General features: G+C 48.5%; 47 protein-coding genes (2 of these 47 cut by a window edge). 28 read left to right on the forward strand and 19 right to left on the reverse strand.

Annotated features, from left to right (window positions below; genetic code table 11):
- The 3 genes from ACO0LB_RS11930 to ACO0LB_RS11940 form a co-directional block, all read right to left on the reverse strand.
- On the reverse strand, positions 1 to 327 hold the 5' portion of the coding sequence (locus ACO0LB_RS11930) for a TlpA disulfide reductase family protein (RefSeq protein WP_423049318.1). 195 nt of this gene lie to the left of the window's left edge; the window shows 327 of its 522 coding nt (coding positions 1-327); the start codon lies at positions 325 to 327; its stop codon lies beyond the left edge, outside the window.
- A 281-nt stretch (positions 328 to 608) separates the two neighbouring features.
- Entirely contained in the window at positions 609 to 1,400 is a 792-nt protein-coding gene (locus ACO0LB_RS11935) for a transporter (protein WP_423049319.1), read from the reverse strand.
- 53 nt (positions 1,401 to 1,453) lie between these two features.
- On the reverse strand, positions 1,454 to 1,909 hold the full coding sequence (locus ACO0LB_RS11940; RefSeq protein ID WP_423049320.1) for an Lrp/AsnC family transcriptional regulator: 456 nt from the start codon (positions 1,907 to 1,909) through the stop codon (positions 1,454 to 1,456).
- Positions 1,910 to 2,196: 287 nt separating this feature from the next.
- On the opposite strand from ACO0LB_RS11940, the gene lysA reads away from it, so the two are divergent.
- The gene (gene lysA / locus ACO0LB_RS11945) at positions 2,197 to 3,447 is read left to right on the forward strand and encodes a diaminopimelate decarboxylase (RefSeq protein WP_423049321.1); all 1,251 of its coding nucleotides are present in this window, start codon (positions 2,197 to 2,199) and stop codon (positions 3,445 to 3,447) included.
- Positions 3,448 to 3,568: 121 nt separating this feature from the next.
- Here the strand turns inward: lysA and ACO0LB_RS11950 are convergent, their stop codons facing one another.
- A complete protein-coding gene (locus tag ACO0LB_RS11950) occupies positions 3,569 to 4,327 on the reverse strand; it encodes a phytanoyl-CoA dioxygenase family protein (RefSeq protein ID WP_423049322.1) in 759 nt (252 codons plus the stop codon).
- Positions 4,328 to 4,462: 135 nt separating this feature from the next.
- Between ACO0LB_RS11950 and ACO0LB_RS11955 the strand changes: the two genes are divergently transcribed.
- The 3 genes from ACO0LB_RS11955 (at position 4,463) to ACO0LB_RS11965 (ending at position 6,647) form a co-directional block, all read left to right on the forward strand.
- Complete coding sequence (locus tag ACO0LB_RS11955; RefSeq protein WP_423049323.1) at positions 4,463 to 5,536, forward strand: 3-deoxy-7-phosphoheptulonate synthase; 1,074 nt, start codon at positions 4,463 to 4,465, stop codon at positions 5,534 to 5,536.
- Positions 5,537 to 5,775: 239 nt separating this feature from the next.
- Positions 5,776 to 6,204, forward strand: coding sequence for a YeeE/YedE family protein (locus ACO0LB_RS11960; RefSeq protein WP_423049324.1), 429 nt, complete (start codon positions 5,776 to 5,778; stop codon positions 6,202 to 6,204).
- Complete coding sequence (locus ACO0LB_RS11965) at positions 6,204 to 6,647, forward strand: DUF6691 family protein (RefSeq protein WP_423049325.1); 444 nt, start codon at positions 6,204 to 6,206, stop codon at positions 6,645 to 6,647. The genes ACO0LB_RS11960 and ACO0LB_RS11965 overlap by 1 nt, the downstream gene beginning before the upstream one ends.
- A gap of 38 nt (positions 6,648 to 6,685) precedes the next feature.
- Here ACO0LB_RS11965 and ACO0LB_RS11970 read toward each other — a convergent pair whose 3' ends face one another.
- Positions 6,686 to 7,303 (reverse strand): TetR/AcrR family transcriptional regulator, encoded by a 618-nt coding sequence (locus ACO0LB_RS11970; protein WP_423049326.1) that lies wholly within the window; start codon positions 7,301 to 7,303, stop codon positions 6,686 to 6,688.
- A gap of 394 nt (positions 7,304 to 7,697) precedes the next feature.
- Between ACO0LB_RS11970 and ACO0LB_RS11975 the strand changes: the two genes are divergently transcribed.
- Genes ACO0LB_RS11975 through ACO0LB_RS12005 form a run of 7 tightly spaced genes read left to right on the forward strand, consistent with a single transcriptional unit; the run spans position 7,698 to position 13,464 of the window.
- Positions 7,698 to 8,990, forward strand: coding sequence for an NAD(P)/FAD-dependent oxidoreductase (locus ACO0LB_RS11975; RefSeq protein WP_423049327.1), 1,293 nt, complete (start codon positions 7,698 to 7,700; stop codon positions 8,988 to 8,990).
- Positions 8,991 to 9,001: 11 nt separating this feature from the next.
- A complete protein-coding gene (locus tag ACO0LB_RS11980) occupies positions 9,002 to 9,814 on the forward strand; it encodes a DUF1365 domain-containing protein (protein WP_423049328.1) in 813 nt (270 codons plus the stop codon).
- A 17-nt stretch (positions 9,815 to 9,831) separates the two neighbouring features.
- Entirely contained in the window at positions 9,832 to 11,055 is a 1,224-nt protein-coding gene (locus ACO0LB_RS11985) for a class I SAM-dependent methyltransferase (protein WP_423049390.1), read from the forward strand.
- Positions 11,052 to 11,633, forward strand: a complete 582-nt coding sequence (locus ACO0LB_RS11990; protein WP_423049329.1) for a chalcone isomerase family protein — start codon at positions 11,052 to 11,054, stop codon at positions 11,631 to 11,633. The genes ACO0LB_RS11985 and ACO0LB_RS11990 overlap by 4 nt, the downstream gene beginning before the upstream one ends.
- A gap of 35 nt (positions 11,634 to 11,668) precedes the next feature.
- Positions 11,669 to 12,226 carry a DUF3833 domain-containing protein gene (locus ACO0LB_RS11995; RefSeq protein WP_423049330.1) on the forward strand — a complete coding sequence of 186 codons (558 nt, stop codon included), beginning with the start codon at positions 11,669 to 11,671 and terminating at the stop codon, positions 12,224 to 12,226.
- Complete coding sequence (locus ACO0LB_RS12000; RefSeq protein WP_423049331.1) at positions 12,223 to 12,990, forward strand: SDR family NAD(P)-dependent oxidoreductase; 768 nt, start codon at positions 12,223 to 12,225, stop codon at positions 12,988 to 12,990. Before ACO0LB_RS11995 ends, ACO0LB_RS12000 begins: the two co-directional genes overlap by 4 nt.
- Before the next feature lie 3 nt (positions 12,991 to 12,993).
- The gene (locus ACO0LB_RS12005) at positions 12,994 to 13,464 is read left to right on the forward strand and encodes a nuclear transport factor 2 family protein (RefSeq protein ID WP_423049332.1); all 471 of its coding nucleotides are present in this window, start codon (positions 12,994 to 12,996) and stop codon (positions 13,462 to 13,464) included.
- 3 nt (positions 13,465 to 13,467) lie between these two features.
- On the opposite strand, the gene ACO0LB_RS12010 is transcribed toward ACO0LB_RS12005, so the two are convergent.
- Both ACO0LB_RS12010 and ACO0LB_RS12015 read right to left on the reverse strand, forming a co-directional pair.
- The gene (locus tag ACO0LB_RS12010) at positions 13,468 to 13,902 is read right to left on the reverse strand and encodes a nuclear transport factor 2 family protein (RefSeq protein ID WP_423049333.1); all 435 of its coding nucleotides are present in this window, start codon (positions 13,900 to 13,902) and stop codon (positions 13,468 to 13,470) included.
- Between the two features lie 21 nt (positions 13,903 to 13,923).
- Complete coding sequence (locus ACO0LB_RS12015) at positions 13,924 to 15,939, reverse strand: FAD-dependent oxidoreductase (RefSeq protein ID WP_423049334.1); 2,016 nt, start codon at positions 15,937 to 15,939, stop codon at positions 13,924 to 13,926.
- 194 nt (positions 15,940 to 16,133) lie between these two features.
- On the opposite strand from ACO0LB_RS12015, the gene ACO0LB_RS12020 reads away from it, so the two are divergent.
- Positions 16,134 to 16,670, forward strand: coding sequence for a PadR family transcriptional regulator (locus ACO0LB_RS12020; RefSeq protein ID WP_423049335.1), 537 nt, complete (start codon positions 16,134 to 16,136; stop codon positions 16,668 to 16,670).
- Positions 16,671 to 16,809: 139 nt separating this feature from the next.
- Here ACO0LB_RS12020 and ACO0LB_RS12025 read toward each other — a convergent pair whose 3' ends face one another.
- Together ACO0LB_RS12025 and ACO0LB_RS12030 are read right to left on the reverse strand one after the other, a co-directional pair.
- On the reverse strand, positions 16,810 to 17,688 hold the full coding sequence (locus ACO0LB_RS12025) for a PhaM family polyhydroxyalkanoate granule multifunctional regulatory protein (RefSeq protein ID WP_423049336.1): 879 nt from the start codon (positions 17,686 to 17,688) through the stop codon (positions 16,810 to 16,812).
- 177 nt (positions 17,689 to 17,865) lie between these two features.
- Entirely contained in the window at positions 17,866 to 19,170 is a 1,305-nt protein-coding gene (locus ACO0LB_RS12030) for a branched-chain amino acid ABC transporter substrate-binding protein (protein ID WP_423049337.1), read from the reverse strand.
- Between the two features lie 193 nt (positions 19,171 to 19,363).
- On the opposite strand from ACO0LB_RS12030, the gene ACO0LB_RS12035 reads away from it, so the two are divergent.
- Positions 19,364 to 20,590, forward strand: coding sequence for a DUF3108 domain-containing protein (locus ACO0LB_RS12035; RefSeq protein WP_423049338.1), 1,227 nt, complete (start codon positions 19,364 to 19,366; stop codon positions 20,588 to 20,590).
- Between the two features lie 10 nt (positions 20,591 to 20,600).
- Positions 20,601 to 21,365 carry a DUF3108 domain-containing protein gene (locus ACO0LB_RS12040; protein ID WP_423049339.1) on the forward strand — a complete coding sequence of 255 codons (765 nt, stop codon included), beginning with the start codon at positions 20,601 to 20,603 and terminating at the stop codon, positions 21,363 to 21,365.
- A gap of 29 nt (positions 21,366 to 21,394) precedes the next feature.
- Here the strand turns inward: ACO0LB_RS12040 and ACO0LB_RS12045 are convergent, their stop codons facing one another.
- On the reverse strand, positions 21,395 to 21,808 hold the full coding sequence (locus ACO0LB_RS12045) for an XRE family transcriptional regulator (RefSeq protein ID WP_423049340.1): 414 nt from the start codon (positions 21,806 to 21,808) through the stop codon (positions 21,395 to 21,397).
- 98 nt (positions 21,809 to 21,906) lie between these two features.
- Between ACO0LB_RS12045 and ACO0LB_RS12050 the strand changes: the two genes are divergently transcribed.
- Both ACO0LB_RS12050 and ACO0LB_RS12055 read left to right on the forward strand, forming a co-directional pair.
- A complete protein-coding gene (locus ACO0LB_RS12050) occupies positions 21,907 to 24,042 on the forward strand; it encodes a site-specific DNA-methyltransferase (RefSeq protein ID WP_423049341.1) in 2,136 nt (711 codons plus the stop codon).
- Positions 24,039 to 26,984, forward strand: coding sequence for a DEAD/DEAH box helicase (locus tag ACO0LB_RS12055; protein ID WP_423049342.1), 2,946 nt, complete (start codon positions 24,039 to 24,041; stop codon positions 26,982 to 26,984). Before ACO0LB_RS12050 ends, ACO0LB_RS12055 begins: the two co-directional genes overlap by 4 nt.
- 75 nt (positions 26,985 to 27,059) lie before the next feature.
- On the opposite strand, the gene ACO0LB_RS12060 is transcribed toward ACO0LB_RS12055, so the two are convergent.
- Positions 27,060 to 27,512 carry an Hsp20 family protein gene (locus tag ACO0LB_RS12060; RefSeq protein ID WP_423049343.1) on the reverse strand — a complete coding sequence of 151 codons (453 nt, stop codon included), beginning with the start codon at positions 27,510 to 27,512 and terminating at the stop codon, positions 27,060 to 27,062.
- A gap of 250 nt (positions 27,513 to 27,762) precedes the next feature.
- On the opposite strand from ACO0LB_RS12060, the gene ACO0LB_RS12065 reads away from it, so the two are divergent.
- Together ACO0LB_RS12065 and ACO0LB_RS12070 are read left to right on the forward strand one after the other, a co-directional pair.
- Complete coding sequence (locus ACO0LB_RS12065; RefSeq protein ID WP_423049344.1) at positions 27,763 to 28,314, forward strand: thymidine kinase; 552 nt, start codon at positions 27,763 to 27,765, stop codon at positions 28,312 to 28,314.
- Positions 28,315 to 28,500: 186 nt separating this feature from the next.
- Positions 28,501 to 28,935 (forward strand): hypothetical protein, encoded by a 435-nt coding sequence (locus ACO0LB_RS12070; RefSeq protein ID WP_423049345.1) that lies wholly within the window; start codon positions 28,501 to 28,503, stop codon positions 28,933 to 28,935.
- A 137-nt stretch (positions 28,936 to 29,072) separates the two neighbouring features.
- Here the strand turns inward: ACO0LB_RS12070 and ACO0LB_RS12075 are convergent, their stop codons facing one another.
- A complete protein-coding gene (locus tag ACO0LB_RS12075) occupies positions 29,073 to 30,707 on the reverse strand; it encodes a cytochrome C (protein ID WP_423049346.1) in 1,635 nt (544 codons plus the stop codon).
- A 289-nt stretch (positions 30,708 to 30,996) separates the two neighbouring features.
- On the opposite strand from ACO0LB_RS12075, the gene ACO0LB_RS12080 reads away from it, so the two are divergent.
- Positions 30,997 to 32,484 (forward strand): ATP-binding protein, encoded by a 1,488-nt coding sequence (locus tag ACO0LB_RS12080; protein ID WP_423049347.1) that lies wholly within the window; start codon positions 30,997 to 30,999, stop codon positions 32,482 to 32,484.
- A gap of 51 nt (positions 32,485 to 32,535) precedes the next feature.
- On the forward strand, positions 32,536 to 33,288 hold the full coding sequence (locus ACO0LB_RS12085) for a response regulator (protein ID WP_423049348.1): 753 nt from the start codon (positions 32,536 to 32,538) through the stop codon (positions 33,286 to 33,288).
- 55 nt (positions 33,289 to 33,343) lie between these two features.
- Here the strand turns inward: ACO0LB_RS12085 and ACO0LB_RS12090 are convergent, their stop codons facing one another.
- Both ACO0LB_RS12090 and ACO0LB_RS12095 read right to left on the reverse strand, forming a co-directional pair.
- Entirely contained in the window at positions 33,344 to 35,467 is a 2,124-nt protein-coding gene (locus ACO0LB_RS12090; protein WP_423049349.1) for an EAL domain-containing protein, read from the reverse strand.
- A 13-nt stretch (positions 35,468 to 35,480) separates the two neighbouring features.
- Positions 35,481 to 36,890 carry a sensor histidine kinase gene (locus ACO0LB_RS12095; RefSeq protein ID WP_423049350.1) on the reverse strand — a complete coding sequence of 470 codons (1,410 nt, stop codon included), beginning with the start codon at positions 36,888 to 36,890 and terminating at the stop codon, positions 35,481 to 35,483.
- A gap of 383 nt (positions 36,891 to 37,273) precedes the next feature.
- On the opposite strand from ACO0LB_RS12095, the gene rlmF reads away from it, so the two are divergent.
- Entirely contained in the window at positions 37,274 to 38,287 is a 1,014-nt protein-coding gene (gene rlmF / locus ACO0LB_RS12100) for a 23S rRNA (adenine(1618)-N(6))-methyltransferase RlmF (RefSeq protein WP_423049351.1), read from the forward strand.
- Between the two features lie 303 nt (positions 38,288 to 38,590).
- Positions 38,591 to 39,835: a nitronate monooxygenase gene (locus ACO0LB_RS12105; protein WP_423049352.1), complete on the forward strand. Its 1,245-nt coding sequence runs from the start codon at positions 38,591 to 38,593 to the stop codon at positions 39,833 to 39,835.
- 676 nt (positions 39,836 to 40,511) lie between these two features.
- On the opposite strand, the gene ACO0LB_RS12110 is transcribed toward ACO0LB_RS12105, so the two are convergent.
- The gene (locus tag ACO0LB_RS12110) at positions 40,512 to 40,757 is read right to left on the reverse strand and encodes a hypothetical protein (RefSeq protein ID WP_423049395.1); all 246 of its coding nucleotides are present in this window, start codon (positions 40,755 to 40,757) and stop codon (positions 40,512 to 40,514) included.
- Between ACO0LB_RS12110 and ACO0LB_RS12115 the strand changes: the two genes are divergently transcribed.
- On the forward strand, positions 40,639 to 41,910 hold the full coding sequence (locus ACO0LB_RS12115) for an ammonium transporter (RefSeq protein ID WP_423049391.1): 1,272 nt from the start codon (positions 40,639 to 40,641) through the stop codon (positions 41,908 to 41,910). The two genes, ACO0LB_RS12110 and ACO0LB_RS12115, sit on opposite strands and share 119 nt — an antisense overlap.
- Complete coding sequence (locus ACO0LB_RS12120) at positions 41,907 to 42,332, forward strand: hypothetical protein (protein WP_423049353.1); 426 nt, start codon at positions 41,907 to 41,909, stop codon at positions 42,330 to 42,332. Before ACO0LB_RS12115 ends, ACO0LB_RS12120 begins: the two co-directional genes overlap by 4 nt.
- Before the next feature lie 99 nt (positions 42,333 to 42,431).
- Here the strand turns inward: ACO0LB_RS12120 and ACO0LB_RS12125 are convergent, their stop codons facing one another.
- Entirely contained in the window at positions 42,432 to 43,571 is a 1,140-nt protein-coding gene (locus ACO0LB_RS12125; protein WP_423049354.1) for a JmjC domain-containing protein, read from the reverse strand.
- 206 nt (positions 43,572 to 43,777) lie between these two features.
- Between ACO0LB_RS12125 and ACO0LB_RS12130 the strand changes: the two genes are divergently transcribed.
- The gene (locus ACO0LB_RS12130; RefSeq protein ID WP_423049355.1) at positions 43,778 to 47,977 is read left to right on the forward strand and encodes a PAS domain S-box protein; all 4,200 of its coding nucleotides are present in this window, start codon (positions 43,778 to 43,780) and stop codon (positions 47,975 to 47,977) included.
- A 303-nt stretch (positions 47,978 to 48,280) separates the two neighbouring features.
- Positions 48,281 to 48,916, forward strand: a complete 636-nt coding sequence (locus ACO0LB_RS12135; RefSeq protein ID WP_423049356.1) for an ANTAR domain-containing response regulator — start codon at positions 48,281 to 48,283, stop codon at positions 48,914 to 48,916.
- Between the two features lie 302 nt (positions 48,917 to 49,218).
- On the opposite strand, the gene ACO0LB_RS12140 is transcribed toward ACO0LB_RS12135, so the two are convergent.
- Positions 49,219 to 53,052, reverse strand: a complete 3,834-nt coding sequence (locus tag ACO0LB_RS12140) for a response regulator (RefSeq protein ID WP_423049357.1) — start codon at positions 53,050 to 53,052, stop codon at positions 49,219 to 49,221.
- Between the two features lie 579 nt (positions 53,053 to 53,631).
- Here ACO0LB_RS12140 and ACO0LB_RS12145 point away from each other — a divergent pair.
- Positions 53,632 to 54,468 (forward strand): substrate-binding periplasmic protein, encoded by an 837-nt coding sequence (locus tag ACO0LB_RS12145; protein ID WP_423049358.1) that lies wholly within the window; start codon positions 53,632 to 53,634, stop codon positions 54,466 to 54,468.
- An 86-nt stretch (positions 54,469 to 54,554) separates the two neighbouring features.
- Here ACO0LB_RS12145 and ACO0LB_RS12150 read toward each other — a convergent pair whose 3' ends face one another.
- Complete coding sequence (locus ACO0LB_RS12150) at positions 54,555 to 55,016, reverse strand: Lrp/AsnC family transcriptional regulator (RefSeq protein ID WP_423049359.1); 462 nt, start codon at positions 55,014 to 55,016, stop codon at positions 54,555 to 54,557.
- Between the two features lie 218 nt (positions 55,017 to 55,234).
- Between ACO0LB_RS12150 and glmS the strand changes: the two genes are divergently transcribed.
- Positions 55,235 to 57,052: a glutamine--fructose-6-phosphate transaminase (isomerizing) gene (gene glmS, locus ACO0LB_RS12155; protein ID WP_423049360.1), complete on the forward strand. Its 1,818-nt coding sequence runs from the start codon at positions 55,235 to 55,237 to the stop codon at positions 57,050 to 57,052.
- 497 nt (positions 57,053 to 57,549) lie between these two features.
- Here glmS and ACO0LB_RS12160 read toward each other — a convergent pair whose 3' ends face one another.
- Positions 57,550 to 57,671, reverse strand: the 3' portion of a protein-coding gene (locus tag ACO0LB_RS12160; RefSeq protein WP_423049361.1) for an NADPH-dependent F420 reductase. 526 nt of this gene lie beyond the right edge of the window; only the last 122 of its 648 coding nucleotides appear in the window; its start codon lies beyond the right edge, outside the window; the stop codon is at positions 57,550 to 57,552.

Genomic DNA, 57,671 nt, shown 5'->3' on the forward strand with positions numbered 1-57,671 from the left:
ATTCAATACGTAATTTGGCGGATCATAACTCATCGCAACGGCAACAAATTCCAGACCTTGCTGATGGTATTTGTTATAGGTTTCTATCATGTGCGGCATCTCTGCTACACAGGTCGAACAAGAAGTCGCCCAGAAATTCACCATCACGACTTTGCCACGAAGACTTTGTGTGCTGATCTGCTGGCCTTGCAAATTGGTAAAACTGACATCCGGCACCACCGGATCGCTGGCCAGCGACTGGTAAAACAAACCACCCAGAATCACCAGTGCGGTGGCTGCCAAAACTGAAAACAAAGCAAATTTACGTGGTGACGATGGAGCCAGCATATAACTTCCGATAACAATAATTACAGTAGATACTCATGAACAACTTACGCGACATTGTCCTGGTAAGGCCAGACAAGCTTCCTGCGTCCGGGGAAACATCACTTGCAAACGATGTTCGTTGCGCCAGTCTGCAACAGATTGCCTGACATGCTTGCTAAACAATAGCGAAGAAAGCAGTGAAACATGTAACAAGCAACCAGCGCACCACAGGAACCATTTTGTTCTAGTCCTGTCATTATACTTTTTCTGCCTATGACCAGTCAGACAGAATCAGCAACAGATCACCACAGTTTTGCCACAGGAAACACCACACCGGCAAACACCGACCAGTCAGGTGAACTGCTCGTCAATCCCTTGATGACACCAACATCAAACGTCAGACGTTTGTTCGGGCTGTATGTCAACGCTGTCAATACCTGCCCTTGCGCTTTGGTACCAGGACGACGAGCACCGGCCCATTCGGCAGTGAATTCCCACTGTTCATTCAGCGACATCGATAGCGCAGATGACAATCCTGTTTGCCAGCGGGAAGTGTTGTCCTCCGCAAATCCAAGGCGTGTGGTATTCAGATTCAGGTCGAGATGAAAAGTTCCGATATCTTTGCTCAAAATACCATTGAGCGTGATATCTCTTTTACCCGTTCCAATGGCTTGGGACGCAGTCGGTATTTTTCCCGCAAGTTCCAGACCGTAAGCAGTATCTTCATCCACCAGAAACGCTCTTTTCAGTACCAGCGAAGTATCTCCAACGCCGCGGTCCCGCTGACGGACGCCATCATCGGCTGTCGTATCGGCAATGACATGCGCTTCGCCACCCAGCAAAATACCCCATTCTTGTGACCATGAGAGTTTCAGCAGATAGGGCAAGCTATGCCGCCTGTCGGTATCGGTTCTGGCTGACAATACACCAAGCTCCATTTCCAGTTGTCCGGCGACCGGCAATTGCGCAGAATTAGAGACCGATGGGCGATACGGCGTAATCGGCGCTTCCACTCCCTCCGTAGCGGAAGCGGACGCAACCAGAAAGGTGCTCGACGACAGCAGGCACAGTAAGTTGCAAATCATTTGACGCATCAATGAACTCCCTTCAACGGTATGAGTGGCAACCATCATGGCTGCATTGGATGTCAATCAGCATCTATGACAGGCACCGTGATTGGCTTTCCAGCCACATGGGTTGTCAGGACAATCGCGGTCGAGGTGGAACCGAACGCATTCAAGGCATTGATAATGCGCTGCAAGTGCTCTACGTCCGTCGCCAGTACCCGCATCACCGCACCATCTTCTCCTGTCACCGTATAACAGTCCACTATTTCCGGTGTCTCAGCAACATAATTGGCGTAAGGCCGTCCCTGCTGCGTGGACAGGCGTATCATCGCCGTGATCTGATAACCCAAAGCACGCGGATTGATATCGGCGCGGTAGGCGCGAATCACCTGAGCAGCTTCCAGCCGCTTGATGCGTTCCGAGACAGCAGGCTGACTCAGGTGTACCTGACGTCCGATTTCGGCATGTGATATACGGGCATCCTGTTGCAATAATTGCAGGATTTTCTGATCAAACTGGTCAATTTTTGGATTCATAAGCATTTTCCGTGTTTTTCCAATCAATTCAATCAAAAGCGCTGAAATTCCTGATGAAACCCTCTTCAGACTATCACTTATGCTTGTTAAAGTAGAGATTACACTAAACCGCTCAACAGGCTGAATATTAAGCTATGAATGAAGCTATTAAGAAACTATTAATGAAGCCAATAAGGCAACCAGTAACGACACTAACGACGTTTGCCAGCAACCGAATCGCAATACTCAGCCCTGATGAAGCAATGTAGTCATTCAGTAACTCATACCATCACTTGCCACTATTTCCCATGCCAAACTCTATCAGCAACGCCCAGATCGCCCGCATCGCACAAGAATTCCAGACTCCTTGCTGGGCTTACGATGCCAATGTCATTCGTCAGCAAATCGCTCGTCTGAAACAGTTTGACGTGATTCGTTTTGCCCAGAAAGCGTCCAGCAATATTCATCTGCTTCGTCTGATGCGCGAAGAAGGCGTGCTGGTCGATTCTGTTTCTCTGGGAGAAGTCGAACGGGCGCTGGCGGCAGGCTATGCGCCTGATCCGCAAGCCACCGCCGCCGATCACGCGCCGATTGTTTTCACGGCTGATTTGCTGGATCGCAATGCACTCGCACGCGTGGTGGAGCTGAATATTCCTGTCAATTGCGGCTCGCCCCAGATGCTGGAACAATTAGGCAAAGCGCATCCGGGACACCCGGTCTGGTTACGCATCAATCCCGGTTTTGGTCATGGTCACAGCCGCAAAACGAATACTGGAGGCGAGCAAAGCAAACACGGGATCTGGTATGAACATTTGCAAGACTCACTGAGCATCATCGATCAATATGGTCTGAAACTGATCGGTCTGCACATGCACATCGGCTCCGGTGTTGATTATGACCATTTGCAAAGTGTCTGCGACGCGATGATTGCTCAGGTTAAACTCTGCAAACACGATTTGCTGGCCATTTCGATTGGTGGCGGATTATCGATTCCTTATCGCAACGGTGAAGCGGTTGTGGATACTGATCACTATTTCCAGATCTGGGATAAAGCACGTCAAGAAATTGAAGCCTATCTGGGTCATTCCATCAGCATGGAAATCGAACCAGGCCGCTTCCTGGTAGCACAATCCGGCATCCTGATTTCAGAATTACGGGCACAAAAACAGGTGGGCAATAATTTCTTCGCATTGGTGGATGCTGGCTTCAATGATCTGGCACGTCCGGCGATGTATGGCAGTTTCCATCGTATCAGCGCGCACGCACCGGATGGCTCGCCAAAAACTACCGCGCTGCGCCCCACCGTTGTGGCAGGACCTTTATGCGAATCTGGCGATGTCTTCACGCAAGAAGATGGCGGCGTCGTCACGACGCAGGATTTACCTGCTGCTGATATCGGCGATCTGTTTGTATTTCATGATGCCGGTGCTTACGGTGCCAGCATGTCGTCGAATTACAATTCCCGTCCACTGATACCTGAAGTGCTGGTGGATGGCGACAATATCCGACAAATCCGCCGCCGCCAGACGGTACAGGAACTGATCGCGCTGGAACTGTAACCGTTCAGTCTTTTACCCATTCGTCATGCGCGCATCGCATGTGCACCTCGTGTGCACCATCCTTCAGAGGGAATAACAACGCCCTCTGAAGGATGGGTAATGAGTGATGAGCAGTCACAGATCACTTTGACAGAGCAATTTCCGGCAAAGCAGCAGAACGGCTGCCTGGTTTGGGAATATTGTCTGCATCGCGGTAAGTAAATACCATCGATAACTTTGTTTCTGTTGTCTGGTTGCGTCCGGCAGCATGAAACAGATTACTATGAAACAGCAACACGTCACCCTGCGCTAACGGTACGGCGATAGCCTGTGCCAGCAATGCCTGATTCTGCGGCAGATCCGTGCGTAAAAACTGCGCTGCATCCAGCTGCTCTGCATCAATCTCTGATGTATGCGAGCCGGGAATCACCAGCAGACAACCGTTCTCGACAGTCTCCTGACGCAGCGCCAGCCAGGCAGAAATTAATTCTGGCCGCTGAAAATGCCAGTACCTGCTATCCCTGTGCCAACCAGTTGCCGTCGAATATTGCGGCTGTTTGGTCATGATGCAATTGTGATGTGCCTGCGACATCATTGCCCCCTGTCCCAGCAAATCCAGCAAAACACTGGTCAGTTGATCATTGACAGCCCAGTCAGCCAGCAAAGAGCTGCGCGCATACGCCTGCAACAAGCGTCTGGCGGTCTGGCCGCCTTCCGCATCGCGTGATGCAGGAGCGCCGGGATAACGGGTATCGGCTTCGTATTCGATAGGCTGCGCCTGTGCAGCCAGTTGTTCCTGTGCGAAAAGAATCACTTCTTCGCACATCGCAGACGTTGCCAGTTGTGGCAACACCAGATAGCCAAGAGTATGAAATGCCTGTCGTTGTGCGGTAGTCAGCATGTGCGTCAACTGTAAAAAAATGCAACCAGTATTGTGCCATGAACCTGAAAATCCACCATACAACATGCATACACACTGAGCCGGATCAAAATTGGGTCATAATATGCGCCATCTTTTATGCACCTCCCTCTGACCATGACACAAACTACTCTCGAAAATATCAACGTCACCTCGTTTGACAATATGCCTACCCCGGAAGAGCTGCATGCTCGTCTGCCACTCAGTGATGTCGCCAGCCATGTGGTGGAACAAAGCCGGGAAACACTGCGCGATATTCTGGAGCGCAAAGACAAGCGCCTGTTCGTCGTCGTCGGCCCTTGTTCGATTCACGATCCGGTTGCGGGTCTGGACTATGCGCGTCGCCTGAAAGCCCTGCAAGAAGAAGTCAAAGACGTGATGCTGCTGGTTATGCGTGTGTATTTCGAAAAGCCACGCACGACTACGGGCTGGAAAGGCTATATCAACGACCCTTACATGGATGATTCCTTCCGTGTCAATGAAGGGATGGAAAAAGCACGCCGTTTTTTACTGGATGTCTGCGAACTCGGACTGCCAACAGGCACTGAGGCACTTGATCCTATTTCGCCACAATATCTGGGTGATCTGATTGCCTGGACCGCCATCGGTGCGCGTACCACTGAATCGCAGACGCATCGGGAAATGTCATCCGGCTTATCAACACCGGTTGGGTTCAAGAATGGTACGGACGGTGACATCAGCATTGCGATCAATGCGATTCTGTCGGCATCGCATCCGCACTCTTTCCTTGGTCTGAACAGCGAAGGCCGGGTTGCTATCGTGCGCACCAGCGGTAATCAATACGGCCATGTGGTATTGCGCGGCGGCGGTGATCGTCCTAACTACGATACGGTGTCGGTGGCAATGGCGCAGCAAGCCTTGCAGAAAGCCAAGCTGCCAGCCAATATCGTCGTCGACTGCTCACATGCCAACAGCTACAAAAAACCTGAACTGCAACCGCTGGTAATGGCAGATGTGGTCAATCAAATTGCCAACGGCAATGACGGCATCGTCGGCGTGATGATCGAATCAAATATCGTGGCTGGCAATCAATCCATTCCTGCTGATTTATCTCAACTCAAGTATGGTTGCTCGGTGACCGATGCCTGTGTCGATTGGGAAACAACAGAAAAAATGTTACGCGAGGCTGCAGACAGATTGCGTAACAAAGCATCTGCCACCGCTGCCTGATATCGCCGCATGACATCACTGATGCCGTTGAGCTTTTGCCAAATTCAGGCCAAAAATGGCACTGAATAGAACTAAACAGCACTCAATGGCATGAAATAGGAACTCAAGCAGGAAGCTCAGCCAAGGAACAAGGCGTTGAAACTCAACAGCAGATACCGGCTGTCACTACATTTGTCACAGTGGATGGCAGCATCCACTGTCCGGCATGTTTTGTTTTAATCGGGATACGATTTTCTACGATGAATAATGTTGCTTTTTACACGGCACTGGCTGGCGGCATCCTGATTGGAGGCGCTGCGACACTCCTGCTGTTGCTGAATGGAAAAATTGCCGGAATCAGTAATATTCTGGGCAAATTACCGTTTACCCATCAAGATGATCGCCTCTGGCGCGTATTATTTTTGGCTGGACTGATCGGTGGTGCAGCAGCATACAATCTGTTTTCTGGCGACGCACCGGTTGCGCGTATGCATTTTCCAGCATGGTTGCTGGCGATCGCGGGATTGTTGGTCGGCTTTGGTACTTCCATGAGTAATGGATGTACCAGTGGTCATGGCGTCTGTGGGCTGGGGCGTTTGTCACTACGTTCTCTGGCTGCCACAATGGTGTTTCTGGTGGTCGGCATTATCACCGCCATTGTGACTCGCCACGTATTTGGAGTCGCATAATGCCCTTACTCGTCAGCTTACTGAGCGGTCTGATCTTTGGCTTGGGTCTGGGTCTGTCCGGCATGACACATGCACAGAAAGTACTGGATTTTCTTGACCTCGCCGGTAACTGGGATCCCAGCCTGCTCTTCGTGCTGGGCGGTGCTGTCAGCGTCACTGTCGTTGCCTTTCATTTCGTTCTGAAACGTGACAAACCTGTATTTGCCACAGGTTTTGATTTACCGCTACGCAAACATCTTGATGCGCCGCTACTGATTGGCGCAGCCGTGTTTGGAATCGGCTGGGGCATCAGTGGCTACTGCCCCGGTCCGGCGATTGCATTACTGGCAGCACCGAATCAGGAGGCATGGATATTTATCCCCGCGATGCTGGCGGGCGCATGTCTGCATCGGCTCTGGTCTGCCTTGCAGCGCAAGGCCACCGTCGGCGACGAAAAAGAATAAATCCAGCTGCGGACAGTTAAAGTCTGCCTGAAATCAGACTAAGCTCTGGCCTTGGCTGACAAAAATCCGCCAATCGTCGCATGCACCATGGTCTCCACAATCTGCTCATGGCTCAGGCGCTGATCCCTGAGCAGAAATTCCACCGTCGGGTCACAGGCGCGCGAATACAGCGTATAGACCAACACGTCGTCAGGCACCAGCGGTGTCAGATCCCCCTGCTCACGCGCTTGCGCTACCAAGGCATAAAAGCGCTTATTCACCCGCAACGCCACAGCAACATAGTCAAAATTCAGCATCAGACTGCGTTGTAATGTCAGGCTGGTTGACGGTAAATGCGGAACCCCACCTTGCAAACGCAAGCGTAATGACCACGCCAGAATGTGCCGGATTTTATCAATCGCCGACATTTGATCCGACAAGTTATTCAGCTCCAGCAACGTCGCTTTTAACAAGCGCGTCAACGCTGCCGCGGCCAGTTTTTCCTTGGAAGAAAAATGCTTATACAGACTGCCTTTGGCGATTCCAACGGCATCTGCCACATCATCCATCGTCATCAGATCGTATCCTTTTTCAGATAGCAAACGATTGACGGCATCAATGATGGCCTCTTCGCGGGCATCAAACTGTTGTTTTTTAAAGGGAATTCTGATTTCCATTATTTTCTTTGCAGCATAAAGACTTTATAGTATATTTTATGACTACTCAGTCACAAAATGAAATTTATAGTCAAAACTGATTTCATTAGATTTATGCAAACTTGTTATTTTGAACATTTTTATACGATATCGTAGTGGCGATACTGATGATAGTACTGGTCAGGACTGACGTCACATTGTCACAGCAAGGCGCGGCGCACAAAGGCGATATGGGCTTGCAAGCTGCTACTGGGTTTGTACAACAGCGAGCAATCACACTGCCGGGCCATTTTGTATAAATCCTGATCAGAAAATAATTGAATCCAAATCGAGATGCGCAACGTAAATAGTCTGGTGCGAGCAAAGCAGCTGACTGCTCAGGACTTTTTTTTACTGTAACGATGAAACCATTATCATGAAAATTGCCGTCATTGGCTCCGGTATCTCCGGGCTCTCAAGTGCTTACCAATTGTCGCTCGCGGGTCACGAGGTCAGCCTGTTCGAGGCAAATGATTACTTTGGTGGCCATACTCACACTGTTGACGTGACACTCGATGGATACACTTACGGTGTTGACACCGGTTTTTTGGTATTCAATCACAAAACCTATCCTCATCTTGTTCGTCTGTTTGAAGAATTGCAGATAGAAACCGTCGCAACGGATATGTCTTTTTCAGTCAAGATGCCGATGGGAAAACGGATGCTGGAATGGGCAGGCGCCAATCTCGATACGGTGTTCACCCAACGCCGCAACTTGTTCAGCCCAGCATTTATCCGCATGTTGAGAGACATCCTGCGCTTCAACAAACAGACGACGGCGCTGGCAAACGACCACGGTCAAAAAGAATTCCAGTTACCTCTGGGAAGTTTTCTGGATCAACATGGATACAGCAAGGAATTCCGGCAATGGTATTTACTGCCAATGGCTGCCTGCATCTGGTCTTGCCCGACCGACACCATGATGGCGTTCCCATTGTCCTCGTTTGTTCAGTTCTGTCATAACCACGGCCTGCTTCAGGTCAATAACCGTCCGCAATGGCAGACCGTCAAAGGTGGCGCCAGACATTATGTTGATAAGCTATTGCCTCATATTGCACACCGTCACCTGAATACGCCGGTATTGTCAGTGCAAACACTCAATGATAATAGTGTGGAAGTCATTACCGCAAAAGCACGCCAGCAGTTTTCTCATGTCGTAATGGCGACGCACAGCGATCAGTCCTTATCTATGCTGGCAGATGCCAGTCATGCCGAACGCCAGTTGTTATCCGCTGTTCGATATCAGCCCAATCGCGCCGTACTGCATACAGATGCGCGCTTACTGCCAGAAAATACCAAGGCGTGGTCGGCATGGAATTATCAAAGCGCGAGTGGTAACGAACCGCGCGTCTGTGTTCATTACCTGATCAACCAGTTACAACCATTACCGTTCAGCAAACCCGTCATCGTGACACTGAATCCCGTGGAAGAACCTGCACCAGATACGATACTCAACAGCTTCGATTATGCCCATCCGGTATTTGATGCGCAGGCAATACGGGCGCAGCAACAATTGAGCAATATTCAGGGAGTGCGCAATATCTGGTTTGCCGGTGCATGGACTGGCTACGGCTTCCATGAAGATGGATTGAAATCTGGTCTGCGCGTCGCAGAACAGATATTGGCCAGAGCAGAAGATGCCTCTGCCTCCCATATCCGTGTCGCCTGAGGAAATCACTCATGCATAACGGTTCCACAGATCGCGCCGCTCCCTCCATCCGCCTGCTGACCGGCGAGGTCATGCATGTGCGCTTGCGTCCAGCCAAAAATGCATTCCGCTATGGCGTGTTTTATCTGCGTTTGCCGATGCGTGCAATGGCAGCGGCTGAGGTGCAGCAGGATAGCCATTTTTTTTCACTGCAACGCTGGAATCTGCTGTCATTTTATGACCGCGATCATGGTGATGGAAAGCAAGCCTCAGTGCAATGGATAGACCAGTTGCTGCATGCCGAAGGCATACAAGATGCCGACGGCGAAATCTGGTTACAGTGTTTTCCGCGCGTCCTGGGGTATGTGTTTAATCCCGTGTCATTCTGGTTTTGTCATCGTGCCGATAACAGCTTGCGCGCCATCGTCTGTGAAGTCAGAAATACCTTCGGGGAAAAGCATCTTTATCTGCTGGAAAATGGCGGCACACTACACAATGGTGAAGCGCTGGAAGCACGGAAAATTTTTCATGTTTCGCCATTCTGCAATGTCGAAGGCCGTTATCGGTTCCGCTTTTTACACAAGCCTGAAGATGAGCAAAAAAATGGCGAACGCCATATTGCAAAAATTGATTACGACGATAAAGACGGCCCTCTGTTATTGACCAGTATTTCCGGAACAGAGACTGCCATGACCGATCGTCATGTATTACGCGTCATGCTTCGTTACCCGTTCATGACCTTGGGCGTCGTCCTCAGAATTCATCTGCAAGCCCTGCGCCTGTGGATCAAACGTGTTCCTTTCTTTTCCAAACCACTTCCTCCTACTGAAGAGGTCAGCCGATGAGCAGTCTCCACCCCACCATGTCACCAGCAAGTTCGCACGTCAAAAAAATCGATACCTCCCATTTTCCGGCCGAAGCCAGATTTGTCAGCAAACTTCTGGAAAAGCTGGAGCACGGGAGCCTGAGCATACAATTTCCTGATGGTCAGTTGGCCATGTACGGGCGTCAGGATGATGGCAACCGGCATGTTCATCTGAATCTTAAAAACTGGCAGTTGTATCGTGCAGTCTTAAAATCCGGGGATATCGGTTTTGCCGAAAGCTATATCGCTGGGCACTGGAGCACCACGCATCTGGCGGGTCTGATCGAACTGATTGCGCGCAACCGCGCGCAGCTTGAATCCATCGTTTATGGTACGTGGTGGGGTAATCTGCTGTATCGGATCAAACATCTGCTTAACCGGAACTCGCGCTCTGGCAGCAAAAAAAATATCCACGCGCATTACGATATCGGTAATGATTTTTACCGGCTGTGGCTCGACCCATCCATGACGTATTCCAGCGCGTTATTTTCAGGAGATCAGGTAGAGAATCTGCATGATGCGCAACTAACCAAATACCGTCGGATCTTGCAACAACTGGCGCTACCGCAACAAGCCAAAGTGTTGGAAATCGGCTGCGGCTGGGGTGGCTTTGCAGAGATGGCGGCACGTGATTTCAAGGCGCATGTGACTGGTCTGACATTATCGACAGAGCAATTGCATTTTGCCCAGGAGCGATTACACAATGCTGGCTTGCACACGCATAGCGAATTACAGATACAGGATTACCGCGATGCCCATGGCGATTACGATGCCATCGCCTCGATAGAAATGTTTGAGGCTGTTGGCGAGCAATACTGGCCCAGCTATTTCGAGTGCATTCAGCGTAATCTCAAATCCGGTGGTCGTGCCTGCGTACAAAGTATCGTCATTGCAGATGAGCTGTTTGACCGCTATCGCAAAGGCACTGACTTCATACAGCAATATATTTTCCCGGGTGGCATGTTGCCGTCGATAGAAAAATTCCATCAACTGGCAGCACAACATGGCCTGCGCGTCGTCGACACATTCACGTTCGGTCTGGATTATGCCCGTACTCTGCTGGAGTGGCGTAAGACCTTCATGGAGAAACTACCGGAAGTCAAAGCACAGGGTTTTGACGACCAGTTTCTGCGGACATGGGAGTTTTATCTGGCTTATTGTGAAGCGGGATTCCGCGCAGGAAACATCGACGTCGCACAATTCACGCTGGTCAAACCATGACGCGCTTCGCCCGCATCATACATATCAAGCACAGGAATTTTCTACTGTGTCTGCTGTGGCTGCTCTGTGCTCCACAAGTATTCGCGCAAACCAGCATCAGTACAGTGCCACCGCATATCAGGGATGAAGTTCCACAAGCCAGTATGCAAGGGACAGGAAGTTTCCGCTGGTATGGTTTGCACATCTATGATGCGGCATTGTGGAGCGCAAACTCGGGAATGAGCGCGGATATTGACCTGCGCCAGCGTTTTGCGCTCGACCTGCGTTATGCGCGTCATCTGCTGGGCAGCAAAATTGCCGATGCCAGTATGGATGAAATTCAGCACTTAGGCATGGGAAGCAGAGAACAACGGGAACGCTGGTTGCAACAGATGAAAGGACTGTTCCCGGACGTAAAAGAAGGCACGCATATCACCGGCATTTATGTACCCAATGAAGCAGCGCGTTTTTATCTGAATGGAAAATGGCTCGGCGACATCCGGGATGCAGAATTTGCCAAAGCATTCTTTTCTATCTGGCTGGACAAAAAAACATCCGCACCAGCCCTTCGTCAACAATTACTCTCGATTACGCCATAACATTCCGCGGCAATCGTCTCCAGAAAGGCTATGCCATGAATATCCCAACCGCGCTGCGACGCTTGCCCCTGATAGCGTTGTGTCTGTTACTAGCCTCCTGTGCCAGCCAGTACGAGCCTGCACTGTACGCCAAAGAAAAACCTGCGCTGGAACTGCCGCATTATTTCAATGGCACAGTCAATGCCTGGGGCATGTTTCAGGATCGCTCCGGCAAAATTCTGAAGCGATTTACCGTCGTCATGCAATGCCATTGGGAAGGAGATACCGGCACGCTCGATGAAGACTTCAGTTATGCCGATGGGACAAAACAAAAACGTGTCTGGACATTAAAACGAATCGCCCCCGATCGCTACATCGGTACTGCGCCCGATGTAGTTGGCGAAGCGCAGGGCATCGTGTCCGGCAATACCCTGCACTGGAATTATGTGCTGGCGCTGCCTGTCGATGGAAGTATCTATCATGTTGATTTCGACGATGTGATGGTGTTGATGGACGATCACATCATGCTCAATCGCGCCATCATGCGCAAATTCGGCGTGGAACTTGGCAGCGTCACGCTGTCATTTACCAAACCAGCAGGGACAGAAAAATGAATCCCCCCATCACGGAGTGGCGTGGAAAACGCGTTTGGATTATCGGCGCGTCCAGCGGCATCGGTGCAGAAACTGCCTGTTTGCTGTTGAAACAAGGTGCGCATGTGGCATTATCAGCCAGGAATCGTCAACATCTGGAGGCAATCGCATCTGGTTTCCCGCAGGCGATTGTCTCTACGCTGGATATTACCGACCATCGCAGCGTACTCGACAGCCATCAACACATCATGGCGCAGTGGAAGCTCATTGATCTGGTGCTGGTCGTGGCTGGTGGATATAACGAAATGCGTGCTGACCAATTCGATCTGCAAGCGGCTAATCGTTTGCTGGATCTGAATCTTCGTGGCGTCTATCATTGTCTGGATGCGGTACTGCCCATGCTCTTGAAACAAGGAAGCGGCGGCATCGGTATCGTTGGTTCTGTCGCTGGTTTGTCCGGTCTGCCAAAAGCCCTGGTCTACGGCCCGACAAAAGCGGCGGTAATCAATTTATGCGAAGCGCTGTATATTGATCTGCGTCCCAAAAATATCGCTGTCTATATGATCAATCCCGGCTTTGTCGAAACGCCGATGACAGCAGGAAATGATTTTACTATGCCAGCGCTGATGACGGCACCAGCGGCGGCAAAGGCGCTGGTTGAGGGTGTGGAAAATGGTGATTTTCATATTCATTTCCCGAAACGTTTTACCAACTGGCTCAGGCTGGCAAGATTACTGCCTTATCGCAGTTACTTCTATCTGATTCATAAAGTCACAGGTTTATAGACTATGTTATCCACCACCCATCGTCACGACATCGATCCCCCAATCAATCATGAAGCCAGTCTGCAACAGTTAATTATATTTTTCGAAACGCTATCACCGGCAACCTGTGCCGATCTGGGGACAATTTATACTGAAGACGCCTACTTTAAAGACCCCTTCAATGAAATACAGGGGATTACAGCAATCAGTCATCTCTTTGAACATATGTTTGTACAGGTGGATAACCCGCGTTTTGAAGTGAAATCCACGGTACTGCAAGGCGAGCAGGCATTTTTGTGTTGGGATTTTTTATTCAACATGAAACGCTTTAACACAACATCCCAATGCATACACGGTGCGACCCATATCCGTTTTGCGGAGGATGGTCGCGTCTGTCTGCATCGTGACTATTGGGATGCAGCGGAGGAGCTGTACGAGAAACTACCCGTACTGGGTAGTTTCATGCGTTTTCTGAAACGTGCTGCCAGACAGTAATTTTTATGCTTTTTGATCGGCTTTATAGGCAGGTAAATACTGTGCCAGTCTGGCGCCCATTTCCTGCCCGAGTGCCTGCAAGCCACTCATCGGTCTGACCATGACTTCAAAATCCCGTATCTTACCAGCATCGTCAAAAGCAATCATGTCAATCCCCTTAAGCTGCTTGTCGCCAACCCGGGCACTGAACTCAAGCACCACATTGAGCCCGTCGTCAGACACAAATTCGCGGTGATACCTAAAATCCTGAAATACCTGTATCACCGTACCCAGTATCAACACTACAGCCTGAGAACTGGCGTACGGTTGATGTGCCATCGGTGAGCGAAATACGGCCTCGGGATGTACGATCTCAGCCAACCCATTGAGATCACGGGTAGCAATCATCTGATGCCAGCGTTGTAAAGATGCCGCTGCTTGTGGGTGCAGTTGATTCATGAATGTCTCCTCTCTTTTTTATCAGATCGTTGCTGCCAGGCGTGTGCCCTGATTAATCGCCCGTTTTGCATCCAGTTCCGCAGCAACATCAGCGCCACCGATCAGATGCACGGTCTTTCCTGCCGCTTCCAAAGCGGTCTGCAGATCGCGACGCGGTACCTGACCTGCACATAGAATCACGTTATCGACTGGCAGTGTTTTTTGCTGACCATCGATCGTCACATGCAAGCCCGCATCATCAATCTTGTTGTAAGTGACACCGGCAAACATATGCACGCCGCGGTTCTTCAGCCCGGTACGATGTATCCAGCCTGTGGTTTTACCCAGTCCGTCACCCACTTTAGAGACCTTACGCTGTAACAGGAAAATTTGTCGTGCCGGCTTTTCAATATCTGCTTCTGCCAAACCGCCGACAGTCTGATAGCTGGTATCCACACCCCATTCGGCAAAGAATTTTTTCGGATCCAGACTAGGGCTGGTGCCGCTATGACTCAGGTATTCCGCCACGTCAAAACCGATGCCACCGGCGCCGATAATTGCCACGCTCTTACCAACTGCTTTCTTGTCCCGCAGCACGTCGAGGTAACTCAATACTTTTGGATGAGTCACGCCTTCAATTTCCGGCGTCCGTGGTGTGATGCCCGTTGCCAGCACGATCTCATCAAAGGAACTCAATTCATCAGCCGTCACCAGCGTGTTCAGACGAAGTTTGACGCCCGTCAGCGTGATCTGCTTCGCAAAGTAACGCAGGGTTTCATAAAACTCTTCTTTGCCCGGCACTTGTTTCGCAATATTGAATTGACCACCGATCTCGGCTCCCGCATCAAATAAAGTGACGTCATGCCCGCGACTGGCGGCGGTCGTCGCAAAACTCAGACCGGCTGGCCCGGCACCAACAACAGCGATACGCTTGACCTTGTCCAGCTTTGCATTAACCAACTCTGTCTCATGACACGCACGCGGATTCACCAGACAGGACGTAATCTTGCCGCCGAAAGTATGATCCAGACAAGCCTGATTACAACCAATGCAGGTGTTAATCTCATCTGCCTTGCCTTGTTCTGCCTTGCGCATGAACAACGGGTCGGCCAATAAAGGACGCGCCATCGACACCATGTCGCAGAAATCATCCGCCAGCAATTGTTCGGCCACATCCGGGGTATTGATACGGTTCGTCGCGACCAACGGGATACTCACATGGCCTTTCAGTTTCTGTGTCACCCAGGCATAGGCCGCACGCGGCACTTTGGTCGCGATCGTTGGGATACGTGCTTCATGCCAGCCTATGCCGGTATTAATGATGGTCGCACCGGCTACTTCAATCGCTTTGGCAAGTTGAATGACTTCCTCCAGTGTGGAGCCGCCTTCGACCAGATCGAGCATGGACAGGCGATAGATGATGATGAAATTCGTGCCGACTTTTTCGCGAATACGACGCACGATTTCGACCGGAAAACGGATGCGGTTTTCATACGCGCCACCCCATTCGTCATCACGCTGGTTCGTGCGGGCAGCGATGAATTCATTGATCAGATAGCCTTCCGAACCCATCACCTCGACGCCGTCATAACCTGCAGATTGCGCCAGACCGGCACAGCGGACGAAGTCATCTATCGTCTGCGCGACTTCCTCGGTCGTCAGCGCATGTGGCGTGAACGGGTTAATCGGCGCTTTGATCGCGCTTGGCGCAACCAGCGTTGGCTGATACGAATAACGTCCGAAATGCAGAATCTGCATCGCGATCTTGCCGCCTTCACGATGCACAGCATCCGTCACGATGCGGTGATGCGCCGCTTCTCCTTCGGTCGTCAGCATCGCGCCGCCATGCATGGGGCGCGCGCGCTCATTCGGCGCGATACCACCAGTCACGATCAGCGCAACGCCACCACGCGCACGTTCTGCATAGAAGGCCGCCATGCGTTCAAAACCATTGTCCACCTCTTCCAGACCAACGTGCATGGAACCCATTAACAGGCGATTTGGCAAAGTGGTAAAACCCAGATCAAGCGGTTGCGTCAAATGCGGATAAAAAGACATGGTGGCTTCCTTTTTAAGACAATCAGTAAAGAATCGGCGGTGCTGCAGACATGAATCAAGCTTAAGTCGGTGTTGAATCGATACTCAATCAGGATTTAATATGCAACTGAGTGCATAAGAGAATAACCAACTTTATTTGTTTATGCAACCAGTTGCATATAAAATACAAAACTCTGGAATATTTCTTCTACATTATGTCTTTGCCCCACGCACTACTGACTTCCATCGCTGAAAAGCCGAGCTCCGGCTATGAGCTGGCAAGAAGGTTTGATAAATCGATAGGCTATTTCTGGCATGCCACGCATCAGCAGATCTACCGCGAACTGGCACGTATGGAAGAACACGGTTGGGTTGCCTCTGCCGAAGTCGAAGGTGGGCGAGCCGGTAAAAAGCAATTTCATGTTCTTGCCGCGGGAAAAGAAGAATTACGTCGCTGGGTCAAGTTAAGCAGCCCGCCCATGCGATTGCGAGATGAAATGATGGTGAAATTACGTGCTGATGCCGCAATCGGTCCTATCGGCTTGCTGGAAGAGTTCGAACGCCGTCTGGTCTTACATGAAGAGGAGTTACACAATTACCGCCTGATCGAAGAACGGGATTTTAATCAACCTGATCTGTCACGAGAGTCGCATTTGCATTATCTGATTCTGAAAGCCGGAATCGCATTCGAAGAAAGCCGGGTGCAATGGACGAAAGAAATTCTGGCATTTTTGCGCAAAGATGAGGCATAAGAATCGCGCTTAATACGTTGGCGTGGTGATATGGCGAAATGTAGCGGGATCTGGAGGGATGTAGCGGAAGATAACGCTGTGTTACCTCCCGCGCCGACATCTGTATTTGTGCAACCTCGGTGTTGATACGACTTCCGTGTCAGGTATTTTTTGCTGCTGGTTTTTTCACGGGCACTGGTTTGGACGTCTTGTCCGCATTGTTCTGTGTAACAGCCGCTGATTTCGTCGTTGCTTTGGCCATTGATTTTGTTACAGATTTTCCGGTTGATTTTGTCGATGCCGAAGGACTCTTCGCCGCAGGCTTACGTGCTGCCGGACGACGAGGCTTTGCTGACGTTGCTGGCGTTACGGGAGCGACAGGAGCAGCGGGTGTATCCGTGTTTGTGCTGCCAGGCATTGGCGGCATTTTGGGTAACATGTCGCTTTCCATCGCCTTGCTGACCGCCTGTTTAAACTGATCCTGCAACAAGCCCCACCACATCGTCGGATTCGCAAAGGGTGTTTCTGTCTCTGCTTTAGCTGTTGTGGCTTGTGGCTTTTCAGCTGCTGGCTCTGGCTCGACGACTGGTTCGATGACCGGCTCAGGCTCGGCGATATTCTGCGTTGGCGCAGATGCCTTGGTACTACCCGATGGCATAGGCCAGTCGGAATTAGAAGCGAAGGGGAATGATCCGGAGGCCGTGCTGGCAGAAGAAAAAGGTGATGCATTGCTTTCCGACACACTGGAAGCCTGTTGTACATGCTGCGCAAAACTCTCACCAAGCGACTTCAGGGTAGCAATCGTGGCTCGCTGAACTTCAAGCGCCTGTATCGTACCGCGCAACATGTTCATATTCACATTCAGCCAGGACTCCACTGTTTTTAAATCCTGAATTTTTTTATCCAGTTCATCAATCGACATTGGCGGCGCCACCATCCCCGGAACCTGCATATTGCCCCACAGATTTTTGACAAAAGACAGCGTGTCGCCCATGGCACTCATACCGGGAATGTCTGAACTGGCAAACGGATTATTCATGAATATTGCTCCTAAAATGACCGCATTACGTATATCGTTAGTGTCGCATAGCGTGATTGATGCCGTTATTGATTGGTGCTGTTATTAACGCCATCAATCCGCTATGTCATATTGCCGAGGCTGATCCGAACCATGTAAATCAGATGAAGACCGTGACATCATCATCAACACTCAGCGTCAGTATTCTCTAATCATCTTGCATGAGGTCGGCAATGCCGTCAATCGGGATTCAGTATAACGCTCTGTTTTAAAGCCATAACCACTTCCCTCATTATCGAAGCGGATGCCGCCATCACTTTTTTTCTGCATAACTGACACGTACAAAGGCTGCAATAACTGATGATCTTCGGCACGCATCCGTGCCTGATAAAAGCCATTATCGTAACTCGCCGTTTCCAGCGATCTGGCGACAGCGGCAGCCTGAGTAGTTCTGGCCTTTTCTATGGCGCTGACCAGCATGTCGAGCATGACGTATAAACGCAGATGTGCATAATCATCTTTACTATCGGGATAACGCTGGCGAAAGCGTTGATAAAACGCATCGCTTTCTTTGCCTCCGACATTCGGATGCCATTCAGCCACCGCCCTGACTCGACCAACACCCGCATCTCCAATCGCCGCCGGGGCGCCCAGCGCATTCGCATAAAAAGTATAAAACTTGATATTCATCCCCGCGTCCCGGGTCGCTTTGATCAGTAAAGTCAGATCATTTCCCCAGTTTCCTGTAATAACAGCATCCGCACCACTGGCTTTGATTTTCGCTGCATACGGTGCAAAGTCTTTGATTTTCCCGATCGGATGTAAATCCTCTCCGGCAATCTGAATATCGGGTCGTTTATTGGCCAGCATGGTACGGGCAGATTTCACCACTTGCCGGCCAAAGCTGTAATCCTGGCCAATCAGATAGATTTTTTTTGCCTGTGTGTCGCCTTGAATCACCTCAGTCAATGCATTCATGCGCATATCTGAACTGGCATCAAAACGAAAATGCCAGGGACTGCATTTTTCATTGGTCAGCGCAGGATCAACCGCTGAATAGTTCAGAAACAGCACACGATTATCTGGCATCCGCTGATTATGCTTATTGATTGCTTCTGTCAGCGCCAGCGCTACCGCAGAACTGTTCCCCTGTAACACAAAGGGGATATGCTGATCCGTGACATGCCTGAACTCCGTCAAGGCATCTTCCACGTTTTGCTTATTATCAAAAGTAGTCAGTGCAAGCAAATGGCGTCCGTCAGGAAGTTTGACTCCACCACGGGCATTAATCATCTCAATCGCAAGCTGAAGATTACGCTGCACTGCCTCGCCCGCATTCGTAAACGATCCACTGAGCCCCTCTATCATGGCAAGACGAATCGGCGGCAATGTGCTGGCGACTGCAGCCTGTGCTATTCCATGTGCGATCAGCAACGCAGTAGCGAGCAAGAGAGGCGTTCGGGAACGGAATAAGAGCAGTTTGCGCTGGATGGTATTTAGCATATGTTCATTTGTGAAGGTGATCAGGTGTCGACGTGAAGACATCTGGGCGTGAATAAGCTGGTATTGGGCTCGCACAAAAAAGAGCCATCACACCGCTGGAGCGGCTTTACGTCAGTCCTGACGAATCTATTTTACTCTGGAGTGGCATATATCAGTCATCCTCAGAAGGGGTAACAACGTTTACACTATGGTGATGAGCAAGTATTTTATTCAACGCATCCCCGGCATTTCAGTCCGTCGCCAGATTATTTTCACTGGCTCAGCGGTGTTATTGCATATCTTGGTTTTGTATTATCTGAATCATTCAAACGACAATAGTGCGGTAGCACCCAATACCCCAACTACAGCGGTCACGCCAAGTACCGTCAATATTCGTCTGCAAAGTACATCAGCACACATCACGGAATCTGCTCCTGTCACGCGAACAATACCAAAGAGGATCAGCACAATACACTCAGACAGCACGTCGCCACAAAAAAATAAGCAACCGGAAGCGGACCATTCATCACTAACGCCAGAATCGATACCAGCAGTATCAGCGGCACAATCGTCAGCATCACAATATGTGCAGGACCCACAGGGAACCAGTAGTGACGATCAGTCGCCGCTAACCGGCACAACGAATAGCAATCCGGAATCGCCTGCGACAACTGCCATCACTCCGACGCCGGACAATGCGGCAGATACGCGGATTCAGGCCAATAGCGACATACAAAACGCTGATACCAAGACCACTGATATCGCCAGCCTTTCGATTGCACCACCGCCATCCGGCATCATCAAAATGAAACTGATCCGTACCGAACCGCAGCACAATCCAATATATGGTGTCGGTGAAATAAGCTGGAAGGTGGAAAATGGAAAATATCAACTACGGATTCAGGCTGCGCTGGATCTGTTGTTAACAACGTTACATCTGTATCAGCTTGATAGCGAAGGCACACTGGAGCGTTTTGGCATCACGCCCCGGATCAGCACAGAGACACGTCGGGGGCGCAGTGCTACAGCGACCCATTTTGATCCACTGGCAGGTAACATCAGTTTTTCTTCCTCCAATAAAGCCATCAAAATGAGCGACGGTGCGCAAGATAAAGCCAGCGTGTTTATGCAACTGGCGGGGATAGGTCAGGCAGCGCCATCACAATTTATTGAAGGACGAAACATCACCGTACAAGTCGCAGAAGACCGCGACGCGACTGTGTTTCAGTTCAAGGTACTTGGTCAGGAAGAGATCGATACCAAACTGGGAAAACTGACTACCTGGCATCTGATACGACCGCCGCGTCCTGGTTCATATAATTCAACGCTTGATCTCTGGCTGGCGCCTGCATATGCATGGTATCCGGTACAAATCCGCAATACCGAATCGAATGGCGCCATCACCACACAGACTGCCACCCACATTCAATACACTCAATAACGGAAATACCATGTCACGTCTTTTGCATCTGAGTACGTCAATACTGATCAGCGGCGCTGTACTGTGTAGTGTTGCTGCACTCGCAGATATTTTGCCAAGTCATTACACGCCAGTCAAAACCAGCTTTAATCTTCCGCCAGCGGCAGAGCTACAATACAGCATCCATGCTAAACAGAGCGGCATTCCACTGAGTGGCTCGGCGCTGGTGAAATGGCAGCTCAATGACGGAAAAAAATACAGCATCATCACAGAAACCCGCGCCATCCTGTTAGGAAAAATTCTGGATGCCAGCAGTCAGGGGCACATCGATGAATATGGACTGGCGCCTGAAAAATTTATCGAAAAACGTTTAGGAAAACCTGCCAGCACAACCAGTTTTGATTACGACAGTAAAACCCTGCGTTTCAGTACAGCGAACGATACTTACCAGCTTAAAGGCGGTGAACAAGACCGCACCAGTGCCACCTGGCAATTAGTTGCACAAGCCCGGGCGGCGGTTGATAAATTCAAACCGGGTAGCGAATGGAAAATGTTTGTTGCCGGGCGTCGAGACGCCGACCCCTGGACATTTAAAGTCATAGGAAATGCCAACACCACTACTGCTATTGGCGATATACCTACGATACACATCAGCAAAGCACCACCACCAGATTCTAAAGACCAGCAACTCGATATCTGGCTTGCACCTTCACTGGAATGGTATCCGGCGCGTCTGAAGTTCAGCGATGCTGATGGTGATTTTGTCGATCAAGTGCTGGAGAGCGTAAAGAAGTAATGCCGTCTTTATACTAAGAAACGTTTAACTCATGCTTTCGTTGTCGCTGACACCAGATGTGCTGCCGCAAAAGCCATGATCACTTCGCGTACGATTTTACGTTGAGGTGGAGGCAAATTGAGGAAAGCTTCGAAAGTCTCGCGTTCATGATAAGAAATTGCTTCTGTCCAGCCCGCTTTTTCTTGTTTGATTTTTTGCTTAATTTCCAAACCAAAAGTTAAATCTTCAGGTGGTACTTTCAGCCACTTAGCAAGCGTAATAATTTTTTCGTATGGCGGAATTGAAGTGCCTATAAGCCACTTACGCACACCATGCAGGGTCATCGGTTGGCCATAGTGCCGTAAATTAAACTCCCTTTCCAGCACAGCAGGCTCAGCGGCATAGCCCTGAGCTTTCATCGCTTCTGCGAGTCTTGCGGCAAATTGAACTTTTTTGTTATCCATCCAGTTACGTTACTGGTTACAAATATTATCTACGTAACTAAACATATAGTTACGTAGTGTATTAGACTATTAGTTACGTTAATTTTTATGCCAATACAATGTCAAAAAGCCTGCTGGAACAACTACCTGAAATCGTCGCCAAGGGGCGACAAGAAGCTGAACGTATCTTAGAAAGTCTGGAAAGCCGCCACCGCGTCGCACTGCAAACCCGTGAATGGGTATTGCCCGCCAAAGACAGCGCCAGCAACGATTGGATCAACACCAACCAGCGTCAGGATGCCGTTGCAGGCTTAAACAACGTTACTTCTGAAGTATTTTCACCAGTACAGTCACTGAGCGACGAGCCTGTATCAGCTGCAGCATGGACGAATCGCCTGATCTACGGCGACAACTTGCTGGCAATGGCAGCTTTATTAGCAGGCGATGAACAAACGCCTTCGCTGCGCGGCAAGGTTAACCTGATTTACATCGACCCACCGTTTGATTCCAAAGCCGATTACCGTACCAAGGTTGTGTTGCCCGGCGTAGAGCTGGAACAAAAGCCGACTGTGATTGAGCAGTTTGCTTATTCGGATACCTGGAGTGATGGTACTGCGTCTTATTTGGCGATGATCACGCCGAGATTGATTTTAATGCGGGAATTATTGAGTGATAGCGGCTCGATTTATGTGCATCTGGATTGGCATGTTGGGCATTATGTGAAGATTGTTTTGGATGAGATATTTGGCCGAGATAATTTCATTAACGAAATTGTTTGGAAACGAAGTACCGCAAAAAATGATGCTAAGCAAGGGGCAAAATTTTTTGGCAGAATTCACGATACTTTGCATTTGTACTCGAAACATAAAGAATCTTTTTATTTTCAAACTGTCTATCAAAATTATTCAGAAGAATATCTAGCAACCGCATACAACAAAATTGATAGTAAAAATGGAAAACGATATAAAACAACAGACCTATCGGCAGCAAAAGGAGGTGGTGATACATCTTATTTATGGAATGGGTTTCCACCACCTTCAGGACGATACTGGGCATTTTCTATCGCAAATATGGAGAAGTTTGAGGCAGAAAATAAACTTTACTATTCAGAATCTGGTAGGCCATATTTAAAACAGTATCTGGACGAAATGCCTGGGTTAAGCCCAGTAGATTTATGGGATGAGTTTCCAGGCGTGACAATCAAGTCAGAACGTTTGGATTATGCGACTCAAAAACCAGAAAAACTGCTAGAACGTATCATTCAAGCTTCTTGCCCAAATAATGGGTTGGTTGCTGACTTCAATGGCGGCTCCGGCACCACGGCCGCAGTAGCGGAAAAACTAGGTCGCCGCTGGATCACCACCGATCTAGGCAAACCCGCTTGCATGATCATGCGCAAACGTTTGATCGACCAAAACGCCAAACCATTTCTCTACCAAGCCATCGGCGATTATCAAGTCGAAGCAGCAAAAGCCTCACTTGGAAAAAATTTCCGCATCGGTGATCTCTCGCAAATCGTGCTCTCCTTATATGGCGCACCTCCCTTGTCACCAGAAGACAATCCCAACCGTAATCTGGGTAAGATCATCGCCGGCGCAAACAAGACTTTGGTACTCGCCGATTCACCCAACAAACTGACTGGTGCAGCCACACTGAAAAAAGCCATCGCCCAGCGCGATAGCTTGATGGGTGGCTGGGATAAGGTCGTGGTACTCGGCTGGAATTTTGAGCCATCTATCGGTGAAACTATTTCTGCGTTAAACGATAGCCGCTTGGAAGTGCTGGTGATCCCGCCTGATTTACTCGACAGGCTCAAGAAAAAAGGTAGTGCAGAAAAATTGCGTGGGCAAGTGCGCTTTGCATCGCTGCAATATCTGACGATCAAGCCAGTCGAACGAATAATGACGCAAGAGGGTGAGCAACTGACGATCACATTAGACAATTACATTTTACTGTCACCAGAAGCGATTAATCTGGATGACACCAACCGAATCAAACTGCATGCGGTGATGAATAAAGAGCCGTTAGCGCTGATTGAATACTGGGCAGTTGATCCTGATTATGATGGTCAGGTATTCCGCTCGGTATGGCAGGATTATCGCGGCAATACCGATAACGACAGTGATCCGCTGCGCGTCATCACGAAGGCAAGCTTAAACTTGCCAGTCAAAGCAGGGTCGCGTCGCGTATGTGTCCGGGTAGTGGATGTGTTTGGCTTTGAGGCCGAAGTGATTGCGAATGTGGAGGCGATATGAGCTCAACTTCCACTATGACTGATCCACAATTGCAACTTGCCGCTGGCTTGACCGAAAAAACCACTCAACTATGCATAGGACTCGAAAGCGGTGTTGCTGATATTTTTGAATTGGTTACACCTACCACTGCCGAATTATTGCACTGGTGGTTTAGCGATGATGCCTGCGCTACGCGTCGTTTTAATTTTCACTCGGGTCAACGACAAGCGATCTTAAATACCATCGTTGCGCATGAAGTGTTGAAATCCCCCAATCTGCTGGATTTATACAAACAAGCTGCACCAGACGCTCTGTTGACAGGTTCGCGTATGGGTGAGGTCGCGCAGGCTAAGCATGCGCATCCTAAATATTGCCTGAAGATGGCAACGGGTACGGGCAAAACCTGGGTGCTACAAGCCTTGCTGATCTGGCAGATGCTGAATAAATCTGCCGCCACTGCCGAAGATTTGGATGACCCGCGCTTCACGCGCCAGTTCTTAATCGTGGCACCGGGTTTGATTGTGTATGAGCGTTTGCTCGATGCCTTCTGCGGAAAACTACGCAATGGTATGCGTGATTTTTCAACATCCGATGTGGCGCAATGTGCCGAATTGTTTATTCCAGAAATCTATCGCGATCAAGTCTTTGGCTTTGTGCGCGGCAATGTGTGCGACAAAGAAAACATCGGCTTAAAAGCCACAGGCAATGGCATGATAGCCATTACCAACTGGCATTTACTGAGCGAAGTGGATGAACTGGAAGAAGAACAAGAGTTGGATGTCCCCGGCTTGATGTTAAAGCCGCAACGGGTGATTGATGCTTTGTTACCTGTCATGCCAGGAAAATCCACCGGAAATAGTTTAGACGTATTGGATCGCCGCTATGCACGCGGCGGCGTACTGGATTTTTTGATTGGCTTGCCAGATTTGATGGTATTTAACGATGAGGCACATCATATCCATGAAGTAAAAAAAGAAGGTGATGTATCTGAAGTTGAATGGCAAAAAAGTTTGTCGCGAATTGCATTTTCTAAGGGACGACGCTTTGTGCAAATGGATTTTTCTGCCACACCGTATAACGATGTCGGTAGCGGAAAAACCAAGAAAAAAGTGTACTTCCCGCACATCATTGTGGACTTTGATTTGAAGAGTGCCATGCGTGCCGGATTAGTGAAATCATTAGTTCTCGACCGACGCAAAGAAATCGGTGCCTTGCCTCTGGAATTTAAAGCCGAGCGCGATGACGATGGTAATCCGACTTTAGGTCAAGGCCAGCGCGTCATGCTGCGAGCTGGTCTGCAAAAACTGCGCAAGCTTGAAGCCGATTTTGCAGCGATAGATCCTTCACGTCACCCGAAGATGTTGGTGGTGTGTGAAGATACGACTGTATCGCCGTTGGTTGCGCAATTCTTGCAAGATGAAGGCTTGAATGCAGATGAGGTGATGTCTATTGATTCTGGCAAAAAAGAAGAATTAAAACCAGCAGAATGGAACATCGTGCGAGAGCGCTTATTTGATGTCGATAAACATGCGACGCCGCGCGTGATCGTTAGCGTACTGATGTTGCGTGAAGGTTTTGACGTGAATAATATCTGCGTGATCGTGCCTTTACGCTCGTCGCAAGCGCAGATTTTGTTGGAGCAAACCATAGGGCGCGGTTTGCGCTTGATGTGGCGCGATGAAGAATATAGCGATCTGAAACGCGAGAACCGCGAGCGCATCAACCAAGGAAAAGAGCCAGGTAGTTTGATAGACATCTTGTCGATTATTGAGCATCCGGCATTTCAGTCTTTTTATGATGAATTGATGGCTGCTGGTTTGGTTAGTGAAACAAGCGAAGACAGCGATAACACCAGTAGCACTGGCGATTTGATCGCAGCGAATTTGCGTGATGGCTACCAGGAATTTGATTTCGCCTTACCCTTCATTCTGCATGAAGCCGATGAGCAAATGGAGCATCATGCAGTGGATATCACTACATTGCCACCATTTGGTGCAATGAGCCGTGAAGCTTTACAAGGTTTGCTAGGTAAGGGAGATACCTTTGTTTCGCAGGATTTACAAAGCAGTACCTTATTTGGCGATTATCGTGTTGATGGCGCAGTGATGAATGTCTCTGGCTACAACGATTTTTTATCACGTATTACACGTCGTATTGCACAAGCATTATCGCAACCGCTGCCGAAGGGGAATAAAATTGCTTATCATCTGGCCAGCCCTTACTTGCAGACCAATACTGCTGCATTAACAGGTTGGTTAGAGAACTATATTCGCCATCAATTATTTAACGAATCATTTGATCCGATGGCAGATGAAAATTGGCGTGTCTTGTTGTTGCAACCTCTGGTTGACCACATCACCAAAGTATTTGCGATGGCTTTGGTAGATGCTGAACATAAGGAAATGTTAGGATCAACCGAGGTTAAACATCGGCATTTATCTGAGGTAGAAAAATTGATGATGCGTGAAAGTAATTCTGTCACGGTCAACAAATGTATTTACGAACGTCTGCCTTTTCCTGCAAAAAATGGCGGTCTGGAACGCGCCTTCATTAGCTGGGCGCAAGCCGATGCCAGCATTACGGCATTTTGTAAAATCAGCGAAACCCGTCACGAGTTTGCCCGCCTACGCTATGTGAAGGAAGATGGTATGCCGGCTTTTTATTCACCGGATTTTTTAGTACGCAGCGAACAGGCAATTTATCTGGTCGAAACCAAGGCACAGCAACAAGTAACGCATCCGAATGTGAAACGAAAGCTAAAAGCGGCATCTTCCTGGTGCAATCGTATCAATACGTTAGAGCCAGAAGAGCGCAGTAGCTTACTTTGGCATTATGTGCTGTTAGGTGAAGCAACGTTTTACGATTGGCATAGCAAAGGTGCGCGGCTGTCTGAATTGTTGGAGTTTTCTCGTTTAAGACCGACCGCTGATCAATCGTTGCAAGGTAAACTTGCATTAAATTAAAATCACCTACATTAAAAAAACCTGATGAAAAACATCAGGTTTTTTTACACCACACTCTGTTTGATCAGATAAAAATCATGCTGCCTGACGTTGTACCAGTTGCAGGTTATCGCCTTCGATCAGGATGCGACGTGGTTTGTAGGCCTCCGGAATTTCACGGACCAGTTCGATATTCAGCAAACCGTTATCCATCCGCGCACTAATGACTTTGACATGATCCGCCAGACGGAAACGATGTTCAAAATCACGTGCAGCGATGCCTCTGTGCAGGAAGTTACGTTGTGATTCTTCTTTCGTCTTACGACCGATGACTTTCAATGTATCGCGCTCACTTTCGATCTCAATTTCGCTACGATCAAAACCGGCGACCGCCATGGTGATGCAGTACTTATCTTCTGCAATCAATTCAATGTTGTAGGGTGGATAGCTCGGTGTAGATTCTGTACGTTGGGCATCGTCGAACAATTGCGCAAGACGGTCAAATCCAATCGCAGAGCGGTACAGTGGGGCAAAGTCAAATTGACGCATGATGATATCCTTTTCATTGAAGCGATATAAAAATAAAGAGTTGAAAGCATTTCAACCTGTTTTTTGCAGACCTCAGATTGAGCATCTGCTGATTCCAAGATAAGGTGAGGCGGATGCTTTTCAAGAGAAAATCGGTAAAAATTTTTATGCATCTACGTCGAAAAAAATACCCAAAGAATATAATGACGCTCTCTTGAAATTGATGTATTTCGTCATCAATTAAGGCAATTTTTTTGATAAAGGGCATCTCATGGCTAAGCTTTATTTCCGATATTCAGCGATGAATGCAGGTAAATCCACGGCACTGTTGCAGGTCGCACATAACTACGAGGAACAGGGCCAGCAAGTGCAGTTATATACGGCTGCGATTGATCATCGTTACGGTCTTGGGAAAGTTACTTCACGCCTTGGACCTCAGCGTGAGGCTGACATTTTTGATGGCACATATAATTTTCTGACCGAGGCGAAGCAGGTCAACTGCGTACTGGTAGATGAGGCGCAATTTCTTTCTGCAGTACAGGTGCAGCAGTTACATCAACTGGCACATGTACGTGGCGTACCGGTTATTTGTTACGGTTTACGCAGTGATTTTCTGGGTGAGCCTTTCGTCGGCTCCAGCTATTTGCTGACACTGGCGGACGATATTGAAGAATTAAAAAACATCTGCACGTGCGGCAAAAAAGCGACGATGAATATTCGTGTGGATGCCGATGGAAAACGCTTAAAAAGTGGTGCGCAAATTGACATCGGTGGCAACGAGCGTTATCACCATGTATGTGGTCGCTGCTTTTATGCTGACTGATACTGATACTGATACCGATCTTGGCCTTCATCCTTATCGGTGAAATGGTGTGGTCTGCAAATACATCACTGAAAAAGCCAAGTAACAATTCGCTACACTTTCGATGTCAACACAATGTATCCGGACTGCGTTTTAGACATACGTAGAAATTGTCTGCGCTAAATAAATAAAGACAGGATACATACCATGAACAAGCTGATCGCCACTCTCGTTGCTGCTACCTTTGCTATGGGTACAGCGTTCGCTCAAACTGGAGCACCGTCTGCAAAACCGTTAGCAGCAGTAGCGCCGGTCGCAGCCTCTGCAGCAGCAAGTACTGCAGCGACGACTGCAGTTGCCACACCTGCAGCAAGTGCAAAAGCCCATGCTGACCATGCGGCAAAAGCTGCCAGCGCCGTCTCTGCATCTGCCACAGCAACACAGGATAGCGCAATGCCCATGAAACATGCCGGAGAAAAAATGGGCCATAAAATGGAACATCAATCCGAGCATAAGGGTGAACATAAAGCTGAACACATGGCTGAACATAAAGCGAAACATCAGATGAAACAAGGCAGTGAGCAAGCTGCATCTGCAAAAGAAGAAGTGAAAACAGCGACGCCTGCAGCACCCGCAAAATAATCCGTACCAGGCAGATAACATCTGCCTTACGATAGGCTGAGCTGCAAACAAGGACTGGATTTTCTCATTTTTTATTTTCTCTGTTTGAAAATAAAAATGATGTCATCCGGTCCTTTTTTTATGATCGATTTCCCTTACTATAAGGCCTTCAGGAATGCCGTCATATCTGCGATTTCCTGCGGAGTCAAACCTATTGCAAAGCGCTTGTCATAAAATTTCACAACATCAGTCAGGTCAACGATGGAGCCATTGTGAAAATACGGTGAGCGCGCTTCTATGCCACGCAGACTTGGCACTTTGAAGCGTCCTATATCACTCCACTTACCCGTTGTCATTGCCGCACCAGGATCTGTTGTCTGCACCACTTCTCCTGTCGTTTTATTTTTGAGTGTATATAAAGGCAGATCGGCGGTGCGTAATGCCACATCGGATACGCCCGTATTGAACAAACGCGGTATCGAATGTGATCCGACATTTGGTACGCTATGACAGCTGGTGCATGTGCCGCGCTGTAAAGGGACTCTGAGTTCATCATTGAAGCCATTGACGCGCACGATATTAAACGGCCGGTTATTGAACAATTGTTCACCACGTGCAATCGACGCCCTCGCTTGATCCTGCGCACTCGGCGCTGGCACTGCCACTCTTACCGGAATAGGTGGATTTGGAGGTGCAGGTCTATCCAGCCCACGCCAGGAAGCAAATAATGACATCACATTTCTATTGAAAGGCGCAGAGGTTTTGTAGTCTCCGTCTTGCACATCATTGATACCAAAATAATAGTCATTCTTTGATAACTCTTGCGGCCCACCTTTCGCACCCAGGTCATTCAGATTACCGGCATCTTTGCTGATCATTTGTGTGGTGAACAGGGTTTTCTCGAAATCAACAATGGATCGTTGCTCGTTGCTTGTCAGACCTTGTGCCGCTTGTGCGTGCCCTGTTACTGCACTGACAGATTGATGCAACAAATCGGTATCTATCGTAGCGAAGCAACGCAGTGGACGACTACCAGTAATACACACATTGGACTTTGCATCTGTGAATGTTTCGCGTCCGTCCCACATCACTGTGCTCAAAAACTTCAGATTGGTGGTCGGCATAGGTCGCCGGAATAAAGATAATTCCTTCGCTGTGGCGAAGCGATAAGGATCATCGATTTTATCGAGTGTAAATTCTGCCTCTGTCGGCACGCCTAATCCGACACGGATCAACCCTTTGCTCAATAACATGCTATACGCAAGACGTTTCTGATCAAGCGTCGTTGCGACAGCGACAGGAGAATTAGCGCCATCATTCAGGTTAAACAAAGGGTCATTACCATTCGTCACATTGAAGCGCTCTTGCACTAACGCCGGGCGCAGGCTCCAACCCTGAGTCTCCTGATGGCAGGTGGCGCAGCTGCGACCGTTGCCAAAAGGTTTAAAAAAGGGATTGCTTCTGTCAATACTGCCGGTCGTACTAAAAGTCAGCGCACTGCCTTCTTCGTTAGGTTGCAACACGGGAATAGTCACATCAGCAGATGCCGGCGCAGACGCGGGAGGCAACGGCTCTGCATCTGAAATCAATAAGCTGCTTCCCACAATAATCGGGGGAGCTGCCGGTGTGTTTATGGTTTTGTCTGCAACCATGTCGCTGCTACCTCCACAGGCACTCAATAGCAGTAAAGCAGCACATGACAAGCCATTATTCATCTTACTCACCTTGCCAAGCTTGCTGATCGTCGCAACGGTGCTGGTCGTAAAATCAGATTTTTTATATGATGCAAACATGAGAGCCTCCTGTGTCCGGTACTGGAATCTGCATCAGAGCAGTTCTGATGACGTTGCCAGAATGCATCACAATTATGGAGAAAGGATGGAGGAGCTTATTTTTTCTGTCATCATTTTTTGAATTCAGGGGACTGATGCAACATTGTCCCGGCAAAGCCAGACAAGCAATAGCATCTTCACAATGTCTCCATGATTGAAGTGTAATATCGCTGACATGATTGGCGTGAAGATCGCCGCTGAATTATTCTAACAAGGTATTCGCCGCTCATTTTTGACAGGAAAAACAACTATGCGACTGACCATCGCAAGCAAGATAGCGCTGGCGATCACCACTGTGGCCATGCTCAGTATCGGCACCATGGCCTGGATTACCAGTCAGAATTTAAAAAGCGGCTTTATCACCTATCTGAGCGAACTCGAGGCACAGGATCTGGAACGTCTGAGCAAACTACTCGCAGAAGATTATCGTCGTCATGGCAGCTTTGAACGGTTTCAACATAATCGTCGCCCGATGCGTGATCTGCTGGATCAGTTGCGGGAGCCACCACGCCCCGGGTCGGATCGTGATCAGCCACCTCCGCCGCCTATGCGTCCAAGACTACGCCAGGCCACGAATGGGTCTGAATATGAGCCAACACAAGAACACCCCCCTCCACCACCAGATGCGCCACCTGAACAACGACCGCCATTAGATCCGACTCGCTTTGGTCAGCGTATTTCGCTGATTGATCGTGATGGTCATGCACTGATAGGCCCCGCAGATGCACCGGGCGGCACCATCCGTCCTATCATGCTGGATCAACAGCAAATCGGCACTCTGCGACTGGCGCCTCTGCGGCAAATTTCCAATGCCAGTGGGATTGATTTTGTCAGCCTGCAAATTCGCCATACGCTATGGCTGGCAACGCTACTGATCGTCATCAGCATTATTTTTTCATTCTGGTTAGCGCGGCATCTGTTACGTCCGGTTGCGTCATTGCACAGAGTGACGGAACGCATTTCCCGTGGCCAGTTTCAGGCGCGAATAGTCAGTGTCCGGCAGGATGAACTGGGTGATCTCGCGCGACATATCAATGCGATGGCAATAACCTTGCAAGAAAACGAAGCTCAGCGCAGCAAAATGCTGGCCGATATCTCACACGAACTACGCACGCCACTGACCGTCATTCTGGGAGAAATTGAGGCTCTGCTAGACGGAATCAGAACCGCAACGCCAGCTGCACTGGAATCACTGCATGCGGAAGTGCTGCGTCTGAACAAACTGGTTGATGATATCCGCCAACTCACCCTCGCCGATAGTGGCGGTCTGCATTATCAGAGACAAACAATGGATATCGGCGAACTGCTGCGTGACATACTGCGACGCTATCAGGCACGGATTGAGGCTGCGGGATTGTCACTCAGGAGCCAGCTACCTGAAAGCTCACTGTTAATACATGGCGATGCCGGTAGATTGACACAGGTTATTTCTAATTTACTGGAAAACAGTATCCGCTATACCGACGCCGGAGGACGCATACACTGTGACGTCAGCACTAAAGGTAAATTCGTACAAATCAGTATCGAAGACAGTTTGCCCGGCGTGCCGCCTCATGCTCATGCGATGCTATTTGACCGGCTGTACAGAGTTGATCCTGCGCGCAGCCGCGAATGTGGTGGCAGTGGCTTGGGGCTTTCCATTTGTAAGGCGTTGGTGGAGGCGCATGATGGGAGAATTGATGCCATGTCATCTTCTTTGGGCGGCGTAAAAATTCAGATTCGTTTGCCATTGGTCTGACTATTTTGAGTATCATCAAATATCTGCCTTACTCAATGTCCGGAAAAAATAATGACCTCAGCACAGATTTTAATTATTGAAGACGATGTGAAGATTGCGGCATTGTTGAGCGATTATTTTATTGCCAGCGGCTATCAGGTTACACACCAAAGCACAGGTTGGAGTGGGCTGGAGGCCATCCGTAGCAATGCTCCCGATCTGGTATTGCTGGATTTGATGTTACCCGAACTTGATGGTATTGAAGTCTGCCGACAGACCAGATTATTCAGTCAGGTACCCATCATCATGCTGACTGCCAGAGTCGATGAAGTAGATCGTTTATTAGGGCTGGAGGTAGGTGCAGATGATTACGTCTGCAAACCTTTCAGTCCACGTGAAGTCGTCGCCAGAGCCAAGGTACATCTACGGCGTAGCGGTATGCTGAAAGCACCAGAAACATTGCCGCGCTGTCGTGTAGACAGGAACCAGATGTGTATTTTTCTCGATGGTATTGCATTGAATCTGACACCGGTCGAATTCCGTTTATTGGCAGAGCTGATCACCTGCCCAGAAAGAGTATTTTCACGACAACAGCTACTTGATTTTGCCCACGAAGATCAACGTGATGTGAACGACAGGACAGTGGATTCACATATCAAAAACATCCGGCGTAAGTTGCAGCAACAACTGCCGGATCAGGAATATCTGCATTCCGTATATGGTGTCGGTTATCGATTTGAAATGCCAAATATAGTGACTACAGTGACGAACGAAAGATCAAACGCTATGCACAAAGAAACACCTAAAACATCAGCAAGTGAGTGAGCCAACTCAGTTAGCCAACTGAATAAGATAACTGAGCAAGTCAACACACAGCCTTTTACTTTAGCGGCGCCGGATAAGCGACACCATAGCCTTGCGCATAATCAACGCCGATCGCTCTGAGTTTTTCAAGAATAGCGTCATTTTCTGCAAACTCTGCAATCGTCTTCATTCCCATCACATGACCAATATCATGTATGGCAGCAACCAGTGCTGCATCAATATGATCCCGTGCAATGTCTTTCACAAAGCAGCCATCTATTTTCAGATAATCGACCGGTAAATGCTTCAGATACGCAAATGAGGACATACCACTGCCAAAATCATCCAGTGCGAAATGACAACCTTTGTTTTTTAAGGCACCGATAAAAGCGCTGGCATTGAGTAAACTGGCAATCGCTGCCGTTTCCGTCACTTCAAAACAAATACTGTCAGGACGTACGCCGGAGGCCTGCATTTCAGTCATGATGAAACTTAGCGCTGTATCATCATTCATCGTTCCGCCCGAGAGATTAATCGAAAATAAAATACTTTTTCCGGGTGGCAGACTGGCAATGTAAGCGAATGCATTACGTATCACCCAGCGGTCTACCGCTGTCATTAATCCATAGCGTTCGGCGGCAGGAACAAAGGCCATCGGTGGAATAATTTTTCCATCTTCACCGACTAGTCTCAGTAAAATCTCAGCATGCTCATCGAATGACGATGCGCTACCCAGCGAAATAATTTTTTGCCCATATAGTACGAACCGGCTCTGTTCAATCGCGCTGAAAATCCGCGTATACCAATCCATTTCACCATGGCGTTTACTGAGCTCATGATCATCGGCCTGATAGACGTAAATCCGGTTACGGCCAAGGTCTTTTGCGGCATAGCATGCAGTATCTGCTGTGCTCATGATTTCAGTCGAGGTGACAAAATCAGCACCGAGACCACCGAAGCTGACCAAGCCTATACTAACGCTGATCGGGAAAGTTTTTTCGGTCCAGACGAAATGAAAATCCGCAATAATATTTCTGAGATTTTCTGCAATCTGTGTTGCCACATAAGGAGGACAGGATTCCAATAAAACACCAAACTCATCTCCACCAAGACGAGCCAAGGTATCATTGGCCCGCAATGCCAATCGCAATAAGCCAGAAATTTGCCGCAACAATTCATCACCAGCGCTATGGCCGCAAGTGTCATTCACAATTTTGAACTGATCCAGATCAAGATAGGCAAGTGCGTGCTGCTGCCCTAACTGTTGGGCATTTTGTATCGCCGCCTCCAGTCGCCTTTCAAAGTCACTACGGTTCACTAATCCAGTCAGAGAGTCATGGGTCGCCTGATAGGTCATTTCTTCAGCCAGACGACGCGCATCACTCACATCATGAAACACCAGAACCGCACCAATAATAAGGTCATTACGATCGCGCATCGGTGCAGCAGAATTTTCAATCGAATAGACACTACCCTGTTTACTGATCAAGGCGCTGTTATGGGCTAGTCCCGAAATTTCGCCAGTGCGCAATACCTGCTCAACAGGAGATAAGGCTGATTGCCGGGTTTCTTCATTGATCAGTACCAAAACTCTGGAAACGGGCTGGCCACAGGCTTCTGTCAGAGTCCAGCCTGTCATTTGTTCGGCCACTGGATTCAGATACGTAATATTACCCTGAAAATCGGTAGTAATGACACCATCACCGATCGAATTCAGTGTCACTTCCAATCGCTGTTTTTCTTCAAATAATTCACCTGCACGGATTTCCAGCTCACGCTTGGCCACCTCCATTACCGCATAGGCACGGGCCAACTGTTCTTCGCTATGTACCAGACGGGTTTCTACCTGATGGCGCTCCATCGCCATCTGTATCGTGGCATGTAATTCACGCTCAGAAAAAGGCTTGATCAGATAGCCATAGGGTTTGGTTGCCCTGGCACGTTCCAAGGTTTTTTCTTCAGAATACGCTGTCAGATAAATCACTGGCGCCAGTATCTTGGCTGCGGTATCTATGCCGTCAATATCACCGGCGATATTAATATCCATCAACACAATATCAGGACAAACGTCATGCACCGCACGCAATGCCTGATCATGTGTCGCTGCAACGCGTGGAACATCATATCCAAGACGAATCAAGCGCCGTTGTAAATCCAGCGCAACGATACTTTCGTCTTCAACTATCAGGACTCTTGCCATGAGTATGTCCTTTTCAATGATCTGAGATCGGAAAATCCACCAGAAATTGTGTGGGATGACGGCGCTGTATCTGCAGGCTGCCATTCATTTGTTGCGACAGTAAATGCACCAGCCGCAAACCCAGCGTATCAATCTGATCAAAATCCAGCGTATCTGGGATGCCAACTCCGGTATCGCTGACGATCAGCTGCACTCTGTCGTTTTCTGCATATGACAGAGTGACGCTGATATCACCTGTCTGTCTGGCGGGAAACGCATGCTTGAGTGAATTCGTAATCAACTCGTTGATCAATAATCCACATGGAATCGCTGAATTGATCGGTAAATGCACGTCACTGGCATCCAGATGCAGTTGCAGATTGCCCGTATCAATACCAAAAGAAGTGACAATCGTTGGTACCAGTGCTTCCAGAAACGAAGAAAAATTCACACTCGCAAAATCATTCGACTGATACAGCGTCTGATGAATCAATGCCATTGACTGTATGCGGTTCTGACTGTCCATCAGCATCCCGCGCACCGCTTCGTCGTTCATTTGTCCCGCCTGTAAATTCAACAGACTTTGCACAATTTGCAGGTTATTTTTAACACGGTGATGAATTTCCCCGAGCAACAAATCTTTTTCTTTTAAAGCAGACTGAATTTTTTCTTCTTTTTGTTTGCGATCAGAGATATCGACAATGGATGATAAGACCATCAGACCATCTTCCGTATCAATCGGGTTCAGGCCAATTTCTATTGGAAACTCAGTACCATCTTTGCGGCGACCAAATAATTCCCGGCCAGCCCCCATAGGACGTGACTGTGGATGTTCAAAAAACATGGCACGTTTTTCTGGATGAGCATGCCGGAAACGCTCCGGCACCAGCATTTCCATTGGTTGCCCCAGCATTTCTGCCCGTGCATATTCAAATACCTGCTCGGCCTGAGCATTCACCATTTCTATACGGCCACCAGCGTTAATCATGACCATCGCATTCGGAGCAGACTCCACTACGCGGCGGAAACGCTCTTCTAATTGCTGATGGCCGGTCATATCTTTAGTGACTTTGGCATAGCCGCGCACGACGCCGTTAGTATCCCGTAATGCGGTGATGGTCACATTTCCCCAAAAGCGGGAACCATCCTTGCGCTGACGCCAGCCTTGCTGCTGGTAGCGACCTGATTGTGCAGCATGATTTAATTCGTTGTGTGGGAGATCGGCAGCAATGGCATCTGGTGTGTAGAGCACAGAAAAATGCTGTCCGAGGATTTCGTCTTTGCTGTATCCCTTCAGATGTTCGGCGCCAAGATTCCAGCTGCGGACATAGCCTTCCTCATCCAGCATGTAGACAGCATATTCATCAATACTGTCAACCAGAAGTCGGAACCAATAATCATCAGATAAGTTCCATTCCGAAGAATGATCTTGATTGTCAGCCATGTCATACCGCCCGTTAAAGGAAGTGATGTATTGATTTTAACATTGATCTCGTCGCTGTTCTGGCTACTTGTAAAACAAGTGGTGGGAATCGTAAAAGTGGTAAAAATGATGCGAGAACGGATATGACTTTATATAAAAATGATGCCAGTGACTGACACAAAACTGAACTCGCAAGGTAGGAATCGAGGCCAATATAACGATACGATATAGTCATGAACATCTGACCGCGACAGCGGCACCGGAATATTTTTACGCTCGCGGCGGGAAACTCATCCAGTCGACGATACGTCAGTCGACATACGGCGAGATGCCGTTATGGTTAAAATAGCGTTGCCAGTACGCAGTCGTAGCGCGTTCAGATGCCTCCATCTCATTAGCCATCCATGTCCAGACCTGATTTCACCGCTAAAAAAAATAATAGACACCCGCCCGCCATCCCAAATAAAGACGACGGAAAATTACTGCATCCACGCAATAAACACCGCGCCAGATATGACTTTGCGCGCTTACTCGGTGCAGAACCTGCACTACAGGTTCACATACAACAAACGCCTGTGGGCGAAACAACGATCAATTTCAGTCATCCTGATGCAGTCAGACTCCTGAATCGCGCCATTCTGCTTGAGAGCTACGGCATACAGAAGTGGGATATTCCGGCACACAATCTGTGTCCGGCAGTACCGGGGCGTATTGATTATCTGCACTATCTGGCTGATGTGCTGGCGGCTTCTCATGGCGGCAAGCCCCCCTCAGGAAGCAATATACGGGCGTTGGATATCGGCACCGGTGCCAGTTGTATTTATCCGCTGCTGGGAAGCAGCGAGTTTGGCTGGCAGTTTGTCGCTTCCGACATCAATCCGGCATCCCTGGCACATGCACAAACGATTCTGGATGCCAATCCCGTGTTGGGACAACGCATAGAATTACGTCTGCAAACGGACTCAGATTCAATTCTGAAAGGCATTATCGGTCCCGATGACTGGTTTGATGTGAGTCTGTGTAATCCGCCTTTTCATGCATCCGCGGCAGAGGCACAGGCAGGAAGCCAGCGGAAATGGCAAAATCTGGGGAAACCGGATAATAAAGCAGAGAGCACATTGAATTTCAGCGGACATGATGCAGAACTCTGGTGTCCAGGTGGAGAGCAGTCATTTATTGAGCGCATGATTCAAGAAAGCGCTCTCATGCCGACACGTTGCTTTTGGTATACAACGCTGGTATCCCGATCAGCGAGCCTGCCGGCAATTCATGCAGCGCTTCGTCGTGTCAAAGTGCAGCAACAGCAAACAATCACCATGCGACAGGGCAATAAGGAAAGCCGACTGGTTGCATGGACATTTCTGAGTCCCGCGCAACAAAGTGCCTGGGCGAAATTACGCTGGTCAACCCGCAGCTGAATGCCGTAGCAGGGAAAGCGACCATAAACAGAAAACGGAAGGAAATAGTGGCGAAGTAGCAGGAAAACGGTGCACAAACCTCAAAACAGGTTAAAACAAGATGTAAATAGTTCAATACGGCAAATTTTCCTGAAAAGAAAGCGATTCTCTTGCTGTAGCACAATCAGATTCTTTCCAAAGCAGCTACAGCGTGGCTTACAATCTCGTTCGTCGCAATTCGAGATGAGAACCTGACTCTGCAACGCCGATTCGCTGCTCATACTCATGAATGTTGGTTTTAAGCAAAATGTGTCAAGGATAACAATGAAACGTGTAGATGATTTCCGCCTGCATTTGGGCAAAGATGAACTGGTTCCCATCATGATCGGTGGTATGGGCGTTGATATTTCGACTGCGGAATTGGCACTGGAAGCAGCCCGCCTTGGCGGTATCGGACACATTTCCGATGCGATGGTGCAGGACGTCTCTGATCGTCGCTTTGATACCAGCTTTGTCAAAGAAAAAACGCGCCTCTACAAATACAATATCGACAATTCTGACAAAACACAGATCAAGTTCAATCTGGATCAATTGGCAGAAGCCACCAGACTGCATGTTGGCAAAACCATGGAAGCCAAACGTGGCAGTGGTATGATTTTTGTCAATTGCATGGAAAAACTGACCATGAACGCCCCGCGTGAAACGCTGAAGGTGCGTCTGGAATCGTCACTCGATGCCGGCATTGACGGGATTACCATGAGTGCGGGTCTGCATCTGGGCTCATTTGGCCTGATCGCCGATCATCCGCGTTTCCGTGATGCCAAGCTGGGTATCATTGTCTCGTCTGTCCGGGCACTACAATTGTTTTTGCGTAAAAACGCCAAACTCAATCGTCTGCCAGACTACGTTGTGGTTGAAGGCCCGCTCGCAGGTGGCCATCTGGGCTTTGGCCCGGACTGGGCAGAATATGACCTGCAAACAATCATCACAGAAATCGTACAGTACCTGAAGGCAGAAAATCTGGATATTCCCCTGATCGCTGCAGGCGGTATTTTTACTGGCAGTGATGCAGTGTCTTTCCTGGAAAATGGTTCTGCCGGTGTTCAGGTGGCGACCCGCTTTACCGTCACCAATGAATGCGGCTTGCCAGCCAAGGTCAAGCAAGAGTATTTCAAAGCCAGCGAAAGTGATATTGAAGTCAATAATATCTCCCCGACGGGCTACCCTATGCGGATGTTAAAAAATACGCCGGCAATCGGTGATGGCATCCGGCCTGGTTGTGAGTCTTATGGCTATTTGCTCGATGGCAATGGCAACTGCGCTTATATTGCTTCATATAACCGCGAAGTTGCTGCACATCCTAATGACAAAAAAATCTCTGTCATGGACAAGACTTGCCTGTGTACGCACATGCGTAATTTCAATTGCTGGACATGCGGCCAGACCACTTATCGTCTCAAGGATACGACCAGAAAACTTCCGGATGGTAGCTATCAACTACTGACAGCGGAACATGTTTTCCGTGACTATCAATTCAGCGTGGATCATCAGATCGCTCTGCCGGACTAATTCGTACTTCACGTTCACACAGAGCCGGACATCATCATGCCCGGCTCTGTAGTTTCAGATACTACCTGCATGGCACCGTCACTGGTGATAGCAGCAACCAGCCGACCGTGATTTTCGCTATTGGCGCACCCTCGGCATCTCGCCACCTCTCCCGTTATCAGACGCATCCGCTTCGCTGACTGGCGATTGCAAGACCGGACAGTCTTTGTTTTTTACGCAGTCAGTCTGGAAATAAGATTGGATAATCAAATTTGATGCTCAGCCATCACGATTCAGCCTGCATGACACAAGTACGTTGAGCATGTTGAATCACCCAAACGCGCAACATGTTCGCTAGTGTATCTTCACAAGATTTTTGTCAGAAAATTGACCTATGGCGACGCCACCGAAGTGTGCAATGCACCAAAAACAGTTTTTTTATTTGCCGTGCATTAGTGCAATAAATTTCCAATAGGAAATAATTAAGCAGATTTTCAAGTGTATTCAGAGAAATAACCCACATTATCCTCATTTCGTTCATGGCACGAATCATGCTGCATTGCACACAGACAAGCTGCAATTCGTGATGACGTTTCGAAAAGGGATTTTTGATGAAGATATACTCCGTTACCACTTTATTATTCATCCTCAGCCTGCTGAGTTGGTCCGGGCAGACCTGTGCGCAAAACACACTGCCTCAGGAAAGCCCCGCTGTTTCAACGCCCATCGTCAAGGATAATGCTGCGGACGCTCCCTTCACCGGACCCGGTACCAGCCCTGCATCGTCTTCCACATCAACACCAACGTCTGCCTCTGCTTCAGCCATCAGCGCCGCTGTCACGCCTCCCATTGCGATCACAACACCGACACTGATCGATGCTTCCAAAATCAGCGCGGGCGATACTGCGTGGATGCTGACGTCGACCGCACTGGTATTACTCATGACGATCCCGGGTCTGGCACTCTTTTATACCGGGATGGTACGCAAAAAAAATGCGCTGGGTACGGTCGCTCACAGCTTTGCAACTACCTGTATCGTCTCTGTACTCTGGGTGGTCGTAGGTTACAGTCTGGTCTTTACTCCTGCGACACCCTACCTTGGCAGCCTCGACCGTCTGATGCTGCATGGAATGAGCTTTCTGAAAGATGCGGGTCAGCTGACTGTTCATCATGTTGCACCGACCATACCGGAAAGTGTATTTATGATGTTTCAGATGACCTTTGCCATTATTACTCCTGCCCTGATTACCGGCGCATTTGCTGAACGCATGAAATTTTCTTCACTGCTGCTATTTATTACGCTATGGTCGCTGATCGTCTACGTTCCCGTTGCTCATTGGGTCTGGGAGCCGACAGGTTGGCTGGCAGCACGCGGCGTACTGGATTTCGCTGGCGGCACCGTAGTACATATCAATGCAGGTGTATCCGGACTGGTGGCAGCCATCATGATCGGCCCCAGACTGGGCTTTGGCAAAGAGCCGATGCCACCGCACAACCTGATCCTGACGGTCATTGGCGGATCACTTTTATGGGTAGGATGGTTTGGCTTTAATGCTGGTTCTGCAGGCGCAGCTGATGGCCGGGCAGGTATGGCTATGGTAGTGACTCATGTAGCGGCGGCTGTTTCTGCCTTGTCCTGGATGGCAGTGGAATGGCTGCGTCGCGGAAAACCATCTGTGCTCGGCATGGTATCCGGCGCGGTTGCTGGGCTGGTCGCTATCACACCGGCTTCTGGTTTCGTAGGATTAAACGGTGCGCTGGTCATCGGCCTGGTCGCTGGTGTCGCCTGCTATTGGGGAGCCACTTCCCTTAAATCTTTGGGTGGCTACGATGATTCTCTGGATGTATTTGGTGTGCATGCCGTTGGCGGTATTGTCGGTGCCTTGCTGACAGGTATCTTTGCCATGAAAAGCATTGGTGGCGTCGAAAGCAGTATCGGCACACAGGCATTCGGGGTCATCGTGACTGTCGTCTATTCCGGTGTCATGACAGCGCTGATCCTGGGTGCCATCAATATGGTACTTGGTCTGCGCATCACGCCAGAACAGGAAAGAGAAGGTTTAGATCTTGAACTTCACGGGGAGCATATCGTATGAGCGTCAGTACCCACCTCCAGAATGCGATGTCAGATAATCTGGCATTTTCACTCATGGCACGTATGCATGTCATTTTACGGCGACAAAATGAAAGGGTGATCGATATAGAATATATGCGGATTAATCCTGGCTATTGCCGCTATATTCTTGATCTGGCACTGAAACTTCCTAACGACGATCTGCATCAGATCTGTGTCAAGCTGGAAGACATTTATTTTGGCGAAGAGGGATTATTTGTCAGCCCTCCACCAACAGAACCTCTGATCGCCAGGCTCAGTGACGGTTTAAAGGTAAGAGGAAAACTGGTCACTTCGGCCCCCGTTCAAAGTCCAGCTGCCGTGACTGACGATGAACATGCGATATTGCCGAGGCTGGATCAGAACTCGATTGTGGATCAGACTTATATCGGGCGTTTGCGCTGAGGCCTGAAACACAACCGATAACGCATCTACTCCCACAGGCGCCTGGTGGTCTGATAGTGCTGATAATGCTGATCAACACCAGATACCAGACGCCTGTGATCAGAAATACCAGTAACCAGCATTCACCCAGGAAGTCAGTGCACTGACAAAAACAGGCTGCTGCAAACCCTGACGCAATAACTCTGCATTCAGTTCATCATGATTGCACAATGCTTGTACTGCTCCCTCGCAGGCAGCACCAAACTCCCACTTTTCACCATCAACGTAACAAACACCCAATGGCAAGCTTGCATCCAGATAAAAGCAACGCAAACCGCCAGTTCTGGTCAGGCTCTGCTCTTGCAGTGCAGCGATCAGTTCTTCCTCGCTATACGGTTCCTCTAACGCCTGTAAATCCAGCAGACATTTGGTTTTAGATAATAAACTCCCCAGAACATCCGTCATCAAGGCAGTGTTATCCAATGTTGCCTGTAATTGCAAAATCATCGTCGCTACGTCTCCGGCCTTAATATGTCCCTGATGGTGGCTCATTGGGCGTCGGGGATCAGAGAATAATTCCTGCCCTAGCTCCTGATCGATCAGATAATCAGCCAGACCGCTGAACACGTCACTCGTCGATTTGCTTCGGTAGCCGACAGAAAAACTCAAAGAATGTTCCAGCGTCACGCCATCATGCGGAAAACCTGGTGGGATATACAACATGTCACCCGGTAGTAATTCAACATCGATGATGGGTTCAAACGGATCGGTGTGCAGCAGGGAGGTATGCGCCGCAAACTGGCGGTGCGGGCCTTTTTCACCAACACGCCAGCGACGCTTACCTGATCCCTGGCAAATGAACACATCATATAAATCAATATGCGGCCCGACACCACCACCCGGAGTAGCATAACTGACCATGACATCATCAAAACGCCACTTTGGCAGAAAAGAAAATGCCTGCGCCAACGCAGCCACTTCCGGCACCCAGTGATCAACGGCCTGAACAACTAATGTCCAGTCTTGCTCACCCAGATACTCATACGATGTAAAGGGACCGGTTTCCGCCTGCCACTGCCCATCCTTCCTGTAAATCAGGCGCGATTCTATCGCCGTCTCACACGCAAGTCCTGCCAACTCATCGGGACTCACCGGATCTTCAAACTGTAAAAAAGCCTGGCGTATCACCAGAGGACGTTGTTGCCAGTAATGCGCCAGAAAGTGCTTCGCCGAAAATTCAGCCGGATTCAGTATCAACATGAAAAATAATGTAAAAAATCAAAATTCTTCTTGTAACACTGATATGTCAGACGCAATATCGATTAAATCAAACTATCTGCAGATGATATATTGTGAGAACACAGATCAAGGATAGCCTGGTCAGAATCTCTTAATATCTCGATGCGAAGAGATTAAAATTCAGAATAGTCACCGGGCAACAAGATGCACGAAGCAGATGAGGTTACATGACGATCAGTTCCCGCAAACGTTTCATTACCATTTCGACGTTCGCTTATGCCAGCGGAGCACTGATCTGGATATTTTTGTCAGATTTTCTGCTGGATAGCATCACCGATCTGAAATCTATTATCTGGCTGTCAACAGCCAAAGGCATATTGTTTGTGATCGTCAGTACCGCAGTATTTTTTTTCGCCCTGCGTGCTGTTCCACAATCTGAACTTGGTCATGAATCCTTCATGAACTCAATCGCCAAAGGTGTATCGCCAACGAGCATACCACGCTGGCTGGTCTATATTTTTGCGATTGCAATCACCTGCGTCACCATCGTTGTACGCCAGTATATCGGCGTCAGTTTTGAACAACGTCCATTGCTCCTGCTGTTCATGTTGCCAATTATTCTGAGTGCGCTGCTGGGTGGCCTGATGCCTGGGCTACTGTCAACGATTCTCACTGGGCTCATCGTAGATTACTTATTTATTCCTCCGGTAGAAAGCTTCCGGATCGCAGCAAATCATGATCTGTTGCAATGGTTCATGCTAATCGCCGAGGGCATTGCTATCAGTTTGCTGAGTGAGCTACTACGACAATCACTGTCTAAAGCAGAAGCAAGCCGGGAGTTACTCAATACCATCATTTCCGGCACATCGGATGCTATTTTCGTCAAGGACACACAGGGACGCTACCTGCTGATCAATAAGGCTGCGGCACATTTTGTCGGCAAACCTGTGACAGATATTCTCGGGCATGATGACCGACATATTTTCCCGGAAGCATCTGCAGAAAAACTGATCGCGATTGATCGTGCAGTGATAGCGTCTAACCAGACACAAACGCTGGAAGAACATATTCTGACATCTGACCAGCGGGCAATGGTATTTCTGGTTACCAAAGGATTGATCCGCGATAAGCTGGGAAAAATAACAGGACTATTCGGTATCTCACGCGACATCACGGACCGCAAACAAGCAGAATTACGATTACAGTCGAGTGAGGCTGCATTACAAGAAGCACAACATCTGGCGGGTATCGGCAACTGGGAGTGGAACCTTAGTAACAATCAACACTTCTGGTCTCAACAAATTTATCAGATTTATGGCAGAGACCCGAGTCTGGCTCCAGCGGTTTATCCGGAAGTACAACAATACTTCACTCCAGAATCCTGGGCGCGGCTCACAGACGTCGTGGAACATGCAATTGCCAATCAGATCTCTTATGAATGTGATGCAGAGGTAGTGCGTCCCGATGGAACACATCGCTGGATTACTGCGCGTGGAAAAGCAGATAAGGATATCAATGGCAAGACAATACGTCTGCATGGAACGGTACAGGACATCACTGAACGTAAGCTGGTGATGCTGATGCTGGAAGAAAATGAAGAACGCCTGAGACTCGCGATTGATGCCACCAGCGATGGTTTATGGGATTGGGATTTGCGTAGTAATGTGGTCTATCGCACGCCACATTACTACGATGTGACAGGCTATTCTGCTGAAGACGATACACACGATTTCCAATTCCTCCAACGGATAGTACATCCTGAAGATCTGACGTATGTACTGCAAACAATCCATGCTCATCAGCGTGGAGAGACGCCTTTTATTGATGTCGATTTTCGTGTTCTCAGAAAAAATGGAGATATCCGCTGGGTCAAATCGAGAGGTAAGGTTGTCTACCGTGATGAACAGGGTGCCCCTTGCAGAATGGTCGGTACGCTGTCTGATATCACCAACTACAAACGGACCAATGACGATTTACGCTTTGTGCTGAATGAGGCTGGCGATGCTATCTGGATCGCTAATAACGGCGGTGAATTCATCTTTGCAAATCCGGCGGCCTGTCACCTGACAGGTCATAGTATGGATAACATTCAAGCAATGCATATTCCACAGTTGATCCATACAAGTCTGCACGATGAATTGACAGCGCATTTGCAATTACTGAATCAAGAAAAATTCATCCGACGCGAATGGCTCTTACAATGCAAGAACGGCAGTACAGTTCCTGTGGAGCTGACGACTGAACGCATGCAAGATGGTCGCTACATGGCATTCGGACGCGATCTGACAGAGAAAAAACGCGCTGACCTCATTTTGCAAGAAAAAGAACAACAACTGGAACGTGTCATCGCTGGCTCTGATCAAGGTTTCTGGGACTGGAATCTGGTCACCAATGCGTTTCATACCAGTAATAGTCTGAAAACGATGCTGGGTTACGAGCCAGAAGAACTTGATCTGTCAGTCGATCAATGGGGCAAGCATGTACACCCTGACGATCTGAAGTTATCCATGGCGTCGTTAGAAAAACATATCGCAGGATTAACACCGAATCACATTGTAGAGATGCGCTGCCGGACCAAATCTGGAGAATGGTGCTGGGTACAATCTCGTGGCAGGATTGTGTCGTGGAATGCAGATGGAACACCACTAATGATGTCAGGTACGCATACCAATATCACTGAGCGTAAGTATTTTGAACTGGCCCAGCGTGATGCCAGCACCGTCTTTGCAAGTAGTTACGAGGGTATCATGGTAGTGGCACCAGATGGATTAATTACCAAAATCAATCCTGCCTTCACCCGCATTACCGGCTATGCGGCAGAAGAAATTATCGGTCAGTCCCCCAACATTCTCGCATCAGGTCGGCACCATGCAGATTTTTACGCAGAGATGTGGCGATCATTGCAAGAGCATGATTTCTGGCGTGGAGAAATATGGAACAGGCGCAAAAATGGCGAGCTGTTTGCAGAAATTCTTTCTATTTCTGCAGTCCGTAACGAAGCTAACCTGGTAGAACATTATATCGGCGTCTTTTCGGATATCAGCCAATTAAAAGCGCATGAAGAAGAACTGATGCGCATCGCCCATTATGATCCGCTGACAGGCTCTCCCAACCGACGTTTACTGGCTGATCGGCTGCAACAAGCAATTGTTCACGCATCGCGCAACGCGACCTCACTGGCAGTCTGCTTTTTAGATCTGGATGGATTTAAAGCGATTAATGATCAATATGGCCATAATGCCGGAGACAAATTACTCATTGGTGTCACACATCACTTGAAAGAAGTAATGCGAGCCCAGGAAACACTGGCACGTCTGGGTGGCGATGAATTTGTTTTACTACTATCAGATATCTGCACACCAGAGGAATGCTCTAAAGTACTGGATCGCATTTTGCATGCAGTCAGTCTGCCTGTCCGTATTGATGACGACATTGATGTCTGCGTATCGGCCAGCATCGGAGTGAGTCTCTATCCAGAAGACAATGTGGATGCCGACAGCCTTTTGCGACATGCAGATCAAGCAATGTATATGGCAAAAGAAGCAGGGAAAAACCGTTATCACATGTTCGATCAGGAAAGCGACCGTAAAGCTCAAATACATCGCAACTATCTTGATATCCTGCGCAAAGCACTGGAAAACGAAGAATTCCGGCTGTTTTATCAGCCTAAAGTCGATCTACTCAGTGGCGATATTGTCAGTGTGGAGGCTCTGATACGTTGGCAACATCCAGAACGCGGTCTGTTGCCTCCGTCTGAATTTTTACCCCATATCTACGGTAGCAATCTGGAACAACCACTTGGTAACTGGGTGATATCGCATGCGCTGGCGCAAGCAGAAATGTGGCACAGAATGGGTTTGTCGATTTCAGTCAGCGTCAATGTCAGCGCGGATCATCTGCTTCAACCCAATTTCTACACGCAGCTACAACAAGTACTGGCGCAACACCCCGATGTACCTGCATCACATTTTGAACTGGAAGTTCTCGAAACTGCGGCGATCGCTGACATGGAACAGGCAGTCAGTATTCTGCGTCTTTGTCGTGAACTTGGTGTTCATTTTGCACTCGACGATTTTGGTACTGGTTATTCCTCGCTGACTTATTTGCGTAAATTACCAGTAGATACCTTAAAAATCGATCAGAGCTTTGTACGCGACATGCTCAATGATGCGGATGACTTCGGTATCGTCGAAGGTGTGATACAACTTGCCAAAGCCTTCAACCGTACCGTGGTTGCAGAAGGTGTGGAAACGATGGAGCATGGGGCTGCCTTAATGAAAATTGGATGCCATCTGGCTCAGGGCTACGGTATTGCACGTCCGATGCCCGCAGTTGATTTTTTTGCGTGGTCAGAAAAATGGAAACGGGAGGCCAGCTGGTCTGCTCTGCATTCACTCAAACTCATCACGTCTGATACCGATGTATGAAAAAAAATAGCGATCATGATGGCAATCGTTCTGAATTTTCTGACAATGAGCAAATAGGAATGAGTTGCCATTCCGGTTAATGAGTGTAGCGGTGAAAGACGCTTCCTGCGAGTACGATGCAGGCCAGCAAAGGCTGGTACATAATCATTGCCAGCATGATACGCAGCGCAAAAATTGATAAGCGGGCAGATAAACAACGGTACAATCGGTAAATTCAATAGCAGGTGATACTGATTCTGCTTCATCCATACAGCAACACGGATGTGGTCAGTTTCAATCAATAACAGGATATCTGTAAGCGATATGAGAAAAGAGAACAAGCAGTTGCAGCATGGCGCCAATAAACTACTACTGGTTGATGATGATGCGCTGACACTGACGTTACTCGGCACCTTGCTGGAACATGCTGGCTACCAGATTACGCAGGCACATTCTGGAGAGGATGCATTTAATATTGCGATGGTTCAACATTTTGACATGGCATTACTGGATATCAATATGCCCGGCATGTCAGGACTGGAACTGGCGAAACGTTTAAAAGCTGAAACCGAAATCCCGTTCATGTTTTTATCCTCTATGTCCAACAGTGACATCGTCAAACAGGCCGTAGACTTCGGTGCGGTCGGTTATCTGGTGAAGCCACTGGATACATTCAATCTGATTCCAACGCTGGAAGCCGGTCTTGCACGCGCAGAAGAAATCAGCAAACTCAAAGCATCTGAAAGCAATCTGACCAATGCCCTGGCAGCTGGTCGGGAAACCAATATTGCTGTCGGCATCTTGATGAATGAATTCGTCCTCGACAGACATGCAGCCTTCGAAATATTACGCACGTATGCTCGCTCTAACCGCCGCTCACTGATCGAAGTCGCGACAGAATTACTGGATGCAGAAGAGACGTTTGTGAAATTCAAACAACTGGTCAGAGAGAAAAAGTAGGCAAACTGATGTCCGCAGAAAATGGTCAAATTCTATTTTTATATCGACATTAATATTGACCACCGGATCCTCAGACGTTGCTGTATCACATGACCGCATCGTGATGCTAAAGCGATCACTACCTCAGATGTCTAAATCATCTCACCGATTCAGATAACTAGTTCGGACAACTGGCTCAGCGAGATGATGTGATTTGATACATTCTTCCTTAGTATCTTAGTATCTTAGTATCTTAGTATCTTAGTATCTTAGTATCTTAGTATCTTAGTATCTTAGTATCTTAGTATCTTAGTATCTTAGTATTACAGCAGATTTTCGGCACGAAGATAGTCACTTAATGCGGATAAAAATAGCGGTGCTTCTTTACTAATCAAGGTGTACGCCTGTTGCGCCTCTTCCATATTATTTGCAGCACCCAACTGCTCCACTTGATGTGCAAGATCCATGATGGGTTGTGCTTTGAAATTAGAAATCAGCCCCTTCAGGGTATGACCACTTCGATGCACTTCTTCGGTACTCAAAGTAGCGAGTGCTTTCTCTATGTTCATCAGGTATTCTGGCAAAGATTCCAGCGTCATCACACCAATGACTTCTATATATTCGGGATCAGCCCTTCTGAGTGCAGCTGCATAATCAAATTGTCCCTTCACTTCAGCAGATACTGCTGCCGTTTGTTCTTTTGATGCAGACAGTCCTGCAACTTCCTGTGCACTGCCATCCGATACTGGTACTGATACCGGCAAAGATAAAGGCACAATTGCAGATTGTTGCCACTCTCTTTGCTCTGCAGAGCGACCTTGCTGGCTTTTCGTCATCACATCCTGCAAAGTAGAAAACAAGCTTTCTATCGTAAATGGTTTGGCAATATAACCATCCATACCACTCGCGAGACAACGCTCCTTATCGCCCTGAATCACATTCGCGGTCAATGCGACAATGGGAATATGGTTGCCAGATATTTTTTCTTTTTCACGTATCGCCTGAGTCGCAGTCAGGCCATCCATTTCCGGCATTTGCATGTCCATCAGAATCAGATCGAAGCGTATCCGCTCCAGTAATTCCAGAGCGATTCGGCCATTATCAGCCGTAATTACTTTATGTCCGACACGCTCTAACAAGGTGACGGCCAGCTTTTGATTAATCTTATTGTCTTCCGCCAGCAAGATCGACAGCGGTGTATTACTGGCGCGTTGTGACATGACATTAGCAGCCAGATTACCTGAGCGCTGGCTGCGGCCTCCGCCCATGGCCTGCTGTATCGCATCCAACACGTCGGTATGGGTGATCGGCTTACTGATAGATGACACGACACCCAGATGTTTAAACATAGAAGTATCTGAAGACACATTGATCGCGTTATTTGGCTGCATCAGAATAATGCCGCCATAAGCATCACGTCTGTTTTGCAATGCCATAATCCAGCCATCATCCTGCCCCATTAAATGGCTATCCATCATCATCAATGTATATATTTTCCCCTCCGCCTGTGCGGCGGACAAAGCTTTTACAGCACTGTCCACATCGGACACGATAGTCGGATTAATATATACAGCGGATAACATTTTTTGCAGCACCTGCTGACAGCGCTGGTTGTCTTCCACCACCAGAATCTGCAATCCCGCCAACTGTATCTGCCGCTCATGATGCGTCTGCTGCAATTCAGCGATACCAAAATCCACCGTAAAGTGAAAAATACTGCCTTTACCAACCTCGCTCTCAAGCCACATACGCCCACCCATCATCGATACCAGACGCGAAGAAATAGCGAGTCCCAAACCTGTACCGCCGTAGCGGCGTGAAATGGAGTTATCAAGCTGTGTAAATGCATCGAAAATACCTACCTGCTTTTCTGCAGGAATACCAACGCCCGTATCTTCAATCGTGAAATGCAATGTCGCACGGGCAGCACTCTGCTGCTCCAGCGCCACACCCAATATCACTTCGCCGGCTTCAGTAAACTTGATGGCATTTCCGACCAGATTCATCAAAATTTGGCGCAAACGCCCTGAGTCACCCAGCAGCAAATAAGGCACGTCGGGCGGTACATCACTGATAATTTCTACGTTTTTGTCACCTACCCTGACGGCAAGTACTTTCGCCACATCTCCCATCAGCTTACCCAGATCGAAAGGAATCATTTCCAATTCCATCTTGTCGGCTTCGATTTTAGAGAAATCCAGAATATCGTTAATAATATCGAGCAAAGAATCTGCCGACACCTGGATCAGTTTCATGAAATCACGCTGCTCCTGCGTTAATTCACTGTCGAGCACCAGCGAAGTAAGCCCGATAATGCCATTCATCGGTGTTCTGATTTCATGGCTCATGGTTGCCAGAAATTCGCTTTTTGCTTTATTCGCTTTTTCAGCTTCCTGATTACGTTGCAGCAGTTGTGTATTCAGATTTTCCAGTTGTATCTGAGCCTCTCGGTCAGCGGTAATATCTTTCAAGGTACCAACGATACGCAGAGCATTCCCGGCGCGGTCGCGGCCAATCACAGTGCCATGATCCTTGACCCATTTGTAATGTCCATCAGAGGCAATAACACGGTATTCAGCGCTGAACGTATTGATATTCTGAGTCAGCACTGTCTCTAGTTGCTGTATCACTGCACCAACATCATCAGGATGAACTTTGTTTCTCCAGTCAGAGAACTGCGCATTCGTATCATCCTCGGTATAACCAAGAATGTGGCGCCACTGGTCGTTATGAATTAATTTATCCGGAACAATGTCCCAGTCCCAGACGCCCTCGCCACTGCCCTGCAAGGCAATACTCCAGCGTTCTTCAGTGATACGTAAAGACTCCTGCGCCTGCTTGATGCTGCTGATATCTTTATGAGAAACCACAATCCTGAGAGGACCATCGCCCTTAAACAAAACAACCGAAGTCAATAAACAAACAGTGCGCTCGCCTTGCCGTGCGAGATACTCCATCGTAAATTTTTGTGCCTGACCATCGATCACACTTTGTATTCCCTGCGCCAGAGAAGGATCATGTTCTTTGATTAAGGTAACCGACTGATCGCAGGTTGCGAGATAATTTTGTTGAGATAAATTCGTACCAAAAAAATCGACCGCTGGCTTGTTCATCAGCAGTATTTTGCCTTTTTCATCCAACACAAACAGCAAATTAGAAACCGAATCAATGACCCCGCGTACAAACTCATCGTAGGTACGCAGCTCGCGGCTATTGTTTTCGATTTGACGCAAATTACCAGTAACGATCTGCCGAAATATCAGTAACAGAGCTGTGACAAACAAGCCACCCAGACAGTAAATCCATAACTGGGTACGAAAACCAGCATTCAGACTATCCGCTGAAAATCCCAGACCTACTGCCAAAGGGTAGGTATCGACCCGTTGAAATAAAGTGATCCGTGGCTGCCCCTCAATGACGGCCTGATCTTCAAAGGAATCTGCTTTTTTACTGACCAGAATATTATTGAAACCACCATTTTTTAATTGATCAAAGGCCGCGCTCGCACCACGTGGCCAATAAGTCAGTAATCGACCATCATCTTTGAGCAACATAATGATGCCGCTTTTTTCCAGCTGTAATTTTTGATAAAAATCAGTGAAATATTCCACCGGTACAGAAAGAACAATGACACCCTGGAATACATTTTTTTTATCGTAAATAGGACGAGTGAACTGTATTGACCAGCGTTTAGAAATTTTCCCCAGCACGGGCTTACTGATGAACAATTCGTTTTTGTTGGTATTCAAATGTACACGGAAATGCTCACGGTCGCTTAAATCGACCGACTTGCCGCCGGTATCCAGGCTACTGAAACGTGACCAACCATCTGTACCGATCACTGCCACCTGAAATATCACCTGCTTTTCAAGTATGCCCTGTTTGTTTTTTACTTCATCGGCAAAATCATCTTTTTTATTCAGCCAGGTTTGCGCCAGTATCTGCGTGGTCAGATCCAGAGAATTTACTTTGGAACGGATGTATTCAGAATACGCCAACGCAACGTCTTTCATCTGCCCGCGCATCTCACGCTGGCCCGCTGCCTTCATATTCATCAAGGTCAGTGATATGCCGACCCACAGAGCAATAATCAGCACAACGATGACAGGTGTCAGATACGTCAGTACAGCCTTGTTCGATTCGCGTCTTTTTTCCATGATGTTTTAATCTGATCAATACTATTCCGCAGCTATCCGCGGCCGGTTTCATTTATTGATGAATCACAGGGACTGCTGTGGCCACTCCCGGTTCATGCTGCCATCTCCAGCGCCAAACCTTCAGACAGCAACACTGATTTTCAAAGCATGACTATATGATAGTAAACGTAATTCGGATCAATACAGTATTTTAAAAACTTGTCTGAAGAACATCGGCAAATAGGGCCGACTGGATACCGTGGTCGCGGGGGAATGGCGACGGAGAGAAATATAAATAAAAATTTGGAAACGGGGCGGAGTTTCTGCTGGCTTATCAGCCCAAGTTTTTGTTTATTGACTGATTATATTTTAAATTTCCGTATGGAAATGTTGCTTTATGAGATTTTCACACAAATTCACATTATCGATCCCTTCATATACAGTGAGTAAATTGATGAATGACATGTGCCGACCTTCGATATGTGCTTCATATTGATGAACGCATCATCAACAGACCCTCTTCCCATAAAACAATTCCTTTTGCGGAAAAAGACTTTATCGGCTATGGTGAAATACATACTCTCTGATCGTGGGCGACTTATGTCTTTACCTTTGGCCGGCCCTGTTGCCACATTCCTGCTGCTATTCGGATTGAGCAATGTCTGCTCGGCTGGACAAGACACCTGTTCCCGCCCCATACAACTGCCATTTGCTTCGCTGGGTTACAGCGTGATCACCACGGGCGATACGATCACTGGTATTTATCCAGATATTATCCGCAACGTCTCCAGTAAAGAAACCTGCCAATTTGTTTTTTCCGTGGTTCCGCGCCTGCGACTGGAAGTTATGTTTGAAAACGGGCAGGCAGATGTCCTGCTGCCAGCAATCAAAACTGCAAAGCGTGATGAAAATGGTATTTTTATACCGTTGATTTATACCAGAGCAACGCTGGTGTCATTTACGTCCTCAAGACCTGCCATCAAAAATATGCAGGAATTGCTTGAGCAACGCCATCTGCGTGTGGCGCTGGTGCGCGGTTACGATTATGGCCCGGCTTATTTATCCATCATGGAAGAACTCGGCAAACAAAATCGCCTGATCATGGAGGCTGATGCACTTTCTGTGGCGCGCATGCTAAAGGCCGGTGCCGCCGATATCGGCATCATGGCGCCGTATATCTTCTTTGGCACGGTGCAAAACGATGCCAGAGTCGACGATATGATCAATAAAATCCGCTACGAAGCGATACCAGAACTGAGCTGGGGAGAGAGTGGAATGTACTTATCCAAAAAAACACTTAATGCGAATGACCGTGCCGCGCTTCAACATTTACTCGATAAAGTAGTGCGCTCCGGTGCCGTTTGGAAAGGGTTTCAGCGCTATTACAAAGAAGAAGTTCTGCGTGAAGGAAACCGTCCGCGGGAACTACCCCACTGAAACGTTTTCGTAGCTTCTGTGCTGGTCATTGTTTGGCATCACAACTTCACCACATCCGCAGATCAGTAGATCAGTAGATCAGTAGATCAGGACAGCGACAGTGCCGTATCGAATTTGCTGCGCAAGATAGAGAAAAAACTGCGTACATTGCGGATATTGCTTTGCGTCGCAAACAAACGATGCGCCAGCACATGATAGGCATCCATGTCGGCGACCTGGATCACAAGGACAAAATCAGGTCCAGGAGAGACGCGGTAACACTGTTGCACCGCAGACTCACGCGCAACTAACTGCTCAAAGGCCAGCAGATGCTCTGTCGCCTGCTGATCCAGTGTGATTTCCACAATTGCCGTTAATCCGGCCCCCACTTTTTGCGGTGACAGAATCGCCACTTGTCGGGCAATCACGCCCTCCTCTGTCAAACGTCGCACCCGACGCAGGCAGGTCGGTGGTGATGCATGAACACGCGCTGCCAGCTCATGATTCGTTAATGCGACATCTTGCTGCAATTGCTGCAAAATGCGTTTATCTAACTCATCGAATATCATGATTAATTCATTCAAATATAATTAACAAATGAAATATTAATTCAAAGTATAAAACAAATCACTTTAAATTTCATTTAATGTAAAAATTTGAAAGAAATTTTCATTCAATCTCTATTACGATGGAGGTGTTGATTGATTCAGACTCCAGACACGCTACTTACGTCATCGAACAGTCGGGCTCTGGGGGCCATGTAATTTTTACTTTGATCGAGGTTTTTATGTGCGGTATTGTCGGCGCAGTTGCGCAACGTAACATCACTCCGGTATTGCTGGAGGGCTTAAAGCGGCTGGAATACCGGGGTTATGATTCCTGCGGTATCGCACTGCATGTGAATGGTCATTTGCAACGCTCCCGCAGCACATCGCGCGTCGCTGATCTGCAATCGCAGATGGACCAGTCTGGTCTGGCAGGCTTTACAGGCATCGCCCACACTCGCTGGGCAACGCATGGCGCGCCTTCATCTGCCAATGCGCATCCACATTTTTCCCGCGACCGGATTGCACTGGTACACAACGGCATCATCGAAAATCACGAAGAACTACGCGCCGAACTCAGTGCTGCCTCGTATGTATTTGAAAGCCAGACCGACACCGAAGTTATTGCGCACCTGATTGATTATCTGTACACCGGCGACCTGTTTGAGACCGTGCAACTGGCCGTCAAACGCCTGCATGGCGCATTTGCGATTGCGGTATTTTGTCGTGACGAACCGCATCGCGTCGTTGGTGCGCGTCAGGGTTCACCGCTGATCGTCGGTATCGGTCAGGGAGAAAATTTTCTGGCGTCCGATGCAATGGCACTTGCGGGCACAACCGATCAGATCATTTATCTGGAAGAAGGCGATGTGGTGGATCTGCAATTGCAACGCTGCTGGATCGTTGATCAGCATGGCAAACAAGTACAACGCGAAGTACGCACCGTCCATGCGCACACCGGCGCAGCAGAATTAGGGCCTTATCGCCACTACATGCAAAAGGAAATTTTTGAACAGCCACGCGCGCTTGGTGACACGCTGGAAGGCATCATCAGCATCATGCCAGAACTGTTTGGCGATCATGCTTATGGCATCTTCAAACAAATTGATTCCGTCCTGATCCTCGCCTGCGGCACCAGCTATTACGCCGGACTGACCGCCAAATACTGGATAGAATCTATCGCAAAAATTCCGGTCAATGTTGAAATCGCCAGTGAATACCGTTATCGCGACAGCGTACCCAATCCGAATTCACTCGTAGTCACCATTTCGCAAAGCGGTGAAACAGCGGATACGCTGGCAGCACTCAAACATGCACAAAGCCTTGGCATGCGGCATACGCTGACGGTCTGCAATATTGCTACCAGTGCCATGGTACGTGAATGTGCACTATCGTATATCACCCGCGCCGGTGTTGAAGTTGGCGTCGCTTCCACAAAAGCATTTACCACCCAGCTTGCCGCCCTGTTCCTGCTCACCTTATCACTGGCACAAATCAAAGGTCGCCTGAGCGATGAACAAGAAGCGGAATATATCCGGCAATTACGTCATTTGCCTGCCGCCATCAGCGCTGTACTGGCGCTGGAACCACAAATCATCGCCTGGGCTGAAGATTTCGCGCGCAAAGAAAACGCGCTGTTTCTCGGTCGCGGCCTGCATTATCCTATCGCACTGGAAGGTGCGTTAAAGCTAAAAGAAATTTCTTATATCCACGCAGAAGCTTACCCGGCAGGTGAACTCAAACATGGTCCACTCGCGCTCGTTACCAAAGACATGCCTGTCGTGACTGTCGCCCCCAACGATACGCTGATAGAAAAACTTAAATCAAATATGCAGGAAGTCCGTGCACGAGGCGGTGAACTCTACGTCTTCGCCGATGCCGATTCCCGCATCACCTCCAGCGAAGGGGTGCATGTGATCCGCCTGCCAGAACACTACGGCATGCTGTCACCAATCTTGCATACGGTGCCCTTACAGCTACTGGCCTATCACACCGCATTAGCACGTGGCACGGACGTCGATAAACCAAGAAATCTGGCAAAATCGGTCACCGTGGAATAGTTTCACGACAGAGGCTTCTGACTGTTGTCCGAGCTTAAAAGATAGGTTAGCGTGCTGCCGAAATGAAAGGTTATTTACAAGGGGACTTACTCCCCGCAAAGCCTTGTTAGACTTGCTCGCTAACCTAATCTAACGAGCACTTTTTTAAGTAAAAAATATGAGGCAATAAACCTCCTAGATTTCGGTTATTTGCGACTGCTGACTAGCACAAATAAAGTTTGTCAGATCCGAATGGAGTATGCCGGAAAGCAGTAACCAGGTATGAGTCGCCGACCTGCTTTCGACATGGTCTTGCCGCGTTTTGACGGTTTGATACTTAATCGATACTTCCACTCTATCTACGTCCAGACTGTGGAGATAGTTGACTTAATATTCAACTTCAATTTGTTGTCGCCAAAGGGGCATTCTCCCCTAGTTCACTTATTTTCAACACAAGGCTCTAATAGCCCACCTAGCAGTTGCTAACATTTTTCTGCTGGGTGAGCCTCTAGTCTCAATTAGATACTGATGAAATTGTGCGTCGACAGCGGGCCGAAAGGCAGCGAGGCAAGCGGCCCACCAACATCCAGTGAGCCGAGGTCGATCGGGAAGAATCCGGCTGTTTCCATGATGCCACGCA

This window comes from Undibacterium sp. SXout7W, assembly GCF_049339385.1.
In the GTDB taxonomy this organism is placed as follows: domain Bacteria; phylum Pseudomonadota; class Gammaproteobacteria; order Burkholderiales; family Burkholderiaceae_D; genus Undibacterium.

What these genes read in the sequence shown, in the direction of transcription:
- ACO0LB_RS11935 (WP_423049319.1), bottom strand. Translation starts at nt 1,400, where the DNA reads ATGCGTCAAATGATTTGCAACTTACTGTGCCTGCTGTCGTCGAGCACC.
- ACO0LB_RS11940 (WP_423049320.1), bottom strand. Translation starts at nt 1,909, where the DNA reads ATGAATCCAAAAATTGACCAGTTTGATCAGAAAATCCTGCAATTATTG.
- lysA (WP_423049321.1), top strand. Translation starts at nt 2,197, where the DNA reads ATGCCAAACTCTATCAGCAACGCCCAGATCGCCCGCATCGCACAAGAA.
- ACO0LB_RS11950 (WP_423049322.1), bottom strand. Translation starts at nt 4,327, where the DNA reads ATGCTGACTACCGCACAACGACAGGCATTTCATACTCTTGGCTATCTG.
- ACO0LB_RS11955 (WP_423049323.1), top strand. Translation starts at nt 4,463, where the DNA reads ATGACACAAACTACTCTCGAAAATATCAACGTCACCTCGTTTGACAAT.
- ACO0LB_RS11960 (WP_423049324.1), top strand. Translation starts at nt 5,776, where the DNA reads ATGAATAATGTTGCTTTTTACACGGCACTGGCTGGCGGCATCCTGATT.
- ACO0LB_RS11965 (WP_423049325.1), top strand. Translation starts at nt 6,204, where the DNA reads ATGCCCTTACTCGTCAGCTTACTGAGCGGTCTGATCTTTGGCTTGGGT.
- ACO0LB_RS11970 (WP_423049326.1), bottom strand. Translation starts at nt 7,303, where the DNA reads ATGGAAATCAGAATTCCCTTTAAAAAACAACAGTTTGATGCCCGCGAA.
- ACO0LB_RS11975 (WP_423049327.1), top strand. Translation starts at nt 7,698, where the DNA reads ATGAAAATTGCCGTCATTGGCTCCGGTATCTCCGGGCTCTCAAGTGCT.
- ACO0LB_RS11980 (WP_423049328.1), top strand. Translation starts at nt 9,002, where the DNA reads ATGCATAACGGTTCCACAGATCGCGCCGCTCCCTCCATCCGCCTGCTG.
- ACO0LB_RS11985 (WP_423049390.1), top strand. Translation starts at nt 9,832, where the DNA reads ATGTCACCAGCAAGTTCGCACGTCAAAAAAATCGATACCTCCCATTTT.
- ACO0LB_RS11990 (WP_423049329.1), top strand. Translation starts at nt 11,052, where the DNA reads ATGACGCGCTTCGCCCGCATCATACATATCAAGCACAGGAATTTTCTA.
- ACO0LB_RS11995 (WP_423049330.1), top strand. Translation starts at nt 11,669, where the DNA reads ATGAATATCCCAACCGCGCTGCGACGCTTGCCCCTGATAGCGTTGTGT.
- ACO0LB_RS12000 (WP_423049331.1), top strand. Translation starts at nt 12,223, where the DNA reads ATGAATCCCCCCATCACGGAGTGGCGTGGAAAACGCGTTTGGATTATC.
- ACO0LB_RS12005 (WP_423049332.1), top strand. Translation starts at nt 12,994, where the DNA reads ATGTTATCCACCACCCATCGTCACGACATCGATCCCCCAATCAATCAT.
- ACO0LB_RS12010 (WP_423049333.1), bottom strand. Translation starts at nt 13,902, where the DNA reads ATGAATCAACTGCACCCACAAGCAGCGGCATCTTTACAACGCTGGCAT.
- ACO0LB_RS12015 (WP_423049334.1), bottom strand. Translation starts at nt 15,939, where the DNA reads ATGTCTTTTTATCCGCATTTGACGCAACCGCTTGATCTGGGTTTTACC.
- ACO0LB_RS12020 (WP_423049335.1), top strand. Translation starts at nt 16,134, where the DNA reads ATGTCTTTGCCCCACGCACTACTGACTTCCATCGCTGAAAAGCCGAGC.
- ACO0LB_RS12025 (WP_423049336.1), bottom strand. Translation starts at nt 17,688, where the DNA reads ATGAATAATCCGTTTGCCAGTTCAGACATTCCCGGTATGAGTGCCATG.
- ACO0LB_RS12030 (WP_423049337.1), bottom strand. Translation starts at nt 19,170, where the DNA reads ATGCTAAATACCATCCAGCGCAAACTGCTCTTATTCCGTTCCCGAACG.
- ACO0LB_RS12035 (WP_423049338.1), top strand. Translation starts at nt 19,364, where the DNA reads ATGAGCAAGTATTTTATTCAACGCATCCCCGGCATTTCAGTCCGTCGC.
- ACO0LB_RS12040 (WP_423049339.1), top strand. Translation starts at nt 20,601, where the DNA reads ATGTCACGTCTTTTGCATCTGAGTACGTCAATACTGATCAGCGGCGCT.
- ACO0LB_RS12045 (WP_423049340.1), bottom strand. Translation starts at nt 21,808, where the DNA reads ATGGATAACAAAAAAGTTCAATTTGCCGCAAGACTCGCAGAAGCGATG.
- ACO0LB_RS12050 (WP_423049341.1), top strand. Translation starts at nt 21,907, where the DNA reads ATGTCAAAAAGCCTGCTGGAACAACTACCTGAAATCGTCGCCAAGGGG.
- ACO0LB_RS12055 (WP_423049342.1), top strand. Translation starts at nt 24,039, where the DNA reads ATGAGCTCAACTTCCACTATGACTGATCCACAATTGCAACTTGCCGCT.
- ACO0LB_RS12060 (WP_423049343.1), bottom strand. Translation starts at nt 27,512, where the DNA reads ATGCGTCAATTTGACTTTGCCCCACTGTACCGCTCTGCGATTGGATTT.
- ACO0LB_RS12065 (WP_423049344.1), top strand. Translation starts at nt 27,763, where the DNA reads ATGGCTAAGCTTTATTTCCGATATTCAGCGATGAATGCAGGTAAATCC.
- ACO0LB_RS12070 (WP_423049345.1), top strand. Translation starts at nt 28,501, where the DNA reads ATGAACAAGCTGATCGCCACTCTCGTTGCTGCTACCTTTGCTATGGGT.
- ACO0LB_RS12075 (WP_423049346.1), bottom strand. Translation starts at nt 30,707, where the DNA reads ATGTTTGCATCATATAAAAAATCTGATTTTACGACCAGCACCGTTGCG.
- ACO0LB_RS12080 (WP_423049347.1), top strand. Translation starts at nt 30,997, where the DNA reads ATGCGACTGACCATCGCAAGCAAGATAGCGCTGGCGATCACCACTGTG.
- ACO0LB_RS12085 (WP_423049348.1), top strand. Translation starts at nt 32,536, where the DNA reads ATGACCTCAGCACAGATTTTAATTATTGAAGACGATGTGAAGATTGCG.
- ACO0LB_RS12090 (WP_423049349.1), bottom strand. Translation starts at nt 35,467, where the DNA reads ATGGCAAGAGTCCTGATAGTTGAAGACGAAAGTATCGTTGCGCTGGAT.
- ACO0LB_RS12095 (WP_423049350.1), bottom strand. Translation starts at nt 36,890, where the DNA reads ATGGCTGACAATCAAGATCATTCTTCGGAATGGAACTTATCTGATGAT.
- rlmF (WP_423049351.1), top strand. Translation starts at nt 37,274, where the DNA reads ATGTCCAGACCTGATTTCACCGCTAAAAAAAATAATAGACACCCGCCC.
- ACO0LB_RS12105 (WP_423049352.1), top strand. Translation starts at nt 38,591, where the DNA reads ATGAAACGTGTAGATGATTTCCGCCTGCATTTGGGCAAAGATGAACTG.
- ACO0LB_RS12110 (WP_423049395.1), bottom strand. Translation starts at nt 40,757, where the DNA reads ATGAGTAATACCAGTGCGGTCGACGTCAGCATCCACGCAGTATCGCCC.
- ACO0LB_RS12120 (WP_423049353.1), top strand. Translation starts at nt 41,907, where the DNA reads ATGAGCGTCAGTACCCACCTCCAGAATGCGATGTCAGATAATCTGGCA.
- ACO0LB_RS12125 (WP_423049354.1), bottom strand. Translation starts at nt 43,571, where the DNA reads ATGTTGATACTGAATCCGGCTGAATTTTCGGCGAAGCACTTTCTGGCG.
- ACO0LB_RS12130 (WP_423049355.1), top strand. Translation starts at nt 43,778, where the DNA reads ATGACGATCAGTTCCCGCAAACGTTTCATTACCATTTCGACGTTCGCT.
- ACO0LB_RS12135 (WP_423049356.1), top strand. Translation starts at nt 48,281, where the DNA reads ATGAGAAAAGAGAACAAGCAGTTGCAGCATGGCGCCAATAAACTACTA.
- ACO0LB_RS12140 (WP_423049357.1), bottom strand. Translation starts at nt 53,052, where the DNA reads ATGGAAAAAAGACGCGAATCGAACAAGGCTGTACTGACGTATCTGACA.
- ACO0LB_RS12145 (WP_423049358.1), top strand. Translation starts at nt 53,632, where the DNA reads ATGTCTTTACCTTTGGCCGGCCCTGTTGCCACATTCCTGCTGCTATTC.
- ACO0LB_RS12150 (WP_423049359.1), bottom strand. Translation starts at nt 55,016, where the DNA reads ATGATATTCGATGAGTTAGATAAACGCATTTTGCAGCAATTGCAGCAA.
- glmS (WP_423049360.1), top strand. Translation starts at nt 55,235, where the DNA reads ATGTGCGGTATTGTCGGCGCAGTTGCGCAACGTAACATCACTCCGGTA.